The sequence below is a fragment of the Aestuariimicrobium sp. p3-SID1156 genome (assembly GCF_025144225.1).
Taxonomy (GTDB): domain Bacteria; phylum Actinomycetota; class Actinomycetes; order Propionibacteriales; family Propionibacteriaceae; genus Aestuariimicrobium.
The window spans coordinates 1-57,671 of the sequence record NZ_JALXXB010000013.1; the positions used below are offsets into that span (position 1 = coordinate 1).

Below are 57,671 nucleotides of genomic sequence, written 5' to 3' on the forward strand. Positions count from 1 at the left end.
GCCAGCCAGGCCAAGGTTCTCCCGCAGGGTCCTTCCCTCGTACTCAGTGCGGTAGACCCCCAGTTCCTGCAGGATCGGCACGACCTGCTCGACGAAGGGTTGCAGGCCGTCGGGTGTGATGTGCGGGATCAGGATGAAGCCGTCGCTGGCGTCGGACTGCACGTAGCGATTGATCTCATGTGCCACGGTCTCGGCCGAACCGATGAAGTTCTGGCGGCCGGTGACCTCGATGATGAGCTCCCGGGCGCTCCATCCGTTGGCTGCCGCACGCTCGCGCCATTCCCGCGCGGTCGCGATCGGGTCGTGGTGCGCTCGCACGGACGCCCGACCCTGGGCAGTGTGCTCACCATCGACGATCGGATCGAACTCGGGCAGGGGACCGTCGGGGTCGAGGTCGGACAGGTCGCGGTTCCACACCTGCTCCAGGAATCGGATTGCCGTCTGTCCGCTGACCTGGGCGAGACGGACCTCGTGCGCAACCTGGCGTGCCTCCTCATCGGTGTCACCGATGATGAAGGTCGCTCCGGGCAGGATCAACAGCTCCTCACGACGACGACCGTATGTGGCCAGACGGGCCTTGACGTCGCTGTAGAAGGCCTGCCCGGCCTCCAGCGTGGAGTGTCGCGTGAAGATCGCGTCCACCGTGCGGGCAGCGAATTCGCGTCCCTCATCGGAGTCACCGGCCTGGAAGAGGACCGGGCGTCCCTGCGGTGAGGCGGGGACGTTGAAGTGCCCGGCGATGTCGAAGTGGTCGTCCCGCACCTGGAAGCGACCCGCCTCGGCCCGGGTGAGGAAATGGCCTGGGTCGGAACTCAGGTCGCCCTCCTGCCAGGAGCCCCACAGCACGTCGGCGGCGTGGACGAAGCTCGCTGCCCGCTCATACCTCTGGGACGCCTGGAGGTAGCCGCCCCGCCGGAAGTTCTCCCCGGTGAAGGCATCCCAGCTGGTCACCACGTTCCAGGCGGCTCGGCCACCGGAGAGGTGGTCGAGGGTGGCGAACTGGCGCGCGACCTCGTAGGGCTCGTTGAAGGTGGCGTTGATGGTGCCCACCAGACCAAGTCGTTCAGTGACGGCGCTGAGCGCGGCCAGGATGCTGAAAGTGTCAGGCCGACCCACCACGTCGAGGTCGTAGATCTGTCCGTTCTGCTCACGCAGGCGCAGGCCCTCGGCCAGGAAGAGGAAGTCGAAAAGCCCTGTCTCGGCCACTCGGGCGAAGCGCTCGAAGGAGGAGAAGTCGATGTGGCTGCCAGATCGGGGATCGCTCCACACCGTGGTGTTGTTGACGCCCGGGAAGTGGGCGCCCAGATGGATCTGCTTGCGGGGAAACTGCGTGGGCATGGAAGATTCCTCTCAGCTGGCCAGCGGGCTGGGGTGGGCGTATCGGTTGGTGGGCAGGGGGAATCCAAGCAGGCCGCGGAGGGTGTTGGCCTGGTAGCCGTCCCGGAACTGGCCCCGGCGCCGCAGTTCCCCGGTGAGTTCGTGGGTGATCCGGGGTCCATCCTGGGCGGAGACGGCCGGCCGCAGCCGGAAGCCATCCGCGCCGAGGGAGTGCCAGTGCTCGAGCTGGTCGGCGAGCTGGACAACCGTCCCCGTGAAGACGGCGGTGTCGCTGACCAGCTCCTCCCCGGCTGCCTCGTCCAGCCGGTCCAGTCGCGCTCTGGCCGCCTCGGCGGTGTCGTCGAGCACAATGAGCAGGTCCGCGAAGATCCGACGCTCGCCTCCAGAGTCTGGGACCTGACTGAGGATGCGGGTGAGGTCAGCATCCTGGAACGGGGTGATGAAGCCCAGGTCGGCGCTGGCGGCGACGAACTCATAGGGCAGCTGCTGGTGGGCCAGTGCCGCCACGATCGGTTGGCCCTGGGGTGGGCGTTGAGTGATGAGCGGGCCCTTCACACTGAAATACTTGCCCTCGAAATCGATGTAGTGGAGCTTGTCGCGGTCGACGAAGCGCCCGGTGGCCACGTCGCGAATCTCGGCGTCGTCCTCCCAGCTGTCCCACAGACGACGCAACACCTCCACCCAGTCGGACGCCTCAGCGAACTGTTCGACCACTTGCTCCTGTGTGGGCTTGCCCTGAACTGCCTCGAGATCGGGACGGCGGCCGATGTGGCGCGCCTCCTCCCCGTGTGTGGTGGCGCGCACCCGGACCCCGGCACGGCCCCGGGAGACATGGTCCAGGGTGGCAATGGCCTTGGCCAGGTGGAAGGGCTCGGTGTGGACCGCAACCGCCGAGGGCACCAGCCCTATCGACGTGGTCAGCGGCGCGACGGCATTGGCCACCAGCACGCTGTCGAGGCGTCCCCGGACGCGATCGGTACGCTCACGGGGGGAGCCCCAGGGCTCATCGAGCTGCAGTCCAAGCGAGTCCTCGAAGGTGACCAGGTCCAGCTGGCCGGCTTCGGCACGGCGAACCTCCTCCGCCCAGTGTCGGAGGGTGAAAAAGTCAGCGGGTCCAGCGCCGGGCTCGCGCCAGGCAGCCGGGTGCCAGCCGGCGTCATTGAGGGCAAGGGCAAGGTGGATCATGCGACATCTCCTTGGGGATGGGGAACGGCAAGCCGGCGTGGGGCCAGCAGGGTTGGATCGGTGCGAGATGGTGCCTCGGCACCATCGGTGACAGGCCGACCAGCCACTGGGGGGATGCCCATCTCGCGCAACAGCAGACGGGCTATCCGGTCGTTCTGCCGGAAGGCGGCACCGTTGGTGCGTGGGCGGTGGAAGGCAGCGACAGCGGCGCTGGCCGAGACTGCCGGACCGAGCAGGTGGCGGCGAGGGTGGACGCTGCCATCGGCTCGAACGGCCCGGAACTGCGCATCGGTGACCAGCAGGCCGCGCCGGGCACCCAGCGGCCCTGCCGGTTCGACGAGCAATTCATCCCGCCGCAGCAGGGCCTGCAGCAGGGAATCAGCGGCTTCCACCACGTCGATCGCAGGCAGGAAGGCGTCCACCAGCGCACGGGTCCGCACGGGCTCGTCATCGACCACGGTCGAGGCGGCCTGGAAGGCATTCCCCTCCAGGGCGACCGTGACGTCAGGGCCGAGGAAGGTGACCAGCCCTGCTCGCTGGAGCGCGAGCAGCTCAGCCAGGCGACGCGGTGGCGGTCCGCTGGCGATGAAGGAGAAGAAGCTCTTGAACTCCCCCTCCACCAACCGAGTACGGTCCTCGGCGCCGATGCGCCCCTGGGCGATGAGCTCACCCAGCGCCACGTAGATGCCGACCAGCACCTCGAAGACGGCGCGGTCGCTGGAGTGGGCGGGATCCTGTCGGCGGGCCAGGTCATCCGCGACGTGTGTCACCACCGCTCGCGAGGCTTCCCCCCAGGACGGGAAGCGTTGGCCTGCGAGTGGACGCTGTAGGGCCAGCAGGTTGATGCGGTCCTGCTCGTCAGGCACCTGGGATGCCACGTGCCGGGAGAACTCGGCGCTCGTGGCCCCGTGCTTGTCCAGCACCGTGCGCAATTCCTCGAAGCTGCCGTGGGTACGGTCGGCATGCGCCTGGAAGAGCCGGCGGTAGTGGGCGTGGGTGATCTCATCGGCGACCAGCGGCCAGAGCTCGCGCTCCACGTCGACCTGGCCGCCGGGACCGCCGAGCCGGGCGAGTCGATCCGGCGTGAGGTACCTCAGTGGTGTGGGTGTGTCGATCGAATAGCCCAGTTTCGCGTGGTAGGGGACGCCGCGGCCCGAGGCGGCCAGCAGTCTGGGTTCGCGCCCACTGGGGACGTAGGTGAGGTCGGTGCCCTCACCGGTGAAATGGCCGCCGCGTCCCTGGGTGAGCAGGGTGACCAGATCGATGAACGCGAGCCCCAGCCCGCGCACCAGAACCGGTTCCCCCGGCGCCAGGGCGTCCAGGTCGAGGTCGGCGGTCTGGGCTGGAGGGATGTAGGTGAGGTCGCGCTCCTCGGCCTTGGCCAACAGGTCCTGCTGGGACGCGGTCAGCGCCTGGTCGAAGTGACCCTGGGCGAGCACGACCACGTCGGCCGGGATGTGGGCTCCGGACTCCAGGACAACAACCTGGAGTCCGTCCTGGTCGAGCAGGTCAACCGCTCTGTGGCGGTGCACCTGCAGTCGGACGCCACTGGGCAACCGGTCGACCGTGCGTCGCCATGCCCAGCCCAGGTACTCGGCCTGGACCCCGCGGGGGAGGAAGGAGTCTGGTCCGTACTGGGACACCGGCCAGCCCTGACCGGCCAGGACAGCCCTGCCCTGGCCGGTCGCCCACTCTGCTAGCGAGGGTCCGGGGGTGACCGGACCCTCGCACTTCACCGTCTCGTCGGTGAAGACTGTGACGTCGGCTGCCGTGGAGTTCATCCAGAGCAGCTCGGACTGGTCGGCTCGCCAGATCCTGCCGGCACCTACCGGCTCGGGGTCGACGACGTGGATAGCCAGGTCGGTCGTTCCCGGCGGAAGGTTGGCCGCGAAGCGGTCGAGCAGCCCCAGGGCCCTGGGACCGCCGCCAACGATGACGATGCTGCGTCGCCTGGCCCTGGCCAGTCGGTGGGCCAGATGCGCCTCCAGTGTTTCGGCGAAGGCATCAGTTGCCGCCTCGACGGCCAGTCGCGCCTCCGCCGTCACCTGTCGGCGTCCATCGGGCCCGGTGCCGATCTGGCTTGCCAGCACCACGCGGCCACGGGAGAGGTGGCGCGCCCCCAGGGATTCCAGTACTGGACGCAACGCGTAGTCGAGGGCCAGAACGTTGGCGGGGGTCCCCCCGGAGGCCAGCGGGAGGACATGCTTGCCGCGCAGGGCGTTCTGGTCCAGCAGGTCAAGGAAGACCTTGAGCACTCCGCTGTAGGCCGCCTTGTAGACGGGCGTGGCGATGACCACGGCATCGGCCCGGCGGACCGCTTCCAGCGCCTCCGCGATTCCCGGCGCCTGGGCACGGCCGAGGAGGAGGTCTGCGGCGGGCAGGTCGCGCAGGACCACCTGCTCGACCTGGTGTCCATGGTCCTCCAGCCGACGCAGGGCGACCGCAGCCACGGCCTCACTGCGCGAGTTGGTGGAGGGACTGGAGGAGATGGCCAGGATCCGTCCCCTGGTCACTTTGTCTTCGCCTTCGGCAGGCCGGCCGGATTCACCTCGGACTTTGTCACGGCCTCGACCTTGAGTCCCCAGCGCTGCAGGACGCGGGCGTAGCTGCCGTCGGCGATGGCTGCGTTCAGGGCCGCTGCGATGGGCTGGACGAGGCCGTTGCCCTTGCGGGTGATCACACCCACCTTGCCCTGGACGGGGTAGCTGGAGGACACGTGCCCCACGATCTTCGTTCCGCCGCCGGTGGCCACGTGGTACAGGGCGGAGGGGTCGGGGCCGAGGTGGAGATCAATGCGCCCGGACTTGATCGCCAGGTAGGCATCCTGGGCGCTGGAGTAGTAGACCAGCGAGGCGGGCTTGCCGCCCTTGGCCTGGATGATCTCGTTCCAGCGCAGCAGGACTGCCTCCTGCAGGGTGCCGGAGGCGACACCGACCTTCTTCCCGGCGATGTCCTGGGGTTGCTTGACCTTGAGCGTGGAATCCGGCGCCGCCTCGAAGGCATGCAGTCCAAGGCGGTAGGTCGCGAAGTCGTACTTCTCCTTGCGGGCCTCGGAGACGCCCACATTGGAGGCGGCGATGTCGACGGTGCCGGCGTCCAGCCCGACGAAAAGGTTCTCCCAGCTGGAGACGTGGGTTTCCACCTTGAGCCCCAGGATGTCGGCCACCAGGTGGGAAATGTCGACATCCGAGCCGACGGCGGTCTTGTTGTCGGTGGCCAGGAAGTTGATGGGCGGAGCCCCGGTCACTGCTGAGCTGCCGACGCGAAGAACTCCGCGGTCGCGGATGGCCTTCGGCAGCGTGGCGGCGATTGTCTCGTTGAAGGTGCCCTTCACCCGGCCGGCCTGTTCGGGGGAGTTGTCGTAGGTGATCTTGTCACCGGAGGCGCCGGTCGCAGTGGTGGCAGCCTCGACGGGGTCACTGCAGGCGCTGGCGGTGCCGAGCACGAGGGCGCTGCTGCCCAGCAGCAGGCTGCGGCGGGACAGGGACGAGGCGAACGGGCTGTTCATGATGGTGCTCCTGAAGTGGTGGGAGATGAAGCGGTGGGGGGTAAGTGTGGGGGTTGGATGGGGCGTCACAGGACGCGGGAGAGGAAGCTGCGGGTGCGTTCGTGGGTCGGGTTGTCGATGACCTGGGCGGCGGGTCCCTGTTCGACGATCTGGCCCTCGGCCATGAAGACGACCGTGTCGGCGATCTCTCGGGCGAACCCGATCTCGTGGGTGACGACGACCATGGTTGAGCCCTCGTTGGCGAGCTGTTTGATCACGTCGAGGACTTCCCCCACCAACTCGGGGTCGAGTGCGCTGGTGGGCTCGTCGAAGAGTAGGAGGGCTGGTTCCAGGGTCAGCGCCCGAGCGATGGCCACTCGTTGCTGCTGGCCACCCGACAACTGGCGGGGGTAGGCGTTGGCCTTGTCGGCGAGCCCGACGCGGTCGAGCAGCTTCAGGGCGAGGGCACGGACCTCGGCCGGTTGACGTCCCTGTGCGTGGACTGGCGCCTCCACCAGGTTCTCCAGCACGGTCAGGTGCCCGAACAGGTTGAAGTTCTGGAAGACGAAGCCAATCCGGCGCCGCTGGGCCAGCAGCGTGCGTGGGGACAGCTCATGGAGCCGATTGCCCTGCTGGCGGTAGCCGACCAGCTCACCATCGACCAGGACGAGGCCGCGGTCGACCTTCTCCAGATGGTTGATGGTGCGCAGGAGGGTGGACTTGCCCGAGCCGGAGGGTCCGATGATGGCGGTCACCTCGCCGGTCCTGACGATCAGGTCAACCCCGCGTAGGACTTCCAGGGTGCCGAAGCTCTTGTGGACACCCCGGAGTTCGACCATGGCACCGGGAGTTGCGCTGGGGTGTCGCTCGTGGTGGGGGGCCGTGCGGACTCGTTGCAGGAGGGGGCTCATCGCATGGCCTCCTGCAGGGCGAGGCGGAACTGGGTGGCCGACATGGTGCGCCCGACGCGGGAACGGACGGCGCGGGAACGGACGACGCGGTCCGCGGTCTGGCGCTCACCGACGGTGCCTTCGGGGGAGCTGGGGTTGGCTGAGTTCTTGGCACGGCCACCACGAGTGCGTCCGCGGGCGTAGTGCTTCTCGATGGCGTGCTGGGCGACCGAGAGCAGGGTGGTCAGGATGATGTACCAGACGGTGGCCACCATCAGCAGGGGGATCACGCGGGAGTTGCGACCGTAGATGACCTGCACCTGGTAGAAGAGTTCCGGGATCGCCAGCACCGAGACGATCGAGGTCCCCTTGAACAGTCCCACCACCTCGTTGGCGGCGTTGGGAAGGATGCTGGGCATCGCCTGGGGCAGGACGATGTGGAAGAGGCGTCGGGCTCGCGGGATCCCGAGTGCCTCTGCGGCGTCGAACTGACCTGCGTCCACCGACAGGATGCCGGCGCGAATGATCTCGGCAGCGTAGGCGGCCTGGTGGAGGGCCAGGCCAACGACGGCCGCCCCCATGGCGGACAACAAGGAGTTGGTGGGGATGGTGAAGAAGGTGGGGCCGAAGGGGACTCCCACCTTGATCGCCCCGTAGATGTAGCCGATGTTGAACCAGAAGATCAGTTGCACCATCAGCGGGATGGAGCGGAAGACCCAGACGAAGCCGAAGGCGACCGCGTTGAGGAAGCGCTGCTCTGACAGCCGCATGGCTGCCAGCGCAATGCCCAGTCCGAAGCCGAAGACCACGCCGAGGAGGGTGAGCTTGAGGGTTTCGACCAGGGCAAGCATCACCGAGCGGGAGGCGAAGTAGGCCGCGAAGGTGGGCCAGTCCCAGACGGGGTTGGTGACCAACTGTTCGACGAAGAGGGCGAGCGCGAGGGCCACCAGTGCCACTGCCACCCACAACAGTGGTTGGCGGCGGGGTACCACGACCAGGTCCTGGTCATGGTCGGAAGGGGTGGGAGTGTTGGAAAGGGCGGGGCTGCTGGAAGGGAATCGGGGGATGTGCTGCGCCGACGATGGGTCGGGGTGGTTCGAGGCGGCCGTGCCAGGGCGGGCGTGGTCCAGACGTGTCGCAATCGACATGGGATTTCCTCAGGGAATGGGTGCGGCAAAATGGGTCGCCAAAAGCGACGGACAAATCCACGGATTCAGTAATCGGATTTGCGGCAGCGGACGGACCAATGCATGTTTTCGTCCGCAGGAATTCCGCAGCTGCTCCCGGGCACGCCCAGTCAAACGGGCAACGCCAGTGCACGGCTGGTAGCAGGGGGCAACGCGGAGCATGCGCAGGTGCGCAGCGGGTGTGGCACCCGGATCGTCAGAGGATCAACAGGTGCAGGTGGAGACGAGGAGCAGGTCGACGTGCAGGCGCACGGTGAGCAGGCTGCCAGCCGGAGAGGTCGCGGCGGGTGCCATCATGGCCAATCCTTCCTGCTCGTTGTGTGTTCTTCGTCAGAATCGACAATAGATTAATGGGTGTTGATTGCCACGCACATCTCAGGACGTGGACAAAAAAGTTCTCACAGAACGGCCCCGGGAGATGCCTCCCGGGGCGTGGACTGCATGACTGGGTGAAGGTGGGGGATCAGCCCTGTTCGGTCAGGGTATTCCAGAAGCTGGTGTCCTGCTTGGTGATCGAGCCGTCCGCGATGGCCTTGGCGGTGGCGTTGAGGGTGACAACGGTCTGCTTGATCAGGTAGCCGTTGGACTTCTGACCGAGGATGTAGCTCTCGTACTCGTGGTCGGACATGCCGCGCATCTCGAACAGGAGGGTGGCGATGCCGTACTCGGCGGCCAGCCCGTTGCGGGCGATGGTGTTCGCGCTGCCGCCGACGTACTTGCCCAGGTGCCCCCAGCCGGTGGGCTCGATGGCGTTGTACACGACGGCACCGAGCTGCTTGGACTTCTCCACCAGGGCGGCGTCCACCGAGCTGGTGGTCGGGTAGAGGATCGAGCCGGAGACCAGCTCGCCATCCGCCTTGGCCGTGGTGCCCTGGTGGTGGAGGTCGACGGCATAGTCGATGCCGAGTTCGGCGTCGTACTTGGCCAGCATGCGATGCAGGGCCTGGGTCTCGACCTCAGCCTTGGCGACGTGGTCGCGGTTGAGGTCCACCTTGTTGGCGTTGTAGCGGGTCAGGTGGCGGCCGCCGGAGGCATGGTAGTTGTCGAGGGAGAAGTTCACGTCACCCATCGCGCCGTCGGCGTTGAGCATCGGGACGATCAGGATGTTGATCCTGCCCAGGATCGACTTGTTCGAGTTCCCGAGCGACTTGATGAAGTCGAGCATGCCCTCGGTGGTCAGCTGCTCGTTGCCGTGCTGCTGGGTGATGTAGAGGACGGTCGGGTTCTTCGGGTTGGAGATGTACTTGACCAGGTGGATGTCGCGGCCCTTGACCGTCTGGCCAATCACCTCCAGCTCCATGGCCGACTGCTTGGCGTCCTGCTTCTTCAGCTCGGCGACCATCGAGTCGTAGGTGTGCAGGATCGAGGTGTTGATGGTGCCCTTGCAGCAATCAGGACCCTTGCCCACCGCGACGGCGGACGTGCCGGGAGACAGGGAGAGAGCAGCGCCACTGAGGGCGGCGGCAGTGAACAGCGCAGCAAGACGACGCATGAGGAACGGGCTCCTTCGCTCGTTGGACACGCGTGACGGATGTCACAGCGTTGGTTCAGCAAGCTAACAGTCGTCGGTTACGCCGTCAACGAATCCGCGATACCACCTGCGCAGTGACGTTCTCGATGACCCTCTCCCGCCCCTTCATGGCGGAGACCTGCACCAGCAGCGTGCCCTTGCGTCCCAGCAGCTTGGACTCGGGGGGCAGCTCTCCATCGGCCAGGACGCGTCCGGTGAGTAGTTTGGCGTCTGTGAGCCCCTGCGCCTGGGCCTTGCCCTGGGTGATCTGGATTCTCTGGCTGCTGCCATCGGCCACCGTCGTGGTGGCCGCCCTGCATGTCGCACCCAGCGCGGTGTCGCGGGAGGCGATCAACTCCTGGGCGTCCTTCTCACTGGCCATCTCCACCACGGAAATGGTCACCACGCCCTCGAGGAGGGCCATCGCCGCGGGCCGGCCCTCGCTGATCGGGCCGGTGACCCCGTGCAGAACGTAGTTGCACGCGGTCGGGGTGACGGGACGCGGTGGGGTGGCCTTGAAGGACTTTCGCGCCTCAGCGATGGGGAAGACCTCGGCGGTCTTCCCCTCCACGGTGATGCCGGTGACGAGCTTCTCCAGGGAGGCATCGGTGTGGGCGGAACCCCCTGTGGGCGAACCACCCCCGGACGCAGAGCTGCCCGCCACCGGCGAGGTGGCGGGCGCGCTGGTCGGGTCGGGGGTGGTGCTGGTGTCGGTCCCACCGCTGCAGGCGGTCAGGAGGACGAGGGCGGACAGGCTGGCCAGGGCGGTCTTCACCCGCCCAGTATGTCAGCCGAGATTGCTGAGGATCTTCTTCACGGCAGCCTCCTGTGCCGCCTCGTCCCCCTGCGGGACGGCGACCTGGACGATCACCGAACCCTTGCGTCCGAGCAGGCTGATGCGGGTCTGCTTCTCCCCGGTCTGAGGGCTGGCTGCGGTGCTCTTCATGATGCGGGCATCCTCGAGGCCGTGGCCATCGGTCTTCTCAGCCGTGATGGCGGAAGACATCTCCACGCCATTGGACTTCAGCTTCACGGCCTTGCAGCTCGGGTTGTCCAGCGCCTTGTCGCGTTCGGCCAGCAACGCCTTCGCAGCGTCCTCGCCACCCATCTCGATGAGGGTGATGCCGCCAGTCTGGTCCGCGCTCGTCGCCATGGCGGCAGGCTTGCCGTCGATCACCGGCTCAGCCACACCCTTGCCGACGAAGGCGCAGGCCTCGGGGTCCGTGGTCGGCAGGATGCTCTTGTCCTGCCCACGCATGGCGGACAAGGGGATGGCGGTCAGGGGCGTGCCGAGGTTGACCCCCTCCAGGGCCTTCTGGAGGCTCTGGTCAGTCTGCGCACCGGGAGCTGCTGCCGAGGAACCAGAGGCTGCCGGGGTCGATTCAGCCGGGGTCGATTCAGCGGGTGTCGACTCCGCAGGGGACGACTCGATCGCGGAGTTCTCGGACGCTGGCGAACTGGGGGCCACGGTGGCGCTCTGGGTGGTCGCGGCGCTCGTGCTGGGGCTGGTCGTGGTCTCCTGCTCGGAGCAGCCGGCCAGGCCCACGAGGGCGGCGACGGCCAGGGTTGTCATGGCGGTGCGGAGGTTGGGGCTCATGGGACCACCGTAGAGCACACCGGGTCACAGCCTCCCGCCGATACTGCTCGCAATCTCGCGCAGAGCCCTCTCGTCGGCCGAGTTGGAACTGTTGACCAGCACCAGCACCGAGCCCTTGCGCCCCAGCAGGGACGCCGACTGGCTGGTCTGGCCGGAGACCTGTGCGGTCGAGACGAGCATCCGCACCGACTCCAGGCCCTGGGTGTCGGTCTTCTGCTCGGTGATCGTCGAGGTCGTGGACGTCCCACCGGCGCTCGTGGTGACCTGCCTGCACTCCCCGGAGTCGAGCACCTTGTCACGCTCGGCGATCTGCTGCTTGGCGGCCTCGACCGACTCCATCTCCACCAGGGTGACGTTCACCCGCTGGGGGCTCAGCCCCATGGCCGCCGGGTGCCCCTCCAGGATGGCCGGCATCAGCCCGGTCGCCACGAAGGAGCAGCCCGCGGGCTGGGTGTGGGGCTGGGTGTGTGCCCCGGCAGACCTGACGGTCTCGATGGGGAAGACCTCCATGGGCTGCCCGGCGTGGGTTGTCTGTCCCACGATGGTGGCCAGGGACTGGTCGGTTTCGAGAGTCGGGCCGGAACACCCAGCGCCCACCAGCACCACCGCGAGGGCCGCCAGCGCCGGGCCGCGCATCAGCGCGACTCCGATGGCAGCACCGCAACCTTGAGCCCCTGGCGTTCACGTACGGCGGTGATCGCGGCGTCCAGCTCACTGAGCGGGAAGGTGTGCGTGACCAGCGATCCGACCGGCAGGCGTCCACTGGACAGCAGCTCCACCGCTGTCCTCACGTCGGCGCGACGGGCGTTCGAACCCCCCGTGACCACCAGCTCCTTGTAGTGGATCAGGTTCGGGTCCATCTCGGCGGTCGACCCCTTTGGGAAGCCCGCGAAGTAGTTCACCCGACCCCCGATGGCGGCAAGTTCCAGCGCCTGGTTGGCCAACTCCGGGGCGCCCACGCAGACGATGACCACGTCCACCCCCCGCCCGTCGGTGCGGGAGAGGATCTCGTCAGTCAGCGCCTGCCCGGTCAGGTCGAAGGCGTCGGTGGCCCCCATCTCGAGAGCTGGCTCCAACCGCCCCGGACGCCCGGAGGCAAGGATGGTGGTCGCCCCTGCCAGGTTGGCCAGCGCGACGTGGAGCAGGCCGATCGGGCCGGTTCCCAACACCATCACCGACTCGCCGGGCTGGACGCGGAACTGGTTGGCCCCATTGATGACACAGCTCACCGGCTCGGCGAGTGCCAGCAGGGTCGGGTCGAGTTCCTGTGGGGCGATGACGAGGTTGCCGTTCTCCACCGCTCGGCGAGGGACCAGCATGTACTCGGCCATTCCGCCGTCAATGGCGTAGCCGAACAGCTCCAGGTTCTCGCACAGGTGCTCGCGCCCCGCCAGGCAGGCGGGGCAGTGGTTGCAGCTGAGCACGATCGAGCAGGTGGCCTGCGCCCCCAGCGGGACGCCTTCCACACCCTCACCCACCGCTTCCACACGGCCAGCGAACTCGTGTCCCATCACCACTCCCGGCCGGACGCCGGCGGTCTTCGCGCCGCTGATCAGGCGAAGGTCGGTCCCGCAGATGGTGTTGGCGTCCATTCGGAGCAGCACCTCGCCCGGGCCCGGTTCGGGACGCTCCCTGCGATCGAGTCGGAGGTCATTGATGCCGCGCAGTACGGCTGCCTGCATGTCCATGGCCGAAGCCTAGCCGCCACCCGCTGACCACGGAGCATGAGACTTTTCACATTCCTATTGTGAACCCCCGGTGCTGCCTCCTAGAGTGAGGCACTACCCAACCCCGCCACCCGAAAGAGAGCAGCAATGACGCGCCTGGTGAACAATCCCGAAGACTTCCCGGCCGAAGCCGTACAGGGTTTCGTGCTGGCCAACAAGAGGTACGTGAAGCCGGTCTTTGGCGGGGTGGTCCGTTCCACCGCGACCGACCAGGGGAAGGTGGCCGTGGTCTACGGCGGTGGTTCGGGACACTACCCGGCCTTCGCCGGCTGGGTCGGCCACGGCTTCGCCGACGGTGCCGTCTGCGGCAACATCTTCAGCTCTCCCTCCGGAGCCCAGGCCTACTCGGTGATGAAGGCCGCAGAGCGCGGCGCTGGCGTCCTGATGGGCTTCGGCAACTACGCCGGTGACGTGCTCCACTTCGGCCAGGCCATCGAGCGGCTGCGTGCCGAGGGAATCCAGGCCGACACCCTGGTCGTCACCGATGACATCGCCTCCGGCGGCAAGGACGAGATCGAGAAGCGCCGCGGCATCGCCGGGGACTTCCCCACCTTCAAGATCGCTGGTGCCGCGGCGGAGGCCGGCAAGGACTTCGAGGAGGTCAAGCGCGTCTTCGCCAAGGCCAATGACGCCACCCGCAGCTTCGGCGTCGCCTTCAGCGGGTGCACCCTGCCCGGCGCCAAGGAGCCGTTGTTCACCGTGCCGGAGGGCAAGATGGGCGTCGGTCTGGGCATCCACGGCGAGCCCGGCGTTCGCGATGCTGATCTGGGTACCGCTGACGATGTGGCCAAGACCTTGGTCGATGGCCTGCTGGACGACCGTCCCGCCGAGGCAGGCACTCGCGTGATCGCCATCGTCAACGGCCTGGGCGACACCAAGTACGAGGAACTGTTCGTGACCTGCCGCAACATCGTCCAGCGACTGGAGGACGCCGGCCTGGAACTGGTTGACGTCGAGTCCGGGGAGTTCGTCACCTCCCTGGACATGGCCGGCATCTCGCTGACCCTGGTCTGGGTCGACGACGAGCTGCTCGACTACTGGAACGCGCCCTGCGACACCCCTGCCTACCGCAAGGGATCTGTGGGTGAGGTCGCGCGCGACGACACCGCCATGAACACCGAGGCAGCTCCCGTCGAGGTGACCGGGAAGGGATCCGCCGAATCCCAGGAACTTGCCGGTCACATCGCCACCGCGCTGCACACCATCGCCGCTCTACTCCACGACGAGCAGGATGACCTCGGCAAGCTCGACTCGGTGGCCGGCGACGGCGACCACGGCCAGGGCATGGCCATGGGTGCCACGGCGGCAGCCGTCGCTGCCGACGACCTCGTCAAGCAGGGGGCCGGTGCCCAGACCACCCTCGCCGCCGCCGGTGATGCCTGGTCCAACGGCTCCGGCGGTACTTCGGGTGCCCTGTGGGGTGCGCTCCTCACCGCCATCGGTTCGGTGCTTGGCGACCAGGCCCCCGCCGCCGAGGACGCCATCCAGCAGGGCCTATCCGCAGCCCTCGAGGCCGTCCAGCGACTGGGCGGTGCCCAGGTCGGCGACAAGACCATGGTGGACGCCCTGGCGCCGCTGGTGGAGACCTTCTCCTCGACGGAGGGCGACCTGCCCACCCGCGCCAGGGCTGCTGTGGAGGCCGCCCAGCAGGGAGCCGAGTCCACGAAGGAGATGAAGGCCAGGCTCGGTCGTGCGCGTCCGCTGGGGGAGAAGTCGATCGGCACCGCCGACCCCGGCGCCGTCTCCCTGGCCCACATCGCGAAGGCCCTCGCGGACCAGCTCTCGGCGTCCTGAGCGATCTTGCCCGACCGGCAGCGGTCCGCGAGTGTCGCGGGCCGCTGCTAGTCTTTCCTGAGCCAGCACCCCGACCCCGCATGGCATCGTCATGCCCTCGGGCTGCTCGATTGCTCCAATGCCTTGCAGGAGGGGACACCAGCACATGCCGACTCGCGAGACCACCCCAGCGATCCTGGTTCTCGAAGACGGGCGTTCATTTCGTGGGGACTCCTACGGCGCTCGTGGAGAGACCTTCGGGGAGGCGGTCTTCGCGACTGCCATGTCCGGGTATCAGGAGACCCTGACCGACCCGAGCTACCATCGCCAGGTCGTCATCATGACGGCCCCCCACGTCGGCAACACCGGCTGGAATGACGAGGATCCCGAGTCCGCGCGGATCTGGGTGGCTGGTTTCGTGGTTCGCGACCCCGCCCGGATGCCCTCCAGCTGGCGCAGCCGCCGCACCCTCGACGAGGAGCTGGCTCGACAGGGTGTCGTTGGGATCAGCGGCATCGACACCCGCGCCCTGACCCGACACCTGCGCGACAAGGGTTCGATGCGCGTGGGCATCTCCACGACCGAGACCGACCCGCAGGCCCTGCTCCAGCGCGTCCTGGAACAGCCGGCGATGTCGGGGGCCAACCTCATCGCCGACGTCACCACCCCGGAGACCTATGTCGTTCCCGCCGAAGGGGAGAAGAAGTTCACTGTTGCCGCCATCGACCTGGGCATCAAGGCGATGACCCCCCAGCGGATGGCCCAGCGCGGCATCGAGGTGCACGTGATGCCCGCCTCCAGCACCCTGGGCGAGGTGAAGGCCATCAATCCCGACGGCGTCTTCTTCAGCAACGGCCCCGGCGACCCGTCGGCCGCCACCCACGAGGTCGAGCTGCTCGAACAGTGTCTGGACGCCGGCATTCCCTACTTCGGCATCTGCTTCGGCAACCAGATCTTCGGACGCGCCCTGGGCCTGGGCACCTACAAGCTCCCCTTCGGCCACCGCGGGGTCAACCAGCCGGTCAAGGACCTGGCGACCGGCAAGGTCGAGATCACGGCCCAGAACCACGGCTTCGCCGTCGACGCGCCACTGCACGAGGACATCCCCACCCCCCACGGCACCGCCCGCGTCAGCCACATCGGTCTCAACGACAACGTCGTGGAGGGACTGGAACTGCGCGACGACCAGGGCCGGGTGAGGGCCTTCTCGGTGCAGTACCACCCCGAGGCCGCCGCCGGGCCCCACGACGCCGCCTACCTCTTCGACCGTTTCGTCGACCTGCTCCAGAGCTCAAAGGACCAGCACTGATGCCACGCCGCACCGACATCGAATCCATCCTGGTCATCGGCTCCGGCCCGATCGTCATTGGCCAGGCCGCCGAGTTCGACTACTCCGGCACCCAGGCCTGCCGCGTCCTGCGCGAGGAGGGCTACCGGGTCATCCTGGTCAACTCCAACCCGGCCACGATCATGACCGACCCGGAGTTCGCCGACGCCACCTACGTCGAGCCGATCACCCCTGAGTACGTCGAGCAGGTCATCGCCAAGGAGCGTCCCGATGCCGTGCTCGCCACCCTGGGCGGGCAGACCGCTCTCAACACTGCGGTGAAGCTGCACGAGGCCGGCGTCCTGGAGAAGTACGGGGTCGAGCTCATCGGCGCCTCCGTGGACGCCATCCAGCGCGGGGAGGACCGTGACCAGTTCAAGGACATCGTCCTGGGCCTGACCGACGTCGCCGACGGCGCCGCCGAGGTCTGCCGCTCCATCATCTGCCACACGATGGATGAGGTGATGGCGGCTGCGGACGAGCTCGGCTATCCGGTCGTGGTGCGGCCTTCGTTCACCATGGGCGGCCTGGGATCGGGCTTTGCCCATACCGAGGGCGAACTGCGTCGCATCGCCGGTACCGGCCTGGACGCCAGCCCCACCACCGAGGTCCTGATCGAGGAGTCGATCCTGGGCTGGAAGGAGTACGAGCTGGAGGTGATGCGCGACAAGGCCGACAATGTCGTCATCATCTGCTCCATCGAGAACTTCGACCCCATGGGCGTCCACACCGGTGACTCGATCACCGTCGCCCCCGCGATGACGCTCACCGACCGTGAATACCAGAAGCTGCGCGACATCGCGATTGCGATCATCCGTGAGGTGGGCGTCGACACCGGCGGCTGCAACATCCAGTTCGCGGTCAACCCGGCGGACGGGCGCATCGTGGTCATCGAGATGAACCCCCGCGTCTCCAGGTCCTCGGCGCTGGCCTCCAAGGCTACCGGCTTCCCGATCGCCAAGATCGCTGCCAAGGTGGCGGTCGGTTACACCCTGGACGAGATCCCCAACGACATCACCGAAAAGACCCCGGCCAGCTTCGAACCCACCTTGGACTACGTCGTGGTCAAGGTGCCCCGCTTCGCCTTCGAGAAGTTCCCGCACGCCGACAACACCCTCACCACCCACATGAAGTCGGTGGGGGAGGCGATGGCCCTGGGGCGCAACTTCACCGAGGCACTCGGCAAGGCGCTGCGCTCACTGGAGGACCCCTCGGCCCCCTTCGACTTCGCCTCCCCGGTCGCCGAGTCGGTCGAGGTCCTGCTCGATGAGGCCGCCCGCCCGCACGATGGACGCCTGCAGCTGGTCATGCAGGCACTTCGCGCGGGAGCCACCGCGGAGAAGGTCTTCGAGGCCACCGCCATCGACCCCTGGTTCATTGACCAGCTGGTGTTGGTCAAGGAGGTCGCCGACGAGGTCCGCGATGCCGAGGAGTTGACAGCCGACCTGCTGCGTCGCGCCAAGCGCCATGGCCTCTCCGACCGCCAGATCGCTGACCTTCGCAGCCTGGACCCGAATGTGGTCCGTGGCGTGCGCTGGGCCCTGGGCGTTCGGCCCGTGTTCAAGACCGTCGACACCTGCGCGGCCGAGTTCGAGGCCCGTACCCCCTACCACTACTCCTCCTACGACGAGGAGACCGAGGTCGGGCCTCGGGAGAAGCCGGCCGTGCTGATCCTCGGCTCGGGCCCCAACCGCATCGGGCAGGGCATCGAGTTCGACTACTCCTGCGTCCACGCTGCCCAGGTGCTCTCGGCCAATGGCTATGAGTCGGTGCTGGTGAACTGCAACCCGGAGACCGTCTCCACCGACTACGACACCGCCGACCGCCTCTACTTCGAGCCGCTGACCCTGGAGGACGTTCTCGAGGTCTACCACGCCGAATGCGCGGCCGGTCCCGTGCTTGGTGTCATCGTCCAACTCGGCGGCCAGACCCCGCTGCGACTGGCGCAGCAGCTCAAGGATGCGGGTGTGCCGATCATCGGCACCAGCCCGGAGGCGATCCACCTCGCCGAGGAGCGAGGCGCCTTCGAGGCCGTGCTGGAGAAGGCGCAGCTGCCCGCTCCCCGTCACGGCATGGCGCACTCCTTCGAGCAGGCCAGCCAGGTCGCCGCCGAGATCGGCTACCCGGTGCTGGTCCGCCCCAGCTACGTGCTGGGCGGTCGCGGCATGGAGATCGTCTACGACGAGGGCTCCCTGGAGCGCTACATCAGCCAGTCCACCCTGGTCTCGGCCAGCTCCCCGGTGCTGGTCGACCGCTTCCTGGACGATGCGGTCGAGATCGACGTGGACGCCCTCTACGACGGCGAGGAGCTCTACCTCGGCGGTGTGATGGAGCACATCGAGGAAGCCGGCGTCCATTCGGGCGACTCGGCCTGCGCCCTGCCCCCGATCACCCTGGGCAGCGAGGTCATCGACCGCATCCACAGCTCGACCCGGGCCATCGCCGAGGGCGTGGGCGTGCGTGGACTGATCAACATCCAGTTCGCGCTGGCCGGTGACACCCTCTACGTGCTCGAGGCCAACCCACGGGCCTCCCGCACCGTGCCCTTCGTGTCGAAGGCCACCGGCACCCAGCTGGCCAAGGCCGCCACCCTGATCATGGTCGGGGAGACCATCCAGGGCCTGCGCGATCGCGGTGTCCTGCGTCCGCACGGGGACGGCGCGGACGTGGCCGACGGCGCGCCGATGGCGGTCAAGGAGGCCGTCATGCCCTTCAACCGCTTCCGTACCATCGAGGGCATGGGCGTGGACACCGTGCTCGGGCCCGAGATGCGCTCCACCGGTGAGGTGATGGGCCTGGACAAGACCTTCGGTGTGGCCTTCGCCAAGACTCAGGCCGCCGTGCAGGCCCCGCTGCCTCTCAGCGGGTCGATGTTCGTCTCGGTCGCCAACCGGGACAAGCGACACGCCATCCTGCCCCTGAAGCGCCTGGCAGACCTCGGCTTCACCCTTTATGCCACCGCGGGCACCGCCCAGGTGCTCAAGCGCAATGGCGTGGACGTGACGGTGGTGCGCAAGCACTCCGAGGGCACGGGCCCGAATGGTGAACCCACCGTCGTCCAGATGATCCTGGGTGGGCAGATCGACCTGGTCTTCAACACCCCGCAGGGCCAGACCCCCGGGGGCGCCCCGCGTGCCGACGGCTACGAGATCCGCACCGCGGCCATCCGCCAGGACGTCGCCTGCATCACCACCGTCCAGGGCCTCTCTGCCGCCGTGCAGGGGATCGAGGCCGGTCTGGCCGGCGAGGGTCAGGTCAAGTCGCTGCAGGACTGGGCCGCCGCCCAGGTGCCGTGATGCAGGCCTGGACCAGAGCCCTCCACGCCGGGTACACCGGCGCGGTGCGCCCGGCCCTGTTCCACAGCTTCGGTGGTGATCCCGAGGCCATCCACGAGCGCATGGTCGGTGGCCTGGGCCAGGTGCCAGCGCCGGTGCTGGCCGCGCTTCGCGGGGTCATGGCGCCCAGCGGGACGCCGGTTGAGGTCAGCGGGCTGAGTTTCCCGCACCCGGTCGGGCTGGCTGCCGGTCTCGACAAGGACGGCCGCGCCGCCCATGCCTGGGCAGCCCTCGGCTTCGGCTTCATGGAGCTGGGCACCGTCACCCCGCGACCGCAGCCAGGCAACCCGAAGCCACGGATGTTCCGGCTTCCGGAGGACCGTGGCCTGATCAACCGGATGGGGTTCAACAATGGAGGAGCTCGGGAACTCACCGCCCGGCTGGTCGCAGCAGGGGTCCGGCGGGGCACCAACGCCCTGGGCGTCCCCGTGGGGGTGAGCATTGGCAAGAACAAGGACACCCCGAACGAGCAGGCGAGCGAGGACTACCTGCACGCCCTGCGACAGGTGAGCGATGTCGCCGACTACGTCGCCATCAACGTGTCCAGCCCCAACACCCCCGGCCTGCGCGACCTGCAGACCAGAGCAGCCCTCACCGACCTGTTCAGCGCCCTCGACGACGAGCGTCGCGCCCTCGACCCCGCCTCACCCATGCCGATCTGGGTGAAGGTTGCACCCGACCTGACCTGGGATCAGCTCGACGACGTCGTTGCCGCCGCGGAGGAGACCGGTATCGACGCGATCATCGCGACCAACACCACCCTGGCGCGCACTCGCGCCGACGGCAGCACGCTGACCTCAGTCCACCGCGGCGAAGCCGGCGGTCTCTCCGGGGCCCCCTTGTCGCGGCGCAGCCGCGAGGTGGTCGCCCATCTCTCACGCACCACCCGGTTGCCGATCATCGGCTCCGGGGGAGTGATGACCCCCGCTGACGCTCTCGCCCTGCGCGACGCCGGCGCCCGTCTGGTGCAGGTCTACACCGGCTTCATCTACTCCGGCCCGGCGCTGGTACGTGCCATCGTCGAGGCCTGGGACGCCGACACCACTCGCTGAGGAGCAGCCATGACCTGGATTGACCGACTCACCGCCCTCACCGCCGACCGCGGGCCACTCTGCGTGGGTATCGACCCGCATCCGGCCCTCCTGCAGCAGTGGGGACTGACGGTGGACGCTGATGGGCTGGAGAGCTTCGCTCGTGCCGTGGTGCAGGAACTGGGTCACCGGGTGGCGGTCTTCAAACCCCAGTCGGCCTTCTTCGAGGCCTTCGGCTCGGTCGGCATCGGCGTCCTCGAGCGTGTCCTGGCCGACATCCGGGACGCCGGGGCGCTCAGCATTCTCGACGTCAAGCGCGGTGACATCGGGTCGACCATGGCCGGTTACGCCCAGGCCTACCTCGCCGACGATGCGCCGCTGCGGGCCGATGCCATCACCGTCTCGCCCTACCTCGGCTACGGGTCGCTGCGACCCGCCGTGGACCTGGCGCGCGAGACCGGGCGGGGAGTCTACGTGCTGACTCGCACCTCGAACCCCGAAGGCGTGGGCGTCCAGCTGGCCCAGCCCTTGCACGGCGCGGCATCGGTGGCCCAGCAGGTGATCGACCTGGCCCAGTCCGACAACCTGGCCGGGGATGACCATGTCGGCGTGGTCGTCGGCGGCACTCACGACACCCTCGGTGTCGACCTGACCGGCTTCACCGGCTCGATTCTGGTCCCCGGGATCGGCGCTCAGGGCGGCAGCATCAGTGCGCTGCCCACCATCTTCACTGCCCCCGGACTGCGGCTGCTGCCCACGGCCAGTCGTGAGGTCCTGCAGGGTGGCCCGGGGGGCATCGGGCTTCGCGAGGCCCTCGCTCGGGTGCTCACCAGCTGAACAGGTTCTTCCGGCGGGTGACAAGGGGCGAAACTTTGTCATGCCCAGGTCGAGTGCAGACCCGTGAGGTTGTAGGTTGTCTGGTGTTGTCAGCAGCACCCCGGACCTTGGTGCCGGGTCGATTGAACGGAGTCACCAGTGGCCATTCCCTCGTTGACGCCTGAGCAGCTCGAGGCGGCTCGTTCAGCGGCCACCCGGGCACGGCGCGCCCGCGCCGACCTCAAGGAGAAGGTTCGCAGCGGCGACCTCACCCTGGGCGGCGCCATCGACGTCGCGCTCAAGGACGACGTCCTGGCCCACATGAAGGTCTCCGACCTGCTCAAGTCCCTTCCGCGTGTGGGGGAGAAGCGGGCTGCTGACGTGATGGAGCGCCTGGAGATCGCCTCCAACCGGCGAATCCGGGGCCTCGGACGCCACCAGATCGCCGGGCTCAAACAACACTTCGGCTGATGGCAGAATGGGGGCCGATGACGATGAACCTGCCCCCGCACCAGCCCACACGAGAGACTGGAGTCTTCGTGATCTCGGGTCCCACCGCGGTGGGCAAAGGTACCGTGGTCGCCCGGATGCGCGAACGCCATCCGGAACTGTTCGTGTCGGTCTCGGCCACGACCCGTGCTCCGCGTCCCGGGGAGGTCGACGGCGTCCACTACTGGTTCGTCTCCGACGAGGCCTTCGACAAGCTCATCGCTGACGGTGGCCTGCTCGAGTGGGCCGTCGTACACAAACGTGCCCGCTACGGCACCCCCCGGCGTCCGGTGGAGCAGGCCCACGCCGAAGGTCGCATTGTCATCCTGGAGATCGACCTGCAGGGTGCACGCCAGGTGCGGGAGACCTACCCGGACGCCACCCACATCTTCCTGGCCCCGCCCTCCTGGGAGGAACTGGTCCGCCGACTCGTCGGACGAGGGACCGAGACCGAGGAGCAGCGCGCCGAACGCCTGGAGACCGCACGCCAGGAACTGGCCTCCGCCCGGGAGTTCGACGAAGTGGTGGTCAACCGCGAAATCGAGGAAACCGTGCACCATTTGGTAGAGTTGGTGGGTCTGTGATCGACCATCACTTTTTGTCCGTGTGAAAGGGAATCTGTGACCACCAACGCGCCCGAGGGCATCACCAACCCGCCCGTCGACGAGCTGCTCCAGCACGTGGACTCCAAGTACCGTCTGGTCCTGTTCGCCGCAAAGCGCGCCCGGCAGATCAATGCCTACTACTCCCAGCTCGGCGAGGGCCTGCTGGAGAACGTCGGCCCGCTTGTCGAGACCGGCGTCCAGGAGAAGCCGCTGAGCATCGCCCTGCGTGAGGTTCAGGCCGACGTGCTCGAGTACCAGGAGATCGACCCCGCGGTCGAGGCTGCTGCCGCCGCGCAGAATGCCGCCGCCGCAGAGTTCAGCGTCGACGATCCCTTCGCGGATCTTGACCCGGCCTGATCCTCCTCCCCACATTCTCGCCCAGGGTGGGCGGACGCGGCAGGACCGCGTCGTCAAGGTGTGGCTCTTCGCCACGCAGCAAGGAACGAAGTCATGAGCAGGCTCTTCACGTCAGAATCGGTCACCGAGGGACATCCCGACAAGGTGGCCGACGCCATTTCCGACGGGGTGCTGGACGCCCTCCTGACACAGGACCCCCACAGCCGAGCCGCGGTGGAGACGCTGGTGACCACCGGCCTGGTGCAGGTGGCCGGCGAGGTCCGGACCCAGGCCTATGCGGACGTCTACAACATCGCCCGCAGCGTCATCACCAATATCGGCTACGACTCCTCCGACACCGGCTTCGACGGGAAGTCCTGCGGCGTCAACGTCGCCATCGGTTCCCAGTCGCCCGACATCGCCCAGGGCGTGGAGCTCGGCTACGAGCAGCGGCTCCAGGACTCAGTCGATGCGCTGGACGCCCAGGGCGCTGGCGACCAGGGCCTGATGTTCGGCTTCGCCTGCAACGAGACCGAGAACCTGATGCCGCTGCCGATCGACCTGGCCCACCGTCTGGCCGAGCAGCTCACCGCCGCCCGCAAGAGCGGCACCCTGGACTACCTGCGCCCCGACGGCAAGACCCAGGTCACCATCGAGTACGACGACCACGGACGCCCGCAGGCCCTCGACACCGTCGTCCTGTCCACGCAGCACTCCATCGACACCGACCTGGAGTCCACGCTCGTGCCTGACATCGTCAAGCACGTCATCACCCCGGTGCTGGAGCGCTATGACCTGGCCCACCACGACTACACCCGCTACATCAACCCCACCGGTCGCTTCGTCATCGGCGGCCCCATGGGCGACGCCGGTCTGACCGGACGCAAGATCATCGTCGACACCTACGGCGGTTACGCCCGCCACGGCGGCGGAGCCTTCTCCGGGAAGGACCCCTCGAAGGTGGACCGCTCGGCGTCCTATGCCATGCGCTGGGTGGCGAAGAACGTGGTCGCCGCCGGTCTGGCCGACAAGTGCGAGGTGCAGGTCGCCTACGCCATCGGCAAGGCCCAGCCGGTCGGCTTCTACGTCGACTGCTTCGGCACGGCGAAAGAGCCCGAGGACAGGATTCGCGATGCCATCCTGGAGACCTTCGACCTTCGCCCAGCTGCGATCATCCGCGACCTGGACCTGCTGCGCCCGATCTACTCCAAGTTCTCCAGCTACGGCCACTTCGGGCGTTCGCTGCCCGAGATGACCTGGGAGAACACCGATCGCGCCGAGGCCCTGGCTGCCGCGATTCGCTGAGTTGTCCACAGCCCAGCCCCCGACCAGAGCCGGCTGTCGGGGGCTGGCCCTAGGGTGGGCAGGGTGAGCAGACGAGCCGAACGCGTCGCCAGGGTGGCGGTGGACACCCCACTGGCACACCTCGACCGGTGGTTCGACTACGCCATCCCTGAGAAGTTCGAGGCAGACGCCCAGCCAGGGGTCCGAGTCCGTGTTCGCTTTGCCGGTCGCCTCACCGATGGCTACATCATCGAGGTCACCGACCGGGCCGAGCACCAGGGCGACCTGCTGCCGCTGGAACGTGTCCTGTCACCGGAGGTCGTGCTCACCCCCGACCAGGTTGCTCTCATCCGCACCGTGGCAGACCACTGGGCCGGCACCTTCGCCGACGTGGTGCGGCTGGCCGTGGCACCCCGGCACGCCACCACCGAGAAGGCGACCCGTTCCCCGTGGCCAGATCCCGTGCCCGATCCCGGACACACCGATGGTCCGCTCAGTGCGGTACCCACGGCTGAGGGCTTCCTGGCAGCCATCGCTCGCGGAGGATCGCCGCGCGCCTTCTGGCAGGTGCCACCGGTCCACGCGCTGGTGGGGGACTGGGCGCAGGGCCTGGCCCAGGCCACCGCCGCCTGTCTGGCGTCCGGGCGCAGGGCCGTGCTGGTGGTGCCTGATGTGCGCGACATGACCCACCTCCATGAGGCGCTGCAGGAGCGCTTCGGCAAGGGGACGGTGGCAGTGCTGCACTCCGACCTTGGCCCCTCAGCCCGCTACCGCAACTACCTGGCGGTGTCGCGCGGCACCGCGCGGATCGTGATCGGCACCCGCGCTGCCGTCTTCGCCCCGATGCCCGACTGTGGACTCGTGGCGGTCTGGGACGAGGGCAATGACCTGCTCGACGAACCTCGGGCGCCCTACCCGAATGCCCGCGACGTGGGGGCCCTCCGCGTAGCCCAGCAGGGAGCAGCCCTCCTGCTGGCCGGCCATGGCCGCTCGGCCGAAGTGCAGCGCTGGCTGCGCACCGGCTGGATGGGCCTGCTGGCCCTGCCCCGCGACGTGCTCCGCCGCTCCACACCGGCAGTACGGGTCGCCGGCGCCTCGGATGCCCAGGTGGAGCGCGACCCGCTCGCCCGCCAGGTCAGGCTGCCCGCCGAGGCCTTCCGGACGCTCCGCGACGGACTGGCCCAGGGGCCCGTCCTCGTCCAGGTTGCCCGCAAGGGCTACGCCCCGGCACTGTCCTGCGATCGCTGCGGCGAGCGGGCCCGTTGCCAGCACTGCCACGGCCCAGTGCAGGCCGGGCGGGATGGCACGCTCGCCTGCGGCTGGTGTGGGCGTCCGGTGGCCAGTTTCCGCTGCGCGGTCTGCTCCGGGACGCGCCTGCGAGCGCCGGTGGTGGGTTCGGTGCGCACGGCCGAGGAGCTGGGGCGCGCCTTCCCGGGGGTGCGCGTGCTGGACTCCTCGGGCGACCACGTCATCACCGAGGTGCCGGACCAGCCCTGCATCGTGGTGGCCACCCAGGGCGCCGAGCCTGCCGCGCCCACCGGGTACGCAGCAGCCCTGATCCTCGACACCACCCTCACCCTGACCCGGCCGGACCTTCGGGCGGGGGAGGAGGCCATCCGTCGCTGGCTCCAGGCCGTCGCCCTGGTGCGCCCGGGAGCTGACGGCGGCACCGTCTGTGCGGTCGGCCCCTCCCCGGACCGCGCCCTGCAGGCCCTGGTCCGGATCGACCCGGGCAGCTTCGCCGATCGCGAACTGGATGACCGCACCGAGGCAGGTTTCCCGCCCAGCTGGCGTTTCGTCCAACTGGAGGGCAGTGCAGAAGCTGTGGACACGCTGGTGGCGGCGTCCCGCCTGTTGCCGGAGGATGACCTGCTGCCGGGCGCCGAGGTGGACCGGCCGGTGGACGGCATGGATGTGCTGGGCCCCGTACCGCTCGCAGACGACAAGGTGCGGCTGACCCTGCGCGTCCCCCAGGCCCATGGCGCCGAACTGGTGCGACGGATCCGTGCGGGGGAGTCGATCGGGTCGGCCCGCAAGTCACCGCCCGTGCGGGTAGCCGTGGACCCGCAACGCCTTGAGTAGGGTGGACTGTGATGAAGATCGCCTTCGCAGGCACCCCTGAGGTTGCCGTCACCGCCCTGGACGCCCTGGTGGAGTCCCACCACGAGGTTGTCGGGGTCATCACCCGCCCCGATGCTCCCGCCGGTCGCGGCAAGAAGCTGACCGCCTCCCCGGTGGCCCAGCGCGCCGAGGAACTCGGGCTGCCGATCCTCAAGCCCGAGCACCCACGCGACGCCGACTTCCAGGCCGAACTCGCGACCTGGGGAGTCGACGCGGTCGCCGTGGTGGCCTACGGGGCGCTGCTGCCCCAGTCCGCCCTCGACCTCATCCCGCACGGCTGGATCAATCTGCACTTCTCCCTCCTCCCGCGCTGGCGCGGGGCCGCGCCGGTGCAGCGGGCGATCCTGGCCGGCGACAACACCACCGGTGCCACCACCTTCCGCATCGTCAAGGCCCTGGACGCCGGTCCGATGTACCGCTGCCTGACCATGATGATCAGCTCCACCGCGACCTCAGGCCAGCTCCTCGACGAGCTTGCCCAGGCCGGTGGGCCCCTGTTGGTGGGCACCTTCGACGACATCGAGAATGGTGTCGAGCCGACCGAGCAGTCCGAGGCGGGCGTGACCCAGGCCGCCAAGATCAGCACCCAGGACGCCCACGTCGACTTCGTCAACGACCACGTCACCGTGTCGCGACAGATCCGTGCCATGACCCCCGCACCGGGAGCCTGGGCCGACTTCAACGGCGGCACCTTCAAGATCGTCGAGATCGCTGATGTCCCCGTAGGTGCCCAGGTTCCCCAGCTGGAGCCGGGAGAGCTCGGAGCCGACAAGAAGCACCTGTGGGTGGGCACCGGGACCGCTCCGCTGGAACTCGTCCGGGTCAAGGCAGCGGGCAAGCGGGTCATGGCCGGGGCCGACTGGGCCCGTGGGGTTGACCTCACCGAACCCGAGTACCTGGTGTGAAGACGCCCACCCCTCGCAGGGCGGCCTTCGACGCCCTGATCCAGGTCGAGAGCAAGGACGCTTACGCGAACCTCGCGCTGGGCCAGGTTCTCGGCCGCGCGAAGCTCGATGCCCAGGCAGCCGCCACCGTCACCGAGCTGGTCAACGGGACCGCGCGACTGCAGGGAACCTACGACCAGGTGATCGCCAGGGCGTCCGGGCGACCCACGAACAAGCTGCAACCTGCGGTGCTGGTGGTGCTGAGGCTGGTCAGTCATGAGCTGCTGTCGATGAGCACCGCACCGCATGCCGCGGTGGACCAGGGTGTCCAGCTGGCGCGCGAGGTCGTGGGCCAGCGGGTCACCGGGCTGGTGAATGCCGTCAGCCGAAAGATCGCCGCGCGCACCCTCGACGAGTGGCTTGACCTGCTCGCGGCCACGCAGACGCCAGTGCAGGCGCTCGCCACCCGCACCCACCACCCCGCATGGATCGCCGCCGCGCACCTCGACCTGCTCGGCGAGCAGGAGGCCGCCGAAGCGCTCCGGTCGAACAACGTTGCCCCCGTGCCCACTCTCGTCATCCGACCCGGTCTCATCACCCGCACAGAACTCCAGCAGCAGGCGCCCGACGCGACCCCCACCCCCTACAGCCCCTTCGGCATGGCCCGCGAGGGCAATCCCTCCGACCTCCGCGCAGTCCGCCAGGGCAGGGCAGGAGTCCAGGACGAGGGCAGCCAGCTGATGGCCTGGATGCTCGCCAACGCGCCGGTCTCCCGCAGCGCCACCCAGCACCCGTGGCTCGACCTGTGCGCCGGGCCGGGAGGCAAGGCCGCGCTCCTCACGGGTTTGGCTCGCGAACAAGAATCGTGGCTGCTGGCGGCCGAGCTCGCGCCGCACCGAGCCGGTCTCGTCGGTAGGAACCTCGGCGCCTACCAGGACGGCTGGGAGGTGGTCGCCGCCGACGGAGCCCGCCCGGCCTGGCAGCCCAGTAGTTTTGCGCGGGTGATGGCCGATGTGCCCTGCACCGGGCTTGGCTCGCTGCGTCGTCGCCCCGAGTCACGCTGGCGCAGGACGCTGGGGGACCTCGACGATCTGGTCGCCCTGCAGGCCCACCTGCTGCGCAGTGCCTGGGAATCGGTGGCGCCCGGGGGAGTGGTCGCCTACGTCACCTGCTCGCCCCACCGCCGCGAGACCATCGACCAGGTCCAGGGCTTCCTGGCAGAGCACGCTGGGGCCGAGTTGCTCGACGCACCAGCGCTGATCCCCGACGTGCCGGCCAGTGCCCATCCGCTGGAACCCCGCTGCGTCCAGCTGTGGCCCCATCGCCACGGCACCGACGCCATGTTCGGGGCACTTCTGGGCAAGCCGGAATAGGCTGGCCCCATGGGCATGAAGATCACTCCGAGCATTCTGAACGCTGACCTATCGAACCTGAGCGCGGAGATCGCCCGCGTCCCCAGTTCGGATGGCATCCACTTGGACGTGATGGACAACCACTTCGTCCCCAACCTGACCTTCGGCCTGCCCATGGTCGAGAGCATCCGCAAGAACACCGAAGCCTTCCTCGACATCCACCTGATGATCGCCAATGCCGACCGCTGGGCGCCGGCCTTCGCCGAGGCCGGCGCGGAGTCGGTCACCTTCCACGTCGAGGCCGCCGACGCCCCTATCCGTCTCGCGCGAGAGCTGCGTGCCAAGGGAGCCAGGGCGTCCATGGCGCTGAAGCCCGCCACCCCCATCGAGCCGTACGAGGACATGCTCAGCGAGCTCGACATGGTGCTGCTGATGACCGTGGAGCCAGGTTTCGGCGGCCAGAAGTTCCTGGACCTCGTGCTGCCGAAGATCCAGCGCACCCGCGAGCTGGTGAAGAAGACCGGCCAGGAGATCTGGATCCAGGTCGACGGCGGTGTCTCCGTCGACACCATCGGACGCTGCGCGGAGGCGGGCGCTGACGTCTTCGTCGCGGGCTCGGCGGTGTTCCGTGCCGAGGACCCCGACGCCATGGTGAACCAGCTGCGTGACCTCGCCGTGGAGGCCTGCCACTAGGGTTGAGGCCATGCCGTACCAGCCCCAGCACCTCCAGGCCCTCCTCTTCGACTTCGACGGGACCATCGTCGACACCGAACCCCTGTGGGTCGAGACCGAACAGGAGATCGTCGCCGAGCATGGGGCCGTGTGGACCAAGGACGACGGCGCCGAGTGCGCCGGCGGCACCCAGGAGAAGGCTGCCCGCCTGATGCAGGAACGTATCGGCGAGGGTGCTCCGTCCGTGGAGGAGATCGTCGACGACATGGTCCAACGTGTCGTGGAGAAGGTGCGCGCCGCCGAACCCGAATGGCGCCCCGGTATTGAGGCGCTGATCGACGAGGCCCGAGCTGCGGGCGTGCCGTGCGCCATCGTGACCTCGAGCCCCATGGTGATGACCGACGCCGTCCTGCCGCGGTTTCCGGAGGGCACCTTCGGGACCGTGATCACCTGCGAGCTCCCGCAGCACCTCAAGCCGCACCCGGCGCCGTACTTGATGGCGGCCGAGAAGCTCGGTGTCGACATCCGCCACTGCGTGGTGCTGGAGGACAGCGACACCGGTGCTACCGCCGGTGAGGCCGCCGGGGCCGTGGTGGTGGGCTGCCCGACCGACGCGGTGCTCCACGAAACCTTGGGCCGCGTCGTCGTCGACACTCTCGAGGGCAAGACCCTGGAGTGGTTCGACGAGCTGGTCGGCGAGCGACTCGACGAGGTGGGCAGCCTGTCCGGCATCCGGCGTGGGCCGCTGCTGCCGGGCGAACGCGTCACCCTGACCGACCCCAAGGGCCGCCGGCATTCGTTGGTGCTGGTGCCCGGCAAGAGCTTCCACACCACCAAGGGTGGGCTGCCTCACAACTCGATGATCGGCCACCCCGAGGGCATCGTTGTCACCACCGTCGGCGGGCTGAAGTTCCTCGTCATGCGTCCGCTGCTCAGCGAATACACCACGACCATGCCCCGCGAGGCGGCTGTCATCTACCCCAAGGATGCCGCCCAGATCCTGATGTGGGCCGACATCTTCCCCGGCGCCCGGGTGCTCGAAGCAGGGGTGGGTTCCGGTGGGCTGAGCCTGTCGCTACTGCGCGCCGTCGGGCCGACCGGCAAGCTGTTCAGCTACGAGCGCCGCGAGGACTTCGCCCGCGTCGCCCAGCGCAATGTCGAGAACTTCCTGGGCCGCAGCCACCCGGCCTGGACCATCACCGTCGGCGACCTGGTCCAGGAGATCCGCGACGAGCCGGTGGACCGCGTCATCCTCGACATGCTCGCGCCCTGGGACTGCATCGACGCCGTCGGCGAGGTGCTCGAACCTGGCGGCGTGCTGTGCTGCTACGTCGCCACCACCACCCAGCTCGGCCGCGTCGCCGACACCTTGCGCGTGCACGGCGGCTGGACCGAACCGCACCTCACCGAGACCTCGATCCGGGAGTGGCACGCCGAAGGCCTCGCGATTCGCCCTGGTCACGGCTCGAGCCCGCACACCGGCTTTTTGGCGATCAGCCGCCGTCTCGCCCCGGGCGTCGAGGCCCCAATGCGCAAGCGTCGCCCAGCACCGGGTGCCTATGGCCCGGATTACACCGGACCGCGCCCCAAGAACGTGCCGATGAGCAACCAGGAGATCCCCGAGGAGATCATCGACGACACCGAGGACATCGTGCGATGACCGAGCCTCCGCTGGAGCGTCGCCTGGCCGAGTCCCGAGCCGAGACCAAGGCGCTGGCGGCACAGAACGAGTCGTTGACCCGCACCTTGTCGGAGGCACGTTCCCAGCTGGTGTCGATGAAGAAGCGGCTCGACGAGCTTGGCATGCCGCCATTGACCCGCGCCCGGGTGGTCGGCGTGGCTGATGACCTGGTCGACGTCTTCGCCCTGGGACGCCACCTGCGAGTGGTCCCCGGTCCTGACGTTGACCTCGCCTCCCTGCACCCCGGGGACCTGGTCCTGCTCAACGACGGTCTGCTGCTCACCGCCCATGCCGCTTCGGACGACCCCGCGGGCGAGGTGGCCCGAGTGCTCGAGGTCCAGGACGGCCTGGCAGTCGTGCAGGTCGGCAATGACGAACTCAGGGTGCGCCTGGCGCCGGCGGCGTCCGACGCCCATGCCGGGGACTCGGTGCACATTGACCGTGGTGCCGGGCTTGGCCTGCGGGTCGTCACGCGCCACCGTGTGGAGGAGCTGGTCCTCACCGAAACCCCCGGCGTCTCGTATGACGACATCGGCGGGCTGGCGTCACAGATCCAACAGATCCGCGATGCCATCGAGCTGCCCTTCCTGCATCGCGACCGTTTCGAGCGCTACCACCTGACGCCACCCAAGGGCGTCCTGCTCTATGGACCGCCCGGCTGCGGCAAGACCATGATCGCGAAGGCGGTCGCGCGGTCGCTGGGCGAGCAACTCGGGCACGGACCCGACGGGGCGATCTTCATCAACGTCAAGGGCCCTGAACTGCTGAACAAGTACGTGGGGGAGTCCGAGCGCCAGGTCCGGTTGATCTTCGAGCGAGCGCGCCAGCACGCTGATTCCGGGCAGCCTGTCATCGTCTTCTTCGACGAGATGGACTCGCTGTTCCGCACGCGAGGTTCCGGCATCTCCTCCGATGTCGAGTCGACGATCGTGCCGCAGCTGCTCAGCGAGATCGACGGGGTGGTGGGTCTGGACAATGTGATCGTCATCGGCGCCTCGAATCGGGAGGACATGATCGACCCGGCCATTCTCCGCGCCGGTCGGCTGGACATGAAGATCCGGCTCGATCGTCCGGACGCGGATGCTGCCCGCGACATCCTGTCGAAATACCTGGACGCCGACGTGCCCATGCAGTCCACCGCAGCCGAGCTCATCGAGGCGACCGTGGCCGACATCTATGCCCGCGACAGCCACAACGAGTTCCTCGAGCTGACCTATGCCAACGGCGGGACCGAGATACTGCACTTCGCCGACTTCGCCTCCGGGGCGATGTTGCGCAATGTGGTCGATCGGGCCAAGCGCATCGCGATCAAGGACGAACTCGCCGGGGGACGCGGCGGAGTCAGCGTCGAGGGCCTCCTGCGCGCAGCTCGCGAGGAGTTTGCCGAGAACGAGGACCTGCCCAACACCACCAACCCCGAGGACTGGGCCCGTCTCAACGGCCGCCGCGGCGAGCGGGTGACCTGGATCAGGTCACTTCGCGGGAAGTAGCTTCGCCAGCAAACGCCACCCGATCAGGAACACAGCCAGGGTCACACCGGCCACGATGATGAACGCCGTCTCAGCGGTATCGCCCGAGGCCACTCGCAGGATGATGCCCCCGATCCAGGTGGTGATCCACAGGAAGATCCCGGCACCCACGCCCATGTGCTCACGCTTGCGAACCAGCATGACCACCCAGCCGATCGCCAGAGCGAGCAGGAAGGGCCACGCAGTCTGCAGGATCTCCACAGGACGCAGCCCCTCGCTGTGGCTGGCGCGTCCGATGGCGATGAAGACGATCGTCAGCAGGATGTCGATGAGGATGGCGAACTGCTTCTGCATGCCGCCAGCCTATCCGCGAGTGTCGGAGGCGCCTCATAGGCTCGACGCATGCGCATGGTGATCGGCAGCGAAATCGAGTACGGCATCGGACTGGCCTCCCACGCCCCGGCCGACCCGGTGACGCTGTCCGAACAGGTCGTCTCCCGCGTCCGGGGTACCTTCCAGGGCTCCTCAGACCGCATGCTCGGCAACGGAGGCCGGGTCTACGTCGACCATGCCCATCCGGAGTGGTCCGGCCCTGAATCCGTCTCGGCTCGCGACGTGCTGACCTGGGAGCTGGCCGGCGACAGTCTCATGGAGGATGCCGCCGGCGACCAGATCGTGCTGCACAAGAACAACACCGATGGCAAGGGCCGCAGCTACGGCTACCACGAGAACTTCCTGCTGCCGCGTGAACTGGCCTGGCAGGACATCGTCGAACAGTTCACTGGTCACGTGGTCAGTCGCGTGGTGCTGGTCGGCGCTGGCCGTGTCGGACGCGGTCAGCTGAGCGACGAGCCGGGTTTCCAGACCAGCCAACGGGCGGACTTCATGGAGACCCTGGTTGCTCGTGAGACGACCGTCCGGCGACCGCTGGTGAACGCCCGCGACGAACCCCATGCCACCCCGGCGCGCTGGAGGCGCCTGCACCAGATCACCGGCGACGCCACCCTCGCCCACGTCGCCACCCTGGTGAAGATTGGCGCTTCTGCGCTGGTGCTGGCCGCGATCGCAGCAGGGGAGTGCCGCGTGCCCACGCTGAGCGACCCCCTCGCCGCGATCCGGGCCTACTCGCGTGACGTCTCGCTCACCATGAAGCAGCCCTGCACTGACGGCATCGCCCGCACTGCCCTGCAACTGCAGTCCGAGTACTGGAAGGCGACCCGGCCCTTCACCGAGGCCCTCGAGGATGGCCGCGAAGTCCTTGACTGGTGGGGCGGGCTGATCGCCGACGCCTCCCATGGGCCCGCCGCCATCGTCGATCGCGTGGACTGGGCCGCCAAGCACCGCCTCATCACCGGGCTGATGCGTCGTCGCAGCTGGGATTGGACCGATCCGGCAGTCGCGGCCCTCGACCTGCAATGGCATGAGCTGAGCGAGCGCGGCCTGGCGCGCAGGCTGCAGGCCTCCGGGTCGCTGGTGAACCTCGCCAGCCCCATCGCCGTCGAGCACGCCCGCTTCGACCCGCCGACCGGGACGCGGGCAGCCGTGCGGGGCGCCCTGCTCAACCGCCGCGAACGCGAGGTCGTTGCTGCCGACTGGACCAGTGTCCGGCTTCCACAGCAGACCATCGCGCTGCCCGACCCTTTCACGGGCCACTAGGCTTCGACCATGAGCCAGAACCAGTTCGAGCGCTCAGGCTCCCGCTCGGAGTCCGTTGACCCTGAGCAAGCTCGCGCTCACCAGGACCAGCAGACCGAGGACTCCAGTTTCGAGGACCTGCTGGACCAGATCGACGCCGTCATCGAGAAGAACCCCGAGGGCTATGTGCGCGGCTTCGTCCAGCGCGGGGGCCAGTAGCCGATGACCGAACTGACCGGGCCCGTGGTGATCATCGGCGCCGGGCTGGTGGGGGCCAGTGTTGGTTGTGCCCTGACCAGGGCCGGGCTTCGCGTGCATTTGGAGGACCACGTCCCCAGCCATGCCATTGTCGCGGCCGGGCGCGGAGCGGGGGTGGTCAGCCGGGCTCCGCAGGACCTCGTCCAGCTCGTCGTGGTGGCCACCCCACCCACCGCTGTGCCGGCAGCCGTTGACGAGGCCCTGGGACGCTTCCCGCAGGCGACCGTTACTGATGTGGCCTCGGTGAAGGCCGCGATCCTCGAACGTCTCGACAGCGATGACGCCGGGCGCTACGTCGGGTCGCACCCGATGGCGGGCTCCCAGTTCACCGGACCACTGACCGCCTCGGCAGACCTCTTCGTCGATCGAACCTGGGTGATCACCCCCAGCTCGGCGAACTCCTCGCGAGACGTCGCCCGGGTTCGAGAACTCGTCCGCCTCTGTGGCGCCCGGATCGTCGAGATGGATCCGGGGACCCACGACCAGGCTGTGGCCCAGGTATCCCACCTGCCGCACCTGATGAGCATCCTGACTGCCGGCCACCTGCGCGAAGTGCCTGAGCCGCACCTGATGCTCGCCGGGCAGGGCATCCGGGACGTCACCCGCATCGCCGGTTCCGATCCCGTCCTGTGGCGCCAGATCCTGTTCGCCAACCGGGACGCCGTCCGCCAGGAGCTGGGCGGGATTCGCGCCGATCTGGAGGAACTGCTCACGGTGCTCGACGTCCCCGACGAACTCGAGGCCTTTTTGGGGCGCGGCCGGGCCGGGGCCCGCTCGCTGCCGGGCAAGCACGGGCTCACCCCGGACGATTTCACCACCGTGACCATCGAGATCCCCGACACCCCGGGCGCCCTGGCCACGTTGTTCGCCGACATCGGTGAGGCAGGGATCAACGTCGAGGACCTCTCCATCGACCACGACCCTGATCGCCGCTACGGCTGGCTGTCGGTGGCGGTCGACCCCGCCGCGGCCACCAGACTCACCGAAGCCATGCATCAGGCAGGCTGGACCATCGGCCGGGACCAGTGATGGCGGGCACACCAGCCACCGTCGCGCTCACCCGCGCCCGCATCCCCTTCACCGAGCACCACTATGACCACGACCCCAGGGCCGCGAGCTTCGGTCGTGAAGCCGCCGAGGCGCTCGGGCTCGACCCCGCCCAGGTCTTCAAGACCCTGGTCGTTGATTGCGGCGGCCAGCTCGCAGTCGGGATCATTCCGGTCGACAAGCACCTTGACCTCAAGGCCATCGGGGCAGCCCTGGGGGTCAAGAAGGTCAGCATGGCCGAAGTCGCCCACGCCGAACGCACCACCGGCTACGTCGCGGGAGGAATCTCCCCGGTCGGACAGCGCAAGGCCCTCCGCACCGTGCTGGACGCGTCCGCCACGGAACACGAGACGATCTACATCTCGGGCGGTCGTCGCGGTTTTGACATTGGCCTGGCGCCGGCCGACCTGGTGCGCATCACCCGCGCGACCACAGCGGCCATCGCCACGCGCTGACAGAATGTTCACCCAGAAGGCACCTGGTGTTGGCCTGGTGTCCGTGTCCGTTTCCCACACTGTCAAACAAGGGGCCCTAGCGTGAATTTCGTGGAGCAGCCGGCGACCGACCAGCACACCGACCTGGTGATTGCGATCGACGGACCCAGCGGGTCAGGCAAGTCATCGACCGCCCGGGGCGTGGCCCAGAAGCTGGGGCTCTCCTACCTGGACACCGGCGCCATGTACCGCGCCATCACCGTTGCCTTCCTGCGCTCGGACCTGCAGGCAAGTGACGCGGCTGGCATCGCCGCCCTGGCTGACAATGCCGAGCTCACCGTCACCGATGACCCGGAGGCGCCGGCAATCTCGCTCGACGGGGAGGATGTCACCTTCATCATCCGCGAGCCCCAGATCAGCCAGCACGTCTCGGTGGTCGCGACCAACCCGCACGTGCGCGAGGTGCTGACCGACCAGATGCGAGCCCTGGTCGAGGCGGCCGATCGCCGCATCGTCGTCGAGGGACGCGACATCACCACCGTGGTCTGGCCCGATGCGCAGGTGCGAGTCCTGCTCGTGGCCGACGCGGAGGCCCGCATCGCCCGCCGCCAGGCCGAGCTGGACGGTGTGGACACCGCCCAGGTGACCGATCAGGTCGTACGCCGCGACCGGGATGACGCCACCGTGTCGGAATTCGGCACGCCCGCTGAGGGCGTCCACCTCGTTGATTCAACCCACATGGGCCTGGCGCAGGTGATCGACCTCATCTGCGCCATGGTCCCCGACGACATGGAGTGAGATGAGCCTCGACCTCAGGGCAGCACTGCTTGAGACCAGCGTCCAGACCACACCCGCGACACCGGACCTGCCTCGACTCGATGCGTTGCCTCCCCTGAGGACGAGCCTCCTGAACACCTTGCGCGGCACCTTTCGCCAGGCGCTGAACCGCATGTACGACGTCACCGTGCACGGTCTCGACGGCGTGCCCACCACCGGTCCGGTGATCCTGGCCGCGAACCACATCGGGACGCTCGATGGCCCGCTGCTGGTCGCCAACACGCCCCGCTGCTGGGCGCTGGCCAAGAGTGAGCTCTTCGAGTCCAGGGTCGGCCCTTTCCTGCATGCGGTCGGGCAGATCCCCGTGGCCCGCGACTACGCCGACATCCGGGCGGTGAAGCGCTGCGTGCAGGTACTCCAGGCCGGTCACGCGCTGGGGATCTTCCCCGAGGGGCTGCGCGGTGTCGGCGACATGACGCGCCTGCGTGGGGGAGCGGCCTACCTCGCCATGGTCACCGGCGCACCGATCGTGCCGGTCGCCATTCTCGGGACCCGGATGCCCGGCACGCACATCAAGTCCACGCCGCCCATGGGTTCGACGATGCACATCGTGTACGGTGAACAGGTTCACATCCCGATGCAGGAGTGGCCGCGCCGCAAGGCTGACGTCGCCTCGGCGACCCAGTACCTGGCGCAGGTGTGCAGCGAGCACGTCCGCGCGGCGCAGCAGATGACCCGGATGAGCCTGCCCGGCGCGTGAGAGGCGCGGGGGCTCACAGACAAGGACCCCGCCATGACCGACGTTGAAGCCTTTGACCCCTCCGAGTACGAGGGCGACTTCCCCGACGAGTTCCGCGACTTCGCGCCGGAGGCCGGGCCCGCCGTGCCGAAGCCGGTGGTCGCGGTGGTCGGGCGTCCCAATGTGGGCAAGTCGACCCTGGTGAACCGCATTCTGGGACGCCGCGAGGCGGTCGTCCAGGACGTCCCCGGCGTCACCCGCGACCGCGTCAGCTACGACGCCAACTGGAGCGGGCGCGAGTTCGTCCTCGTCGACACCGGTGGCTGGGTCTCGGACGCGCGTGGGCTGGCCCAGCAGATCGCCGAACAGGCGGAGCTGGCCATCATGGCCGCCGATGCCGTGATGTTCGTCGTGGACGCCACTGTCGGCACCACCGATGAGGACGAGGCCGTCGTGCGCGTCCTGCGGCAGTCGAAAAAGCCCGTGGTGCTGGTCGCCAACAAGGTGGACGACCAGCGCACCGAGGCCGAAGCCGCGTCGATGTGGAACCTTGGCCTGGGACAGCCGTGGGCAGTTTCGGCCATGCACGGGCGGGGGACCGGCGACATGCTGGACGCGCTGCTCGAGGTGCTGCCCGAAACGCCGGCCGAAGGTGACCGTCCCGTGGGCGGGCCCCGCCGCGTCGCGATCGTCGGCAAGCCGAACGTGGGCAAGTCCTCCCTGCTGAACAAGATCGCCAGGGAGAAGCGCGTCGTCGTCTCCGACATCTCCGGCACCACGGTGGACCCCGTCGACGAGCTGGTCGAGGTCGGAGGCACCATCTACCGCTTCATCGACACCGCAGGAATTCGGCGTCGCGTGAAGGAGGCGTCAGGGCACGAGTACTACGCGTCCCTGCGCACCCAGACCGCCATTGAGCGCGCCGAGGTCTGCGTCGTGGTCATCGACGCGTCGGAGGAGATCTCCGAGCAGGACCTGCGCATCCTCTCGATGGTCGAGGACGCCGGCCGCGCCCTCGTGATCGCCTACAACAAGTGGGATCTCACCGACGAGGAGCGCCGCTACTACCTCACGCGCGAGATCGAGCGTGACGTCTACGGCTTCACCTGGGCCCCCCATGTCAACGTTTCGGCCCTGACCGGGCGCAATGTCGACAAGCTGGAGAAGGCCATCGAGATGGCGCTGGAGGGCTGGGAGACCCGCATCCCCACGGGCAAGCTCAACGCCTTCCTGGGGCGCGTTGCTGCGGCCCACCCGCACCCGGTGCGCTCCGGCAAGCAGCCGCGCATCCTGTTCGGCACCCAGGCGCAGAACTGCCCGCCCACCTTCGTGCTCTTCACCTCAGGGAAGTTCGACGACCAGTACAGTCGCTTCGTCGAGCGACGGCTGCGTGAGGACTTCGACTTCACCGGCACGCCCGTGCACGTTCAGGTGCGAGCCCGGGAGAAGCGCAAGAACCGCTAAAGACGTCCCACCCTGCGTGGGATCACCTCGAAGTCGACAACCAGTTGCGCGGGTCGGCCCTGGGCATCCAGCCCCCAGAAGGCCGGGTAGCCGCCGTCGCCCCACCCCGAACGGCACAGGACGCAAAGTCGGTCTTTCCCGGTGACGTGATGATCACGGCGTCCCTGTCGTCACTGGCGTATGCATCGGTGATTGCTTCGCGGGAGACTTCGTTCAGGGAGAGGAGAGTGGCCGCATCCGCGACGCCCACGCTGCCGCTGTCGACGCCGACGATGTGGCTGCCATTGGTCTCTGCCAGGGCCTATTGGACCACCGGGCTCGCTGTCAGCAGGACGCGCAGGGCTGCGCAGTCGCCCTCGTGGATGGCAACCTCAGCCCGCGCCCGGCCGGCTGCGACGCGCAGGTCGAGCACCTTGGCCTCGTCGGTGCTCAGGTAGAAGAAGTCCTGAAGACACAGCACTTCGCCGTGCTCGAACTCACCGACCGGACGAACCTGGATGCCGGACTCAAACAGGTCTCCAGGATTCTTGCGATCCTCTGAGGTGAGCGGCGGGGGAGTCTTCGTCGTGGCCCCGGCGAGGGCCCTTTCGACAGCACCGCTGGATGCACGCGATCCGGATCCTTCAGGTACTCCTTGACGTCGTTCATGCGCCAGTCGTCGTCGATGCGGCGAAGCTTGAACTCCACGAAGCGATAGGCGGCCTCGCGGACCGCGCTCACGGTGGCGTACTGCCCGCGGACGGCCACCTCCGTGAACCTGGTGGTGGCGGGATCGAAGGGACTGGCCCCCTGATACGAATCCGAGCTGACGAGGAACTTGTCCGTGCCGTGTTCCCTGGAGACTTCTCTACACGCTCGGCGCCAGTTCTCCCAGGCCTCGGGGTTCGGCGGGTCGAAGGTGCCTGCGGCTGCGGCATGGCGGCGCGTGTAGTCGGTCAGGAACGCGGTGACACGCTCTTCAGGGGTAGTGGCCACGGGCTTGGCTCCTCATCGATCGATGTGGGGACGATACCGGGGGGACGACGCGCGGCCGCCCCGAGTTGGGGGTTTCGGGCCGGATCCGCTAATGTTCTTCTTCGGGTCGAGACCGCTCTCGTGGTCAAAGGTCCGGCGGGCTGTAGCGCAGCTTGGTAGCGCACTTGACTGGGGGTCAAGGGGTCGCAGGTTCAAATCCTGTCAGCCCGACGTCCAAAGGGGCTTGTCAGAGCTAGTTTGCTCTGACGGGCCCCTTCTTCGTGCCCTATCGACATTACAGGATACGGTTCGCACCTCTCCTCGAGACCCGCGTTTCCCCCTTGTGATCAGGCGTTTCTCCGCGGTAAGTGACTCGTGATTCCCTGCCCCGGACCAGTGGCTAGGAGGTCCTTTGACCGGGTCGCGTGGGCACCGATAGGTGCCGACGTTGTTGCGTGAGCATGAATGCAGAGCAGCGCAGGGGTGACGTGGAGAGTGTGCAGTCAGCCGCTCGTCGCCTGGGTGTCTGCCCACGGACAGCACGGCGAATGATTGCCGACGGGCGACTACCGAGCTACCGGATAGGGGACCGACTGATCGGCGCCCAGCGGGCTGACGTGGACGCTTTGGTTCGCCGTGCAACATGAGTTCGACCATGGCGAACCTGCGGGTGAGAGTCGCACATACGAACCGCTGTCCGATGAAAATTCTGCCCTCTCTGGGCCCGCTTGAATCTCCTGTGTCAGCAGGGATCTCGGGAACTGTAGCGCCTCGTGTGCGAACTGGAAGTGGCGATCGGTACTGGCGGTCGGACCACTCGATGACGCAGTACAGGTCCCAACTCTCCGAATATTGCACGAAAGCAAAATCTGAGACAATGCTGAATGGGTTTATCGCAAGAAAGTCCTCGACGGATAGCGATTCTCCTTTTCCTGAAAATTGCGGATCATGAGAGAATGAAAGGTAGATCGCAGCGTCCCGGTCGAGCCGTCCGGCTCCCGCCTGCGACACCCCGACCCGCCCGAGCGGCGCGGCACGTTAGCGGTGTCGGAGGCCGCCGGTACCGTAGGACACGGCACTATGAGAACAACTTAGGACGCGCCCTCGGCGCGGAGGAGTACAACGCGATGAAGCGCAGGGCAGCACGGCCATCCCGCCGCGACGGCCGCCAGGCCGCCGCGGTTTCGTTGCGCTCGCGGCGCCCTGCTCGGAGGGTGTGCTGATGGCCACCTCGCTGACGGACTACCAGGCGAAGTACTACGCGCACGAGCTGCAGCGTAGCTACGCGAACGATCACGTCGGCAAGCTCGCCGGGCTCCTGTTCGACGCCCAGGTGGAGCCGAAGCCGCACCAGATCGACGCTGCCCTGTTCGCGCTGCAGACTCCGTTCCTGCCGGGCGTGATTCTCGCTGATGAGGTGGGCCTCGGTAAGACGATCGAGGCGGGCATCGTCATTTCGCAGTACTGGGCGGAGCGCCGCCGCAGCATCCTTATCGTCGCCCCGTCGAGCCTTCGGCAACAGTGGCAGCAGGAACTCTACGAGAAGTTCCTCATCCCGTCCGCCATCCTCGACCCGAAGTCGAAGGACTCGCTGCTTGACGCTGCGGGCGGCCGTTCGGCGCAGGTGTTGATCTGCTCGTATGAGTTCGCGCTCCGGCATGAGACGTCGCTTCTGAAGGCTTGGGATCTGGTGGTTGCGGACGAGGCGCACCGGCTACGCAACTACTGGACGGGCAAGACGAAGGCCGCCGAGGCGGTGGCGCACATCGTCAAGGGCGCACACAAGACGGTGCTGCTGACGGCGACGCCGCTGCAGAACAAGCTCGAGGAGCTGTACGGGCTGGTCTCAATCTTCGACCCGGACTATTTCTATTCCCTTGATGCCTTCCGGGAGCGGTACGTCAAGAACCGCGACCTGGGCGGTGATGACGACCTGGTGGAGCGTGTCGCCACAGTCTCGAAGCGCACCTTGCGCCGCGATGCGGACAAGTACATCCACTTCACCAAGCGCCTGCCCCTGACGGTTGAGTTCACCCCGTCGCCGGACGAGGTGCGGCTCTACGACTTGGTGAATGACTACCTGCAGCGCGACGAGCTGTTCGCCTTCGCCGGCAGTCAGCGCCACCTCTCTGCTCTGATCATCCGGAAGCGTCTCGGCTCGTCGACCTACGCGGTCGCGAGCACGCTGGAGAACATCGCCAACCGTCTGGCGAGCGAGGTTGCGGCTGGACAGCGCCGTGATGGCCGTGGTGGCCTCGTGGCAGCAGACTTCGCTGTAGACGACGAAATCACCAGCGAGGAACTGGAGGAGGCCGACGAGATCGACGGCACGGGCACCGGTGCCCGTGCGTCGTCGTTGCCGTTGGACGAGTCCTTGCTGGAGGCGATGCGTGCCGAGGTTGGGGAGCTGCGCGAGTACGCGGCGCTGGCCCGTTCGATCACAGAGAACCAGAAGGCGGTCAAGCTCGGAGAGGCGCTCGACCTCGGCTTTGAGCGGCTGCGCGAGCTGGGTGCTCCCGAGAAGGCCATCATCTTCACGGACTCGACGAAGACGCAGGAATACATCGCGCGTTCCTTGCGTGAGGCCGGTCGCGGCGAGGGCATCGTTCTTTTTAACGGGTCGAACAACGGGCCGGAGCAGACCGCGATCTACCAGGCGTGGTTGGAGAAGAACAGAGACGGCGACCTGATCACCGGCATTGTCTCCGTGGATCGTCGCAAGGCGCTCGTGGAGTACTTCCGCACCGAGGGCACGATCATGATCGCGACCGAGGCCGCAGCAGAGGGCATCAACCTTCAGTTCTGCTCGATGCTCGTCAACTACGACCTGCCCTGGAACCCGCAGCGGGTCGAGCAGCGCATCGGCCGCGTGCACCGCTTCGGGCAGAAGCACAACGTCGTCGTCGTGAACTTCTCGAACAAGGGCAACATCGCCGAGCAGCGCATCCTGGAGTTGCTGACGAACAAGTTCCAACTGTTCTCCAGCGTCTTCGGCGCCAGCGACGAGGTGCTCGGCGCGATCGAGGACGGACTCGACTTCGAGAAGACGATCAGCGACATCCTCACCCGCTGCAGAACCGCCGACGAACTGGACGCCGCGTTCAGGGAGCTTGAAGAACAGTACGCGGGCGAGATCTCCCGTGAGATGGCCAGCGCCAAGGCGAAGGTCTTCGACAACCTCGACCCCCACGTCCAGGATCGCCTCAAGGCCTACGACGCGCAGTCCGGCGAGGTGCTCAACAAGTTCGAGCGCCTACTGCTCGCGGTAACCCGGCACGAACTGGACGAGCACGCCACCTTCGAGGGCGACGGGCGCACCTTCGTGCTGAACCAGTCGCCAGTGAAGGACGCGCCTACCGGGCGCTACTTCTTCAAGTCCCAGCCGCTGGAGAACGCCCACCAGTACCGTTACGCGAGCCCGCTGGCCCAGCACGTCGTCGAGACCGCCAAGACCCACGACACCCCGGCACGCGAACTGACCTTCTCGCTGAGCCAGTCGGAGCGCGTCAGCAGCGCGATTCGCGCACTGGAGGGCACTAGCGGTGAGCTCACCGTCAGCGTCGCGACCTTCCGGATGAGGGCGCGCGACGAGGATGTCTCTGAGTCCTACATGCTTGCCGGTGCCCTGAGCGATGACGGCCGGTGGCTCGACGAGGAGTACGTCGCAGACATCCTTGACCTCGCCTGCATCGATGTCGGCACGCAACCGGTGGCGATCGACGAGAGCCGCTTCATGCCGCATCTCGACACTCGCCGGGCTGAGCTGGAGAAGGAAGTCCAGGGTCGCAACGCTCGCTACTACGACCAGCAGGAGGAACTGCTCTACCGCAACCAGCAGGATCGTAAAGCCGAGCACGAGGGCAAGATCCGCGAGTACCGCGCCAAGGAGAAGGAAGCCCGCAAGCTCGCCCGGCAGGCCGACGACCCGATGGAGCAGCTGCGGCTCAAGAAGGAGGCCCGGAAGTGGGAGCAGCGTGCCGAGGAGGCCGACGAGGACTTCCGCGATACACGCAAGAAGCTCCGGGCCGAGGCCGACAAGTACCTCGAGCTGATCGAGCAGTCGCTCCAGGGAACCCAGGAGACCGAGCACCTGTTCACGATTCGCTGGCGGATCGCCACATAGACCACGGGTCATTCACGAACCCGACACAAATTGTTAAAAGCATGAAAGAGAATCACGCGAATGACTGACGAGATCTACGAAACACCATCCACTACACCGAACTTCCAGACCGAGCTGGCAGCGCAGCTTGCCGATCTGATTCCCGAGGCCGTCGCCGACGGCAAGGTGGATGTCGAGAAGCTCAAGGAACTCCTTGACGGCGACGTAGCCGACAGCAGCGAGCGGTTCGGGCTGTTCTGGCCCGGCAAGAAGCGAGCCCTCCGCGCCGCGCAGGAGCCGACCACGGCGACGCTGAAGCCCGACTTCGAGAACTCGAAGGACTGGGACACGACGAAGAACGTCTTCATCGAGGGCGACAACCTCGAAGTGCTCAAGATTCTGCAGAAGCACTACCACGCAAAGATCAAGATGATCTACATCGACCCTCCGTACAACACCGGCAAGGACTTCGTCTACCCGGACAACTACAAAGAAGGCCTCGACACCTACCTCGAATGGACCCGCCAGGTCAACGAGGACGGCAAGAAGGTTTCGACCAATGCCGAGACCGAGGGGCGCTACCACTCCAACTGGCTCAACATGATGTACCCGCGCCTCAAGCTCGCGCGGAACCTGCTCACTGATGATGGGGTCATCTTCGTATCCATCGACGACCACGAGTACGACAACCTGAAGAAGCTGATGGACTTGGTGTTCGGGGAAACGAACTACCTGAACACATTTGTCTGGGTTAGCAATTTGAAGGGCCGTCAGATCTCGGCAAGCGGTGCGGCTGGAACCAAGGAATACATCCTCTGCTATGCCCGTCGAGGTGATGAAGCTGGGGAGTTCCGATCTTCTGGGAGCCAACTCAAAGCTCTGATGCCAACGGTCTACAAGGGTTTCAACTACACGGTCGAGCGGGATGAACACGGACCTTACGTGCTCAAGAACGAGCTGTATAACACCAACTCTGCATTCAACGAAGTCACGCGCCCCAACCTTGTCTTTGACATCTACTACAACCCCGAAACTCGGGCCGTAAAGACGGCGCCTGTGTCCGACGCGCACCTCCACCCGGGATTCGTCAAGATTTCACCAAAGCGGAATAATAATGGCACCAATCTCTACCACGCATTTCGCTGGAGCACGCGCAAAGTAGAGACCGAGTCTCACAATCTGGCATTTCTAGAGACTCCGAGCGGTTGGAAGGTTTACACAAAAGTCCGGGACGTCGACTCGGCAGCGCTGAAGGATATCGTAACCGATATCACCACGAACGAAGGCTCCACGGACATCGAGCGACTGGGGCTCGATTCCAAGTGGTTCGACTACCCGAAGCCCGTGAGCCTGATCAAAGTGCTGGTGGAGGCCGCATCAAGCAAGGATGCGATAGTCCTCGACTTTTTCGCCGGTTCGGCGACCACTGCGCAAGCGGTTATGGAGTTGAACGCCGACGATGGAGGGTCGCGACGCTTCATCCAGGTGCAGCTCCCTGAGCCGCTTGCGGAGAACTCGGAAGGGCGGAAAGCAGGCTTCGCGACGATCGCGGACGTTGCGGCGGCACGCATTCGCGCGGTCGCCGACCGTGCGAATGCGAAGATGGAGGGTCGCCTCGATACGACCGGACCGACGGACTTTGGATTCCGCGCGTACACGCTAGCTGACACGAACTTCGCCAAGTGGCGGCTGTCGAGCGATGTCGAGGAGGACGCGCTGCAGCAGCACCTGTTGAGCCTTCGTGACAGTGCGACCGATGACGCGACTGCCGATGATCTACTCACCGAGATTCTGCTCAAGCAGGGCTACTCGCTGACTGAAGACATTGCGCCTGCCGAGATCGGTGGCCTCGATGTCCGTCTCGTTCGTGACCGTGACGGCGACATCGCCGTGTTGGCGTACCTGAACGAGCACGTCAAGCCGACACTCGAGCAGCTCCGCGCGCTCGTGGATGAGTCTCCGACGCGGATCATCGTGCTCGAGGACGCCTTCCAGGGCGATGACGAACTCAAGACCAACCTGGCCCAGCTCGCGAAGAGCAAGGGCATCGAGCTCTGGACGGCGTGATGAGTAGCGGGTTCAAGTTCGATGCCAGTCAGCCGTATCAGCTGGATGCGATCGCGTCCGTGGTTGACCTGTTCGACGGGCAGCCGAAGGATGCCGAGAAGCTGGTCACGACCTTGCGCGGCGCAGCGGTGTTGCCCGACTCAGATCAGGCTGCGCTCGACATCGACCTCACGCAGGAGGTCGGCGCGGTCGGCAACAGCCTCGTGCTTGACCGGGACCTGATCCTCGCGAACCTGCAGCGAGTGCAGGATCGCAACGGCCTTGAGGTGGCGCCGGCACTGGTTTCGACAGGCTCAACCACCGAATCAGGTCTCGACTTCGATATCGAGATGGAGACCGGCACGGGTAAGACCTACGTCTACCTGCGCACGATCTTCGACCTGGCTGTCCGGTACAACTTCACGAAGTTTGTGATCCTCGTGCCCAGCGTGGCGATTCGCGAGGGTGTCAGCACGAGCATCCGGCTCATGCGCGAGCACTTCGAGAGCCTCTACAAGCCGGAGGGCATCACCTTTGATGCCTCGATCTACAGCGGCAAGAACGCCGAAGAGGTGCAATCGTTCGCGAGTTCGACGAACGTGCAGATCCTCATCATGACGATCGACTCCATCCGTGGCAACGCGAACACCCGCATCATCCACCAGACCCGTGACAAGCTCAACGGGTTGCGGCCCATTGACTACCTGAAAGCGACCCACCCGGTCGTCATCATGGACGAGCCGCAGAACATGGAGTCGCAGCTCTCGCAGTCGGCGGTCGGCGAACTCGACCCGGTCTTCACGCTGCGCTACAGCGCGACGCACAAGAGGCAGCGCAACGTCGTCTACCGGCTCGACCCGGTCGACGCCCACGATCTCGGTCTGGTGAAGCAGATCGTTGTGGCAGAGGTGGCCCAGCAGGGCGCCGATGCGACGCCGTATATCAAGCTGGTTGAGGTGCGGCGTGAGCCGTCGTGGTCGGCCCGGCTGGAGCTGTCCTGCCGCAAAGCCGATGGCTCCCTTGAGCGTCGGGTCGTGAGCGTGAAGCAGCACCAGGAGCTATCGGATACGCGCCTGACGAACAACCCGATCTACGAGGGCTGGCGCATAAACGAGATGAGCATCGAGCCCGCCTACGTCGACCTCACCACCCACGGGTTCCTGTACGAGGGCGAGAGCATCGGTGCCTCGGCCGGCGCGATCTACAAGGAGATGATCCGCGAGACCATCCGCGAGCACCTGCGCAAGGAATCGATGCTCCGCGCCAAGGGCATCAAGGTGCTCAGCCTCTTCTTCGTCGACAAGGTCGCCAGTTATCTGGGCGACGGCACGAACAACGACGACGCGAGCGGCGACTTCGTGCAGTGGTTCGACGAGATCTTGGTAGAGGAACGTGCGAAGTCTACGCGCTACCAGGAGCTGCTGCCGCAGGCACCGAGCGAGCTGCGCCGGGCCTATTTCTCACAGATCAAGCGCGGCAAGACAACCACCTTCCAAGACTCGTCCGGCACCACCAAGGCCGATGACGACGCCTACGAACTGATCATGCAAGACAAGGCTCGATTGCTGGACGAGAACGAGCCCGTGCGGTTCATCTTCAGCCACTCTGCCCTGCGCGAGGGCTGGGACAACCCGAACGTCTTCCAGATCTGCACCCTGCGCGAAATGGGCGCTGAGACCGAGCGCCGTCAGACCCTCGGCCGTGGTCTGCGCCTCCCCGTCGCCAAGACCGCTGACGGCTACGCCCGCGTGGCTGACCGGGGCGTCGCGACGCTGACGGTCGTTGCGAACGAGTCGTACACGAAGTTCGCGGACACGCTCCAGCGTGAGTACAAGGACGCCGGCGTCGAGATCGGCCGGGTGCGCCGGGCCGAGTTCTCGAAGATCCCGCTGCAAGGCGAGAACGGTGCGCTCTCCGACGACCAGTTCGGCTACCAGCGATCCGTCCTCGTGTGGGAGCACCTCAAGGACAAGGGCTTCATCGACAAGGACGGCGCGGTCACCTCGAAGTTCCAGCCGAACCAGCTCGGCTTCGACCTCGGCCTGCCGGTCGACTTCGTCTGGGCTGAGTCGATCATCATCGAGCTGGTCGAACGCGCCAACATCGTCAAGTACGTCAAGCCGGCCAGCAAGCGCCAGCCGCGCGTGCCCAACAAGCAGCTCTACTCGAACCCGGAGTTCGAGGAGTTCTGGGAGACGATCAGCCAGAAAACCACCTACCACGTCAAGGTTGGTCGCGACCAGCTAATCGAGAAGGCTGTCCGCACGATCCGGGAAGCGCCGCACATCGATGCGCTGCGCATCCAGGTGACCCGTGCCGGAGTCAAGGTGCTGCGAGGCGGCGCAAAGGGCGAGGAGCTCGGCACCCGCTCGGCGAATCTCAAGGGCAGCTACGACCTGCCCGACATCATCACGGAGCTGCAGGAAGCCACTTCCCTTACCCGCAAGACCATTGTCGACATCCTGATCGGCAGTGGCCGGCTGAGCGAGTTCATCGGCAACCCGAACGACTTCATCGCGATGACCAAGCGCGCCCTCCAGAGCGAGCTGGCGAAGATCGTGGTCGACGGCATCCAGTACGAGCGGATCGCAGGCTCGGTCTACGAACTGCGCGAGTTGCAGCGGGACGGCGAGGAGGAGAAGGAACGCTTCCTCGACCAGATGTACAAGGTGCAGCACACCCAGAAGACCGACTTCGACTACGTCGTCTTCGACTCGGACGTCGAGCGCCAGTTCGCGGAACTGCTCGACTCCCGCGAGGACATCAAGCTGTTCATGAAGCTGCCCAACAAGTTCAAGATCGACACCCCCGTCGGCCCATACAACCCCGACTGGGCAATCATCAAGCAGGAGGACGGCGAAGACCGGATCTACATGATCCGCGAGACGAAGAGCACGCTCGACGACTCGAAGCTGCGCCCAACCGAACTCGCCAAGATCAAGTCCGCCAAACGCCACTTCGAAGCCATCGGCATTCACGACTACGCGCGGGCGGTACCGGGGGCTTGGAGGCTATGAGGCTCATCTCTGCTCACGTCCAGGGCTACGGCCGGATCGTCGATTCCAAGATCAACTTGGATGCGAAGGTCATCGCTATCGTGGGGCCGAATGAGGCAGGCAAGACCACCCTGCTCAAGGCGCTCGCTCACGTCGATGGCGAGACCGCCGTGCCGGTACCTCAGCGTTCGCGAGCTACCGAAGTAACCGATCAGACCCGTGTGACGACCTTCGACTACATCGTGGAGGAGGAAGATTGCACTGCCCTTGCGGATCTCGACTTGCACGAGCATCCTACTCGCGCCTACGTTGCACGCTCCGCTTCCGGAGAGAAGCTCATCGTCGACCTGCTTCCAGCGCCTCGAAAGCCCGTGCGGCCACTCCAAGATGCACTCGACACTCTTAAGGCAGCAGCCGCCAAAGAAGAGCTTGATGACTGGATCGATCCGAACACTACGTATGCCGATCCGGGGTCTGACGATCCGCATGATTACCGGGCGGAGCTCAGCTCCGTGGTCGAGGCTGTCGAGGCTGCCGTCGCGGAGGTCGGAAGTGATCTTCCTGCCGAAGTAGTTCAGGCTGCGCAATCCCTCCGGGGTGTCACGCTTGCTGACGACGTCGATGCGGAGCCGTTGCATGCGGCCTTCGATGCGATCATCGCGTGGTCTGAGCGAGAAGACCCCGCTCCAGCCGCTCGCGACCGCATCTGGAGGCGCACGCCGGACTTCATCCTCTTCGACGAGGCCGCTCGCTCAATTCAATCCGCTTACACGTTCGACGACGCGCTGATCAACGACACCCCAGTCGCACTTGCGAACCTTGCGGGCACCGCGTCACTCGACCTCGCAGAGCTCCTCCAGTTCGTTCGAACAGGAGACATCGCGCGTCGACGAACGGCGATCGTCCAGGCCAACAGCCGAATGGACGCCATCTTCGACGAAGCGTGGAAACAGTCGAAGCTGGCTGTCCACTTCGAGCTTGACGGTGATCAGCTTCGCATCGAACTCATGGAGGACGGCGACAACATCACAGTCTTCGACGAGCGCAGTGCCGGCCTCCGAATGTTCGTCGCTCTGATCGCCTTCCTGAAGGTTCACGGTTCGGAACGTGCGCCGATCTTGCTCATCGACGAGGCAGAGAACCATCTCCACATCGATGCGCAAGCGGATCTGGTCAACATGTTCGTCACGCAGGAACACGCGATCAAGGTCATCTACACGACCCACAGCCCTGCGTGCCTTCCGCCCGACCTTGGCACTGGGATTCGTGTTGTCGTACCGCGCCACGACAACTTCCAAGTGAGCGACGTGAAGAACAGCTTCTGGCAAGGTGCAGCAGGCTACTCGCCTCTTATGCTTGCGATGGGTGCAGCGGCCGCCGCCTTCACACCCGCTCGCTACGTCGTCCTGGCCGAGGGCGCCACCGAGATGATCCTCCTACCTACGCTGATACGCTCCGCAACTGGACGGACGGATCTGCCCTACCAAGTGGCGCCAGGACTGTCCGAAGTCCCAAACGACTTCCTGCCAAAACTCGACCTCGAGGCTGCTCACGTCGCATACCTCGTCGACGGTGATGATGGCGGGGCGAAGCTGAAGACTGCCCTCACAGATGCAGGCGTGCCAGAGAGCCTGATCGCTGAGCTGGGATTGCCGGGGATCGAGAACGCCCTCGAGCCGGACGCCTACAGGGCTGCGATCTCGGCGCTGCTTCCGGAGTGCAATCCAGGAGTCGCTGCAAGCGATCTTCCAGAAGTGCCACCGATCGCAGCAGAGACGGGCGCTTCGGCTGCTAAGTGGATGTACGACTGGATCAAGAGAGTCGGGATAAAGGCTCCGTCTAAAGTGGCGGTCGCGAATTGGCTAGTTGAGAACGACCGATCAACGCCGAGCGCTGAAGGCTCGGCGGTGTTGGTGTCGCTCCACGCAAACCTGGAGCGGGCGCTCGGGATCGAGGGCAATGAGAGCTCAACGAAGTCAGGACGGGCAGATCCGCTGCTCCACGGCGGAGCCCAACGTGGCGACGGAGGCGCGGCATGATTTCGGTCTATCCACTCAGGTCGGAAGAACCCCTTAGCCGGGTCTTGCAAGCCACACATACAGTGCGTAACCACCTTCTCAAACCATGCCAGATCGCCAGCCATTCGCGCCTCAGCTCGTTCGGGAGATCTCCTCATGGCGTCCATTGAGCAAGACATCCTCGAATGGGTAAAAGGGCGACCCTCCTGGCAGCGCAACCTTCTCAAGCGGATCGCCCGCGGTGAGGCTGTCGATGACGCCTACATCGCCTCGGTCGCGCAGGCGATCGTCGAGAAGAAGGTCACGCTGGAGACGCCGGAGCTCGCCGCCGCCGACCTGCCGACCGGGACTGCGGGAGGGAACACCGTACAGTTAGGGAGCATCGGCGAACTGAAGTTCGTCAATGCGCTTCTCGACGATCAAACGCTGACGTTCGGAGCAACAGGCGTCACCGTCATCTACGGTGACAACGGCAGTGGAAAGTCAGGCTACGCCCGACTCGTCAAAAGCGTAGTCGGCGCTCGGCACCATGAGGAGATTTTACCGGACGCCTTCGCGTCGTCGACCGGAACGCAATCCGCGCAGATAACCTACTCGCTCGGTGATGCCGTGATTTCTGAGGCATGGCCGGGTCTCCTGGAACCGGCGCTGAACCAGGCGCACTTCTACGACGAAGCTTGTGGCAACGATTATCTCGACCGCGATACCGAGCTTGCGTACCGACCCTCGGTGCTCACCTTGCTCGATGAGCTGATTGTCCAAGTGGACGCCGTGCGCGCCGCGATCGATGTGATGATCAAGGCCAACGAAGCCATAGCGTTTGTGCGGCCGGCCGTTCCACCCGGAACAGCGGCCGACGCTTTCCTGAAGTCTCTTTCGGCGACCACGACACAGCAGGAAAGTGACAAAGCGCTTGCCCTTCCCGCCGAACCCAAGGTGGCGCATGCCGAGCTGGTGAAAGAGGAAGCCCGTCTCAAGACGACCGATCCTGCGAAGGAGAAGCAACGTTTGCTTTCCGCCGCCACACGGGTCGAAGCTTTGGCCGATCACTTGGAGACAGTCGGCACACAACTGTCGCCAGCCCGTGGCGATGAGCTGCTCGCCATGCAGACCGCAGCGACGACGCTTCGTTCTGCTGCCACCGAGGCGTCCAAGACCTCGTTTGCGGACGAACCACTCGCTGGTGTGGGCAGCAGCACATGGCGCGCGCTCTGGCAGGCCGCGGAGAACTACTCTGTGGCCGAGGCGTACCCAGGCCATGACTTCCCGGTGACCGGGGATGGGCAAGTCTGTGTGTTCTGCCAGCAACCGCTCCAGACCGATGCAGCAGAGCGCTTGCAGCGCTTCCACCAATTCGTTCACAACGACGTAGCAAAACGTGCCACGGCCGCAGAGGACGCTTTCAAAGGTGCAATCGAAGACCTGAAAACACTTGACGTCACCAACGAAGAGACCACAGAGGCAATCGGCTTCCTCGCGACCGAAGACAAGGTGTTCGCTGATTCGTTGACCGCCGCGCTCGAAACGGCAAAGCGGGCCAAGACCCGCATTGGCGAGCGTCTGCGCGGTGAGTCTGAGGAAGGGTGGATCGACCTGGTTGCTGTCGATCTCGACGACCTCCGCCAGCGCGCGACCGACCTCAAGGCCAAGGCCAACGCCATCGATGAGGTCGCCTTTGCCCGCACCCTCGCGGACTGCAAGGCGAAGCTCGCCGAGCTTGAAGGCCAGATGGCGATCGCAGGTGCGCGGTCTGAGATCGAGAAGGAGGTCGAGCGGCTCAATTATCACGCCGCCCTCAAGAAGATTCAGTCCACTGTCACGACGCAGCCGATCTCCGTCGTGAGCGGCAACCTGGCGCGCACCTACGTCACCGACCGGGTGAAGGATCATTTCGTCCGGGAATCGGAGCGACTCAAGCTCGAGCATGTGGTGCTCGGTGATCAAGGCTCGCCGAAGGGCAAGCTCCGCCACAAGCCTGCGCTCCTCGGCGCCTCGAGCAGTTCCCCGAAGGCGGTACTCAGCGAAGGAGAGCAGACCGCCGCGGGCCTCGCGGGCTTCTTCACCGAGGTCGAGTTCGATGACACAAAGTCGGCAGTGATACTAGATGACCCAATGTCCTCGCTCGACCACGAGCGTCGCGAGAAGGTGGCGCGGCGCATCGTCGAGATCGCGAACGACCGGCAGGTCATCGTCTTCACCCACGACCTGATGTTCCTCGGCGAGATCGTTAAGGCCAGCGATGAACTTGGTGTGAAACTCACCGAGCGAGCGATTGAGCGCAATGGTGCGCGCAAGCCGGGTCGAGTCATTGACGGCTACCCGTGGAAGGCGAAGGACGCCAAGCAGCGCATCGGCGACTTGCAGGCGGACCTGGATCGGCTCAAGAAGAACCAGGCTGATATGAACGCCGACGACTACGAGCGCGCCACCTGTGAGTGGGCAGGCAAGCTCTCTGAGACTTGGGAACGCATCGTGCGCAGCGAGGTCGCCTTCAAGCTCGTCGATCGCGGCACGACTAATGTCCAGCCGAAAATGTTCCGCATCGCCGCGAAGATCACGGACGCGGACAACACCGACTTCCAGTCCGGTTACGGAGCAACCTCCAAGTGGGCCAGGCGTCACGACAAGAGCGAAGAGAGCAACTACGTGCCTCCGACCGCGGACGAGATGCAGGTCGAGCTGGACCGGATCAAGGCCTGGCGGGAACGTGTCAGCCAGTATGGGGCCGGTGCGTAGTGGGGGTTCTTACCCTCGCTATTGTTGTGCTCGGCCTGCTCATCGCGTGCCTGAATTTCGGCTGGCAGATCGCGAGCTGGCTTCTTGATGGGTACCGGGTCTTTTCTTCGCGGACAGCCCGGTCGCACTCGGTAGCCTGGGAATCGTGCGCCCCGTCCGGAGAGCAACGGCTTCGCGACCGTTGAGCCTTCCGAGGAGTAGTTACCGTTGATCACCGACGGCGCAACACTCGCCTGATCGTCGACTCGCTCACTCCGTACATCTCCATCAGCTCGCGACGGGTCGTTCCGCTGGCGAACAAGCGTCGCGCCTCAGCTTTCTGCTCTGGGCTGACCCCGTGATGTAGGTCCAGTCGTTGTGTGAGTCGTCTTGATGCTCGCTGCTGCGGGCAGGAAGACTGGTCTCATCATGACGAACACGAGGAAGCGGCACACGCCTGAGCAGGTCGTGCGCAAGCTCGGACAGGCCGACCGGATGCTGGCCGATGGCGCGGACGTCGCGGCGGTGTGCCGCGAGCTGGGCGCGTCGGAACAGACGTACTACCGGTGGCGCAACCAGTACGGCGGGCTCAAGGCCGACGACGCCAAGCGCCTCAAGGAGCTCGAGAAGCAGAACGCCACCCTCAAGCGTCTGCTCGCTGAAGCAGAGCTGGAGAAGGCGGCGCTGAAGGAGCTGGCAGAGGGAAACTTCTAGGCCCGGGCAGGAGGCGCGCCGCCGTCGCTCACCTCATCGCGAAGATGCGGGTGAGCGAGCGGATGGCGTGCCGGCTGACCGGGCTATCCAGGTCCGCCTACCGGCGCACCCTCAAGGCCGATACCGTCGCCGACCCCGACGCCGCCTTGCGTGAATGGCTGCGCGGTTACGCGGAGAAGCACCCCCGCTGGGGCTACCGGCGCGCGTACCACGACGCCCGCGGCGAGGGCTGGCAGGTCAACCACAAGAAGATCCAGCGGCTATGGCGCGAGGAAGGCCTACGGGTGCCCCAGCGACGTCGCCGTAAGCGCATCGGCTCCTCGACCGCGGACGTCCCCAAGGCGTGCGGCCCACACCCACGGGTGACTTACCCATGACCCACCGTCGGAGACAGCTCGTCATCATCACAGCCGTGAGCTTCACCCGAACATCTTGAAGCGAAAGCGTTTGGGTCACCTCCGGGGAGACCTGCGACACTCCCAACGATGACGGTGGCATCACTGAAGACGACGCGCCGACGGGCTGGGTCGCGTCCCGCTGTCCGCGACGACCGCAAGACCTGCCGCCTCATCGCTGATACCGAGGGCGCTTCACAGCGACGCGTTCTTGGTTCGGTCCTGAGGTTCGACCCATCAGGAACTCATCCAGATCACCCCCCACGGATCGCTACCGACCGGGTACACTCGGACCAAGCGAACCGCCCCGGTTCCCTGTAAACACAAGGGAATCCGCGAGTTCCCGAGACGATCTGCGGAGACCGGAAATCGACCGGATCCTCCAAGGGGTCGCAGGTTCAAATCCTGTCAGCCCGACTGCAACAGAATAGGCACCTGACAAGGTGTAATGTGCTGAGAAGAGCCCTTCCTGAGACACTCCGGAAGGGCTCTTCTCGTGCGACCTGGCACAGAACCTGGCCCAAGCCGATGAAGATCTCTCGAGCCGGGGAACCTGCGTGATCGCATGGCCGGACTTGGCACACCGTCGAGGGATGGGTCTGACATGCTGGGCCTACCGGTCAGCGAGGTACCGGATGGGACCAGGGGTCATCGTGGGATTGGAACAGCGGATCGCCGTCCTGCCCACCCGCGAGTGGATCGCGCTCTACAAGCAGGGTTTCAGGGCCAGGCAAGCAGGTCAGACGCTATTGGCCTGCCCGTGGCGTGGTGACGGTGGCGGAGACCGCTCCCCAGGCTCAGGCGAGGTTACTTGTTGCCTTGTGGCACCTGCGTCCCAGCGTGGTGTTCGATGCCCACGTCCAGGCTGACGGCATGTTGCTGCAACTCACCCACCCCTCCACTGGGCGCGTACTCCATCAGGCTGTCTGGGGTTGGGGTCACCGTAGCGGTAGCGGTGGAGCTCACAGTCGCGGTGGCGGTAACCGTGGGGGCCGTGGCCGGGGTGCCCCTGGAACCCTGGGGTGAGGTGTACTCGGACCAGGGTTGTCAAGAAGTTGGGAGCGGAGCTGTCGATTCTTGCCCTGGCGGCGCGACATCATGGTGACGGCATGCGCTGTCATTCACCAGAGGAAGGAGCAAATGATGAAGTACCTGGTCATGCTGATCGGCGACGGTGACGAGAAGCCCTGGGGTGACATGAGCTCGGACGAGCAAGGCGAGCTGATGCAGCGCTTCGGAGATTTCGATGCGGCGTGCACGGCCCGCGAAGGAGTTCAGATTCTGGCCGGGGAGGCGCTCGATGCTCCTTCGTCGGCGGCGGTCATGCGTACGCGTGAGGGCAAGGTGTCGCTCACCGAGGGGCCCTTTGCCGAGGCTCTGGAGGGCCTGGGTGGTTTCTACCTGGTGGAGGCACCCGATCTGGACACTCTCGTGGAGTTGCTGCGGGCATTGCCGCGCTATGACATGCAGATCGTTCCGACGATCGATGTCTGAGCGGTAGGCGTCGCATGCCGCAGGGCTCCGCCGCCGTCCTCGCGCACGAGGCTCTCGAGCAGGTCGTGCGCGAGGACTGGGGCCGCCTGCTCGGCGCACTCATCCGCCGTCACGGGCGTCCCGATCTGGCCGAGGACTGTCTGGCCGAAGCCGTGGCGAGTGCGGTCGACCAGTGGGTGAGGATGGGGGTGCCGACCAGCCCGGCCGGCTGGCTCGCCCACGTCGCGAGTCGGCGTCTTCTGGATGTGCTGCGTCGGGAAGCGACTGCTGCGGGAAAGGTCCATCTGGTGGCATCGCACGTCGAGGGCCGGCCTCAGCCCGAACTCGGGCCGGGCGGCCAGGTTGATGATCGGCTTCCGCTGCTCTTCTTGGCCGCTCACCCCGCTCTGGCACCCGAGGCACGACCAGCGCTGTCCCTGCGATTTGTCCTGGGCGTCCCCACGGCCGACATTGCGGCGCTGTTCATGGTGCCAACGCCCACCATGGCGGCTCGTGTGACGCGGGCCAAGAAGCGGCTTCGGGACATCGGTGCTGCCTTCGCCGTGCCTGCGGCCGAGGCGCTTCCCGAGCGTACCGACGATGTCGCGCGGGCCATCTATCTGGCGTTCACTGCTGCCTACGCCCCACGAGAAGGCGCCGACGTCGTGGCAGTGTCAGCTGCTGGCGATACCGCCCGCCTGGCCCGCCTGGCCTCGGAGTTGGTTCCGGGTACGCCGGTTTTCGACGCGCTGTGCGCGTTGGTGACCTTGCAGCACGCCCGACGTGAGGCGCGCGCCGATGCTGACGGTGGCCTTGTGCGGCTTGCCGACCAGGATCGCAGCCGATGGCATAGGGATGAGATCGACAGCGGGGTAGCGATCCTGCGGAGGATCGAACCCACTACGGGATTTGCCGAGGAGCGTCGCTTGCAAGCGCTGATCGCTGCCTTCCACGCCACCGCCGCTACTGCGGCCGACACCGACTGGGCGGCGATCGTTCGCGCCTACCAACGGCTCGAAGAACTGACAGGCTCACCGGTCGTCCGACTCAACCATGCGGTGGCTGTCGCCGAACTGTCGGGACCTCTGCAGGGCCTTCGGGTCCTGCAAGCTGCGGCTGATCAGCTCCCCGGCCACCATCGTGTGCACGCCGTTCGGGCCGAACTGTTGTGGCGTGAAGGACAGATCAGTGCAGCACGCGAAGCGTACAAAGCAGCCATTGCCCTTTGCCCGGATGGACCCGAACTCCGACACCTTCGCGGCCGGCTGGCCGCGATGGCCACCTAGGAGTGCTCGATGTGGTCGATGCGACACGCCGGGCGTAGGGTGGGGGAGCATTTCGGGCCATCGAGGCCCGGATCCTTACACAAGGAACCACTCCCGTGTCCCACAATGTTGCCCCCGCCCTTCGGGCGTGCGCGAGCTCACGCTCCGTGGCGTCCTCGTCGGTGGACTCATCACCCTGGTCTTCACTGCCGCGAATGTGTACCTGGGCCTCAAGGTTGGCCTGACATCCGCCACCTCCATCCCCGCCGCCGTCATCTCGATGGCGATCCTGCGCTACTTCCGCGACCACTCGATCGTGGAGAACAACATCGTCCAGACGATCGCCTCCGCAGCAGGCACCCTGTCAGCGATCATCTTCGTCCTCCCCGGTCTGGTGATGATCGGCTGGTGGGCCGGGTTCCCCTACTGGCAGACCGCTGCGGTCACCGCCCTGGGCGGAATCCTCGGCGTGATGTACTCCATCCCGTTGCGCCGCGCTCTGGTCACAGGCTCTGACCTGCCCTACCCCGAGGGTGTTGCCGC

At 66.6% G+C, this 57,671-nt stretch carries 45 protein-coding genes, 1 tRNA gene and 3 pseudogenes (1 of these 49 running past the window's edge); 33 read left to right on the plus strand and 16 right to left on the minus strand.

Annotated features, from left to right (window positions below; translation table 11 throughout):
• The 11 genes from M3G03_RS11715 to M3G03_RS11765 all read right to left on the minus strand — a co-directional run.
• On the minus strand, positions 1 to 1,338 hold a 1,338-nt coding region (locus tag M3G03_RS11715), incomplete at its 3' end, for an NtaA/DmoA family FMN-dependent monooxygenase (protein ID WP_259810180.1).
• A gap of 12 nt (positions 1,339 to 1,350) precedes the next feature.
• Positions 1,351 to 2,523, minus strand: a complete 1,173-nt coding sequence (locus M3G03_RS11720) for an LLM class flavin-dependent oxidoreductase (protein WP_259810181.1) — start codon at positions 2,521 to 2,523, stop codon at positions 1,351 to 1,353.
• On the minus strand, positions 2,520 to 5,036 hold the full coding sequence (gene ssuE, locus M3G03_RS11725) for an NADPH-dependent FMN reductase (protein ID WP_259810182.1): 2,517 nt from the start codon (positions 5,034 to 5,036) through the stop codon (positions 2,520 to 2,522). The genes M3G03_RS11720 and ssuE overlap by 4 nt, the downstream gene beginning before the upstream one ends.
• Entirely contained in the window at positions 5,033 to 6,031 is a 999-nt protein-coding gene (locus M3G03_RS11730; protein WP_259810183.1) for a transporter substrate-binding domain-containing protein, read from the minus strand. The genes ssuE and M3G03_RS11730 overlap by 4 nt, the downstream gene beginning before the upstream one ends.
• A 65-nt stretch (positions 6,032 to 6,096) precedes the next feature.
• Entirely contained in the window at positions 6,097 to 6,849 is a 753-nt protein-coding gene (locus M3G03_RS11735) for an amino acid ABC transporter ATP-binding protein (protein WP_259810252.1), read from the minus strand.
• Between the two features lie 68 nt (positions 6,850 to 6,917).
• A complete protein-coding gene (locus M3G03_RS11740; RefSeq protein WP_259810185.1) occupies positions 6,918 to 8,048 on the minus strand; it encodes an amino acid ABC transporter permease in 1,131 nt (376 codons plus the stop codon).
• 502 nt (positions 8,049 to 8,550) lie between these two features.
• A complete protein-coding gene (locus tag M3G03_RS11745; RefSeq protein WP_259810186.1) occupies positions 8,551 to 9,579 on the minus strand; it encodes a M14 family zinc carboxypeptidase in 1,029 nt (342 codons plus the stop codon).
• An 85-nt stretch (positions 9,580 to 9,664) separates the two neighbouring features.
• Positions 9,665 to 10,372: a hypothetical protein gene (locus tag M3G03_RS11750; RefSeq protein WP_259810188.1), complete on the minus strand. Its 708-nt coding sequence runs from the start codon at positions 10,370 to 10,372 to the stop codon at positions 9,665 to 9,667.
• 12 nt (positions 10,373 to 10,384) lie between these two features.
• On the minus strand, positions 10,385 to 11,194 hold the full coding sequence (locus M3G03_RS11755) for a hypothetical protein (RefSeq protein ID WP_259810190.1): 810 nt from the start codon (positions 11,192 to 11,194) through the stop codon (positions 10,385 to 10,387).
• A gap of 24 nt (positions 11,195 to 11,218) precedes the next feature.
• Positions 11,219 to 11,830, minus strand: a complete 612-nt coding sequence (locus tag M3G03_RS11760) for a hypothetical protein (RefSeq protein WP_259810192.1) — start codon at positions 11,828 to 11,830, stop codon at positions 11,219 to 11,221.
• On the minus strand, positions 11,830 to 12,882 hold the full coding sequence (locus M3G03_RS11765; RefSeq protein WP_259810194.1) for an alcohol dehydrogenase catalytic domain-containing protein: 1,053 nt from the start codon (positions 12,880 to 12,882) through the stop codon (positions 11,830 to 11,832). Before M3G03_RS11765 ends, M3G03_RS11760 begins: the two co-directional genes overlap by 1 nt.
• Positions 12,883 to 13,008: 126 nt before the next feature.
• Here M3G03_RS11765 and M3G03_RS11770 point away from each other — a divergent pair, with 126 nt between their 5' ends.
• The 15 genes from M3G03_RS11770 (at position 13,009) to arc (ending at position 32,117) form a co-directional block, all read left to right on the plus strand.
• The gene (locus M3G03_RS11770) at positions 13,009 to 14,715 is read left to right on the plus strand and encodes a dihydroxyacetone kinase family protein (protein WP_259810196.1); all 1,707 of its coding nucleotides are present in this window, start codon (positions 13,009 to 13,011) and stop codon (positions 14,713 to 14,715) included.
• 145 nt (positions 14,716 to 14,860) lie between these two features.
• Positions 14,861 to 16,003, plus strand: coding sequence for a glutamine-hydrolyzing carbamoyl-phosphate synthase small subunit (carA, locus tag M3G03_RS11775; RefSeq protein ID WP_259810197.1), 1,143 nt, complete (start codon positions 14,861 to 14,863; stop codon positions 16,001 to 16,003).
• Positions 16,003 to 19,317: a carbamoyl-phosphate synthase large subunit gene (gene carB / locus M3G03_RS11780; protein WP_259810198.1), complete on the plus strand. Its 3,315-nt coding sequence runs from the start codon at positions 16,003 to 16,005 to the stop codon at positions 19,315 to 19,317. The genes carA and carB overlap by 1 nt, the downstream gene beginning before the upstream one ends.
• Positions 19,317 to 20,408 carry a quinone-dependent dihydroorotate dehydrogenase gene (locus M3G03_RS11785; protein WP_259810200.1) on the plus strand — a complete coding sequence of 364 codons (1,092 nt, stop codon included), beginning with the start codon at positions 19,317 to 19,319 and terminating at the stop codon, positions 20,406 to 20,408. Before carB ends, M3G03_RS11785 begins: the two co-directional genes overlap by 1 nt.
• A 9-nt stretch (positions 20,409 to 20,417) precedes the next feature.
• On the plus strand, positions 20,418 to 21,224 hold the full coding sequence (gene pyrF / locus M3G03_RS11790) for an orotidine-5'-phosphate decarboxylase (protein ID WP_259810201.1): 807 nt from the start codon (positions 20,418 to 20,420) through the stop codon (positions 21,222 to 21,224).
• Positions 21,225 to 21,362: 138 nt separating this feature from the next.
• A complete protein-coding gene (gene mihF, locus M3G03_RS11795; protein ID WP_259810203.1) occupies positions 21,363 to 21,674 on the plus strand; it encodes an integration host factor, actinobacterial type in 312 nt (103 codons plus the stop codon).
• 17 nt (positions 21,675 to 21,691) lie between these two features.
• Complete coding sequence (gene gmk / locus M3G03_RS11800) at positions 21,692 to 22,276, plus strand: guanylate kinase (RefSeq protein ID WP_259810255.1); 585 nt, start codon at positions 21,692 to 21,694, stop codon at positions 22,274 to 22,276.
• A gap of 36 nt (positions 22,277 to 22,312) precedes the next feature.
• Entirely contained in the window at positions 22,313 to 22,654 is a 342-nt protein-coding gene (rpoZ, locus tag M3G03_RS11805; RefSeq protein ID WP_259810204.1) for a DNA-directed RNA polymerase subunit omega, read from the plus strand.
• A 93-nt stretch (positions 22,655 to 22,747) separates the two neighbouring features.
• Positions 22,748 to 23,938, plus strand: coding sequence for a methionine adenosyltransferase (gene metK / locus M3G03_RS11810; RefSeq protein ID WP_259810206.1), 1,191 nt, complete (start codon positions 22,748 to 22,750; stop codon positions 23,936 to 23,938).
• A 63-nt stretch (positions 23,939 to 24,001) separates the two neighbouring features.
• Positions 24,002 to 25,999 carry a primosomal protein N' gene (locus tag M3G03_RS11815; RefSeq protein WP_259810208.1) on the plus strand — a complete coding sequence of 666 codons (1,998 nt, stop codon included), beginning with the start codon at positions 24,002 to 24,004 and terminating at the stop codon, positions 25,997 to 25,999.
• 11 nt (positions 26,000 to 26,010) lie between these two features.
• Positions 26,011 to 26,943: a methionyl-tRNA formyltransferase gene (gene fmt / locus M3G03_RS11820; protein WP_259810210.1), complete on the plus strand. Its 933-nt coding sequence runs from the start codon at positions 26,011 to 26,013 to the stop codon at positions 26,941 to 26,943.
• Positions 26,940 to 28,295 carry an RsmB/NOP family class I SAM-dependent RNA methyltransferase gene (locus M3G03_RS11825; RefSeq protein WP_259810212.1) on the plus strand — a complete coding sequence of 452 codons (1,356 nt, stop codon included), beginning with the start codon at positions 26,940 to 26,942 and terminating at the stop codon, positions 28,293 to 28,295. The genes fmt and M3G03_RS11825 overlap by 4 nt, the downstream gene beginning before the upstream one ends.
• A 9-nt stretch (positions 28,296 to 28,304) precedes the next feature.
• On the plus strand, positions 28,305 to 28,967 hold the full coding sequence (gene rpe, locus M3G03_RS11830) for a ribulose-phosphate 3-epimerase (RefSeq protein ID WP_259810214.1): 663 nt from the start codon (positions 28,305 to 28,307) through the stop codon (positions 28,965 to 28,967).
• Positions 28,968 to 28,977: 10 nt separating this feature from the next.
• Positions 28,978 to 30,606 (plus strand): HAD-IA family hydrolase, encoded by a 1,629-nt coding sequence (locus tag M3G03_RS11835; protein WP_259810216.1) that lies wholly within the window; start codon positions 28,978 to 28,980, stop codon positions 30,604 to 30,606.
• Positions 30,603 to 32,117, plus strand: coding sequence for a proteasome ATPase (gene arc, locus M3G03_RS11840; RefSeq protein WP_259810217.1), 1,515 nt, complete (start codon positions 30,603 to 30,605; stop codon positions 32,115 to 32,117). The genes M3G03_RS11835 and arc overlap by 4 nt, the downstream gene beginning before the upstream one ends.
• Here the strand turns inward: arc and M3G03_RS11845 are convergent.
• Positions 32,100 to 32,450 (minus strand): DUF3054 domain-containing protein, encoded by a 351-nt coding sequence (locus M3G03_RS11845; RefSeq protein WP_259810219.1) that lies wholly within the window; start codon positions 32,448 to 32,450, stop codon positions 32,100 to 32,102. The two genes, arc and M3G03_RS11845, sit on opposite strands and share 18 nt — an antisense overlap.
• 48 nt (positions 32,451 to 32,498) lie before the next feature.
• Between M3G03_RS11845 and M3G03_RS11850 the strand changes: the two genes are divergently transcribed.
• From M3G03_RS11850 to der, 7 genes are all read left to right on the plus strand, one after another.
• Positions 32,499 to 33,752, plus strand: coding sequence for a proteasome accessory factor PafA2 family protein (locus tag M3G03_RS11850; RefSeq protein ID WP_259810221.1), 1,254 nt, complete (start codon positions 32,499 to 32,501; stop codon positions 33,750 to 33,752).
• Positions 33,753 to 33,761: 9 nt separating this feature from the next.
• Positions 33,762 to 33,950 (plus strand): ubiquitin-like protein Pup, encoded by a 189-nt coding sequence (locus tag M3G03_RS11855; protein ID WP_259810222.1) that lies wholly within the window; start codon positions 33,762 to 33,764, stop codon positions 33,948 to 33,950.
• A 3-nt stretch (positions 33,951 to 33,953) separates the two neighbouring features.
• Positions 33,954 to 35,018 carry a prephenate dehydrogenase gene (locus M3G03_RS11860; RefSeq protein ID WP_259810224.1) on the plus strand — a complete coding sequence of 355 codons (1,065 nt, stop codon included), beginning with the start codon at positions 33,954 to 33,956 and terminating at the stop codon, positions 35,016 to 35,018.
• Complete coding sequence (ybaK, locus tag M3G03_RS11865) at positions 35,018 to 35,491, plus strand: Cys-tRNA(Pro) deacylase (RefSeq protein WP_259810225.1); 474 nt, start codon at positions 35,018 to 35,020, stop codon at positions 35,489 to 35,491. The genes M3G03_RS11860 and ybaK overlap by 1 nt, the downstream gene beginning before the upstream one ends.
• Before the next feature lie 81 nt (positions 35,492 to 35,572).
• Positions 35,573 to 36,268: a (d)CMP kinase gene (cmk, locus tag M3G03_RS11870; protein ID WP_259810227.1), complete on the plus strand. Its 696-nt coding sequence runs from the start codon at positions 35,573 to 35,575 to the stop codon at positions 36,266 to 36,268.
• A gap of 1 nt (position 36,269) precedes the next feature.
• Entirely contained in the window at positions 36,270 to 37,007 is a 738-nt protein-coding gene (locus M3G03_RS11875) for a 1-acyl-sn-glycerol-3-phosphate acyltransferase (protein WP_259810229.1), read from the plus strand.
• 33 nt (positions 37,008 to 37,040) lie between these two features.
• Positions 37,041 to 38,450 (plus strand): ribosome biogenesis GTPase Der, encoded by a 1,410-nt coding sequence (gene der / locus M3G03_RS11880; protein WP_259810231.1) that lies wholly within the window; start codon positions 37,041 to 37,043, stop codon positions 38,448 to 38,450.
• Here the strand turns inward: der and M3G03_RS12965 are convergent.
• The 3 genes and pseudogenes from M3G03_RS12965 to M3G03_RS11890 all read right to left on the minus strand — a co-directional run.
• A pseudogene (locus tag M3G03_RS12965) lies at positions 38,447 to 38,581 on the minus strand (DUF4241 domain-containing protein); the annotation flags it as partial. The gene der and the pseudogene M3G03_RS12965 overlap by 4 nt on opposite strands.
• Before the next feature lie 170 nt (positions 38,582 to 38,751).
• The gene (locus M3G03_RS11885; protein ID WP_259810233.1) at positions 38,752 to 38,910 is read right to left on the minus strand and encodes a hypothetical protein; all 159 of its coding nucleotides are present in this window, start codon (positions 38,908 to 38,910) and stop codon (positions 38,752 to 38,754) included.
• The gene (locus tag M3G03_RS11890) at positions 38,880 to 39,425 is read right to left on the minus strand and encodes a hypothetical protein (protein ID WP_259810235.1); all 546 of its coding nucleotides are present in this window, start codon (positions 39,423 to 39,425) and stop codon (positions 38,880 to 38,882) included. The genes M3G03_RS11885 and M3G03_RS11890 overlap by 31 nt, the downstream gene beginning before the upstream one ends.
• 136 nt (positions 39,426 to 39,561) lie before the next feature.
• Here M3G03_RS11890 and M3G03_RS11895 point away from each other — a divergent pair.
• The 7 genes from M3G03_RS11895 to M3G03_RS11920 all read left to right on the plus strand — a co-directional run bounded on the left by M3G03_RS11895 (position 39,562) and on the right by M3G03_RS11920 (position 53,302).
• A tRNA-Pro gene (locus M3G03_RS11895) sits at positions 39,562 to 39,635 on the plus strand.
• Positions 39,636 to 39,865: 230 nt separating this feature from the next.
• Entirely contained in the window at positions 39,866 to 40,051 is a 186-nt protein-coding gene (locus tag M3G03_RS12970) for an excisionase family DNA-binding protein (protein ID WP_396121957.1), read from the plus strand.
• A gap of 575 nt (positions 40,052 to 40,626) precedes the next feature.
• Positions 40,627 to 43,527, plus strand: coding sequence for an SNF2-related protein (locus tag M3G03_RS11900; RefSeq protein ID WP_259810238.1), 2,901 nt, complete (start codon positions 40,627 to 40,629; stop codon positions 43,525 to 43,527).
• A 60-nt stretch (positions 43,528 to 43,587) separates the two neighbouring features.
• Positions 43,588 to 45,573 (plus strand): site-specific DNA-methyltransferase, encoded by a 1,986-nt coding sequence (locus M3G03_RS11905; RefSeq protein ID WP_259810240.1) that lies wholly within the window; start codon positions 43,588 to 43,590, stop codon positions 45,571 to 45,573.
• Positions 45,573 to 48,569 (plus strand): DEAD/DEAH box helicase family protein, encoded by a 2,997-nt coding sequence (locus M3G03_RS11910; protein ID WP_259810242.1) that lies wholly within the window; start codon positions 45,573 to 45,575, stop codon positions 48,567 to 48,569. Before M3G03_RS11905 ends, M3G03_RS11910 begins: the two co-directional genes overlap by 1 nt.
• On the plus strand, positions 48,566 to 50,587 hold the full coding sequence (locus tag M3G03_RS11915) for an AAA family ATPase (protein WP_259810244.1): 2,022 nt from the start codon (positions 48,566 to 48,568) through the stop codon (positions 50,585 to 50,587). The genes M3G03_RS11910 and M3G03_RS11915 overlap by 4 nt, the downstream gene beginning before the upstream one ends.
• A gap of 135 nt (positions 50,588 to 50,722) precedes the next feature.
• Positions 50,723 to 53,302, plus strand: a complete 2,580-nt coding sequence (locus M3G03_RS11920) for an AAA family ATPase (protein WP_259810247.1) — start codon at positions 50,723 to 50,725, stop codon at positions 53,300 to 53,302.
• 211 nt (positions 53,303 to 53,513) lie between these two features.
• Here the strand turns inward: M3G03_RS11920 and M3G03_RS12975 are convergent, their stop codons facing one another.
• Positions 53,514 to 53,654, minus strand: coding sequence for a helix-turn-helix domain-containing protein (locus tag M3G03_RS12975; protein WP_396121958.1), 141 nt, complete (start codon positions 53,652 to 53,654; stop codon positions 53,514 to 53,516).
• 56 nt (positions 53,655 to 53,710) lie between these two features.
• On the opposite strand from M3G03_RS12975, the pseudogene M3G03_RS11925 reads away from it, so the two are divergent.
• From M3G03_RS11925 to M3G03_RS11940, 4 genes and pseudogenes are all read left to right on the plus strand, one after another.
• A pseudogene (locus M3G03_RS11925) lies at positions 53,711 to 54,351 on the plus strand (transposase); the annotation flags it as partial.
• A 1,182-nt stretch (positions 54,352 to 55,533) separates the two neighbouring features.
• On the plus strand, positions 55,534 to 55,884 hold the full coding sequence (locus tag M3G03_RS11930; protein WP_259810249.1) for a YciI family protein: 351 nt from the start codon (positions 55,534 to 55,536) through the stop codon (positions 55,882 to 55,884).
• Between the two features lie 14 nt (positions 55,885 to 55,898).
• Positions 55,899 to 57,149 carry an RNA polymerase sigma factor gene (locus M3G03_RS11935; protein ID WP_259810250.1) on the plus strand — a complete coding sequence of 417 codons (1,251 nt, stop codon included), beginning with the start codon at positions 55,899 to 55,901 and terminating at the stop codon, positions 57,147 to 57,149.
• Positions 57,097 to 57,671, plus strand: a pseudogene (locus M3G03_RS11940) (OPT family oligopeptide transporter); it runs 1,449 nt beyond the window's last position. The gene M3G03_RS11935 and the pseudogene M3G03_RS11940 overlap by 53 nt, the downstream one beginning before the upstream one ends.

Coding starts and splice junctions, on each gene's coding strand:
- M3G03_RS11755 (WP_259810190.1), bottom strand. CDS start 11,194: ATGAGCCCCAACCTCCGCACCGCCATGACAACCCTGGCCGTCGCCGCC.
- pyrF (WP_259810201.1), top strand. CDS start 20,418: ATGACCTGGATTGACCGACTCACCGCCCTCACCGCCGACCGCGGGCCA.
- M3G03_RS11745 (WP_259810186.1), bottom strand. CDS start 9,579: ATGCGTCGTCTTGCTGCGCTGTTCACTGCCGCCGCCCTCAGTGGCGCT.
- M3G03_RS11930 (WP_259810249.1), top strand. CDS start 55,534: ATGAAGTACCTGGTCATGCTGATCGGCGACGGTGACGAGAAGCCCTGG.
- carA (WP_259810197.1), top strand. CDS start 14,861: ATGCCGACTCGCGAGACCACCCCAGCGATCCTGGTTCTCGAAGACGGG.
- gmk (WP_259810255.1), top strand. CDS start 21,692: ATGACGATGAACCTGCCCCCGCACCAGCCCACACGAGAGACTGGAGTC.
- rpe (WP_259810214.1), top strand. CDS start 28,305: ATGGGCATGAAGATCACTCCGAGCATTCTGAACGCTGACCTATCGAAC.
- arc (WP_259810217.1), top strand. CDS start 30,603: ATGACCGAGCCTCCGCTGGAGCGTCGCCTGGCCGAGTCCCGAGCCGAG.
- M3G03_RS11770 (WP_259810196.1), top strand. CDS start 13,009: ATGACGCGCCTGGTGAACAATCCCGAAGACTTCCCGGCCGAAGCCGTA.
- ybaK (WP_259810225.1), top strand. CDS start 35,018: ATGGCGGGCACACCAGCCACCGTCGCGCTCACCCGCGCCCGCATCCCC.
- M3G03_RS11915 (WP_259810244.1), top strand. CDS start 48,566: ATGAGGCTCATCTCTGCTCACGTCCAGGGCTACGGCCGGATCGTCGAT.
- M3G03_RS11765 (WP_259810194.1), bottom strand. CDS start 12,882: ATGGACATGCAGGCAGCCGTACTGCGCGGCATCAATGACCTCCGACTC.
- M3G03_RS11730 (WP_259810183.1), bottom strand. CDS start 6,031: ATGAACAGCCCGTTCGCCTCGTCCCTGTCCCGCCGCAGCCTGCTGCTG.
- M3G03_RS11740 (WP_259810185.1), bottom strand. CDS start 8,048: ATGTCGATTGCGACACGTCTGGACCACGCCCGCCCTGGCACGGCCGCC.
- metK (WP_259810206.1), top strand. CDS start 22,748: ATGAGCAGGCTCTTCACGTCAGAATCGGTCACCGAGGGACATCCCGAC.
- M3G03_RS11850 (WP_259810221.1), top strand. CDS start 32,499: ATGCGCATGGTGATCGGCAGCGAAATCGAGTACGGCATCGGACTGGCC.
- der (WP_259810231.1), top strand. CDS start 37,041: ATGACCGACGTTGAAGCCTTTGACCCCTCCGAGTACGAGGGCGACTTC.
- M3G03_RS11910 (WP_259810242.1), top strand. CDS start 45,573: ATGAGTAGCGGGTTCAAGTTCGATGCCAGTCAGCCGTATCAGCTGGAT.
- M3G03_RS11760 (WP_259810192.1), bottom strand. CDS start 11,830: ATGCGCGGCCCGGCGCTGGCGGCCCTCGCGGTGGTGCTGGTGGGCGCT.
- M3G03_RS11860 (WP_259810224.1), top strand. CDS start 33,954: ATGACCGAACTGACCGGGCCCGTGGTGATCATCGGCGCCGGGCTGGTG.
- M3G03_RS11855 (WP_259810222.1), top strand. CDS start 33,762: ATGAGCCAGAACCAGTTCGAGCGCTCAGGCTCCCGCTCGGAGTCCGTT.
- M3G03_RS11920 (WP_259810247.1), top strand. CDS start 50,723: ATGGCGTCCATTGAGCAAGACATCCTCGAATGGGTAAAAGGGCGACCC.
- M3G03_RS11905 (WP_259810240.1), top strand. CDS start 43,588: ATGACTGACGAGATCTACGAAACACCATCCACTACACCGAACTTCCAG.
- M3G03_RS11785 (WP_259810200.1), top strand. CDS start 19,317: ATGCAGGCCTGGACCAGAGCCCTCCACGCCGGGTACACCGGCGCGGTG.
- M3G03_RS11845 (WP_259810219.1), bottom strand. CDS start 32,450: ATGCAGAAGCAGTTCGCCATCCTCATCGACATCCTGCTGACGATCGTC.
- M3G03_RS11720 (WP_259810181.1), bottom strand. CDS start 2,523: ATGATCCACCTTGCCCTTGCCCTCAATGACGCCGGCTGGCACCCGGCT.
- M3G03_RS11835 (WP_259810216.1), top strand. CDS start 28,978: ATGCCGTACCAGCCCCAGCACCTCCAGGCCCTCCTCTTCGACTTCGAC.
- M3G03_RS11900 (WP_259810238.1), top strand. CDS start 40,627: ATGGCCACCTCGCTGACGGACTACCAGGCGAAGTACTACGCGCACGAG.
- M3G03_RS11735 (WP_259810252.1), bottom strand. CDS start 6,849: ATGGTCGAACTCCGGGGTGTCCACAAGAGCTTCGGCACCCTGGAAGTC.
- fmt (WP_259810210.1), top strand. CDS start 26,011: ATGAAGATCGCCTTCGCAGGCACCCCTGAGGTTGCCGTCACCGCCCTG.
- carB (WP_259810198.1), top strand. CDS start 16,003: ATGCCACGCCGCACCGACATCGAATCCATCCTGGTCATCGGCTCCGGC.
- M3G03_RS12970 (WP_396121957.1), top strand. CDS start 39,866: ATGAATGCAGAGCAGCGCAGGGGTGACGTGGAGAGTGTGCAGTCAGCC.
- M3G03_RS11935 (WP_259810250.1), top strand. CDS start 55,899: ATGCCGCAGGGCTCCGCCGCCGTCCTCGCGCACGAGGCTCTCGAGCAG.
- M3G03_RS11875 (WP_259810229.1), top strand. CDS start 36,270: ATGAGCCTCGACCTCAGGGCAGCACTGCTTGAGACCAGCGTCCAGACC.